The organism is Paraburkholderia podalyriae, from assembly GCF_014397785.1.
Classification (GTDB): Bacteria; Pseudomonadota; Gammaproteobacteria; order Burkholderiales; family Burkholderiaceae; genus Paraburkholderia; species Paraburkholderia podalyriae.
On the sequence record NZ_VZQQ01000011.1, the window covers coordinates 170,756 to 225,401 of the forward strand.

Annotated in this window: 51 protein-coding genes, 1 tRNA gene and 1 pseudogene (1 of these 53 only partly in view); 28 read left to right on the plus strand and 25 right to left on the minus strand. The window is 63.5% G+C overall.

The genetic code is table 11. From position 1 onward, the window contains the following. From F6X42_RS15745 to F6X42_RS15755, 3 genes are all read right to left on the minus strand, one after another. A protein-coding gene (locus F6X42_RS15745; protein WP_187635102.1) for a DNA topoisomerase IV subunit B crosses the window boundary here: on the minus strand, positions 1-341 show its 5' portion. Its footprint begins 1,645 nt before the window's first position; 341 of the gene's 1,986 nt are visible here — the first part of the coding sequence; its start codon is at positions 339-341; the stop codon falls past the left edge of the window. Positions 342-776: 435 nt separating this feature from the next. After that, a complete protein-coding gene (locus F6X42_RS15750; protein ID WP_187635103.1) occupies positions 777-2,711 on the minus strand; it encodes an ATP-binding cassette domain-containing protein in 1,935 nt (644 codons plus the stop codon). 159 nt (positions 2,712-2,870) lie between these two features. After that, the gene (locus tag F6X42_RS15755) at positions 2,871-3,272 is read right to left on the minus strand and encodes a DUF4399 domain-containing protein (RefSeq protein WP_187635104.1); all 402 of its coding nucleotides are present in this window, start codon (positions 3,270-3,272) and stop codon (positions 2,871-2,873) included. A gap of 307 nt (positions 3,273-3,579) precedes the next feature. Here F6X42_RS15755 and F6X42_RS15760 point away from each other — a divergent pair, with 307 nt between their 5' ends. The 3 genes from F6X42_RS15760 (at position 3,580) to F6X42_RS15770 (ending at position 5,240) form a co-directional block, all read left to right on the plus strand. Further along, a complete protein-coding gene (locus F6X42_RS15760; protein ID WP_312892707.1) occupies positions 3,580-3,771 on the plus strand; it encodes a rubredoxin in 192 nt (63 codons plus the stop codon). A gap of 238 nt (positions 3,772-4,009) precedes the next feature. Continuing rightward, positions 4,010-4,084 (plus strand) — tRNA-Arg (locus F6X42_RS15765). A 217-nt stretch (positions 4,085-4,301) separates the two neighbouring features. After that, a complete protein-coding gene (locus F6X42_RS15770) occupies positions 4,302-5,240 on the plus strand; it encodes a class I SAM-dependent methyltransferase (protein WP_187635105.1) in 939 nt (312 codons plus the stop codon). A 61-nt stretch (positions 5,241-5,301) separates the two neighbouring features. On the opposite strand, the gene F6X42_RS15775 is transcribed toward F6X42_RS15770, so the two are convergent. The 5 genes from F6X42_RS15775 to F6X42_RS15795 all read right to left on the minus strand — a co-directional run bounded on the left by F6X42_RS15775 (position 5,302) and on the right by F6X42_RS15795 (position 8,959). Further along, entirely contained in the window at positions 5,302-6,141 is an 840-nt protein-coding gene (locus tag F6X42_RS15775) for a hypothetical protein (protein ID WP_187635106.1), read from the minus strand. A gap of 135 nt (positions 6,142-6,276) precedes the next feature. After that, complete coding sequence (locus F6X42_RS15780) at positions 6,277-7,353, minus strand: acyltransferase family protein (RefSeq protein WP_187635107.1); 1,077 nt, start codon at positions 7,351-7,353, stop codon at positions 6,277-6,279. A gap of 125 nt (positions 7,354-7,478) precedes the next feature. Beyond that, entirely contained in the window at positions 7,479-8,186 is a 708-nt protein-coding gene (locus tag F6X42_RS15785) for a glutathione S-transferase C-terminal domain-containing protein (protein ID WP_187635108.1), read from the minus strand. 129 nt (positions 8,187-8,315) lie between these two features. Continuing rightward, on the minus strand, positions 8,316-8,537 hold the full coding sequence (locus F6X42_RS15790; RefSeq protein ID WP_187635109.1) for a hypothetical protein: 222 nt from the start codon (positions 8,535-8,537) through the stop codon (positions 8,316-8,318). A gap of 230 nt (positions 8,538-8,767) precedes the next feature. Next, complete coding sequence (locus tag F6X42_RS15795; RefSeq protein ID WP_187635110.1) at positions 8,768-8,959, minus strand: CsbD family protein; 192 nt, start codon at positions 8,957-8,959, stop codon at positions 8,768-8,770. 199 nt (positions 8,960-9,158) lie between these two features. Here F6X42_RS15795 and F6X42_RS15800 point away from each other — a divergent pair, with 199 nt between their 5' ends. The 5 genes from F6X42_RS15800 (at position 9,159) to F6X42_RS15820 (ending at position 13,861) form a co-directional block, all read left to right on the plus strand. Then, the gene (locus tag F6X42_RS15800) at positions 9,159-9,485 is read left to right on the plus strand and encodes a hypothetical protein (RefSeq protein ID WP_187635111.1); all 327 of its coding nucleotides are present in this window, start codon (positions 9,159-9,161) and stop codon (positions 9,483-9,485) included. A gap of 312 nt (positions 9,486-9,797) precedes the next feature. Further along, complete coding sequence (dcm, locus tag F6X42_RS15805) at positions 9,798-11,102, plus strand: DNA (cytosine-5-)-methyltransferase (protein WP_187635112.1); 1,305 nt, start codon at positions 9,798-9,800, stop codon at positions 11,100-11,102. A gap of 30 nt (positions 11,103-11,132) precedes the next feature. Next, positions 11,133-11,579, plus strand: a complete 447-nt coding sequence (locus F6X42_RS15810; protein ID WP_187635157.1) for a very short patch repair endonuclease — start codon at positions 11,133-11,135, stop codon at positions 11,577-11,579. Between the two features lie 241 nt (positions 11,580-11,820). Then, the gene (locus tag F6X42_RS15815; RefSeq protein WP_187635113.1) at positions 11,821-12,324 is read left to right on the plus strand and encodes a YbhB/YbcL family Raf kinase inhibitor-like protein; all 504 of its coding nucleotides are present in this window, start codon (positions 11,821-11,823) and stop codon (positions 12,322-12,324) included. Positions 12,325-12,442: 118 nt separating this feature from the next. Continuing rightward, on the plus strand, positions 12,443-13,861 hold the full coding sequence (locus F6X42_RS15820) for an MFS transporter (RefSeq protein WP_222945613.1): 1,419 nt from the start codon (positions 12,443-12,445) through the stop codon (positions 13,859-13,861). 146 nt (positions 13,862-14,007) lie between these two features. On the opposite strand, the gene otsA is transcribed toward F6X42_RS15820, so the two are convergent. From otsA to F6X42_RS15845, 6 genes are all read right to left on the minus strand, one after another. After that, entirely contained in the window at positions 14,008-15,435 is a 1,428-nt protein-coding gene (otsA, locus tag F6X42_RS15825; RefSeq protein ID WP_187635114.1) for an alpha,alpha-trehalose-phosphate synthase (UDP-forming), read from the minus strand. A 231-nt stretch (positions 15,436-15,666) separates the two neighbouring features. After that, entirely contained in the window at positions 15,667-15,879 is a 213-nt protein-coding gene (locus F6X42_RS15830) for a hypothetical protein (RefSeq protein ID WP_187635115.1), read from the minus strand. Positions 15,880-16,080: 201 nt separating this feature from the next. Continuing rightward, on the minus strand, positions 16,081-16,329 hold the full coding sequence (locus F6X42_RS43995; protein ID WP_246530104.1) for a hypothetical protein: 249 nt from the start codon (positions 16,327-16,329) through the stop codon (positions 16,081-16,083). Positions 16,330-16,458: 129 nt separating this feature from the next. Then, complete coding sequence (locus F6X42_RS15835) at positions 16,459-17,859, minus strand: sigma-54-dependent transcriptional regulator (protein ID WP_187635116.1); 1,401 nt, start codon at positions 17,857-17,859, stop codon at positions 16,459-16,461. 300 nt (positions 17,860-18,159) lie between these two features. Next, complete coding sequence (locus F6X42_RS15840) at positions 18,160-18,411, minus strand: hypothetical protein (RefSeq protein ID WP_187635117.1); 252 nt, start codon at positions 18,409-18,411, stop codon at positions 18,160-18,162. A gap of 100 nt (positions 18,412-18,511) precedes the next feature. Continuing rightward, on the minus strand, positions 18,512-18,829 hold the full coding sequence (locus F6X42_RS15845) for an ElaB/YgaM/YqjD family protein (RefSeq protein WP_187635118.1): 318 nt from the start codon (positions 18,827-18,829) through the stop codon (positions 18,512-18,514). Between the two features lie 400 nt (positions 18,830-19,229). On the opposite strand from F6X42_RS15845, the gene F6X42_RS15850 reads away from it, so the two are divergent. The 3 genes from F6X42_RS15850 (at position 19,230) to F6X42_RS15860 (ending at position 21,682) form a co-directional block, all read left to right on the plus strand. Beyond that, positions 19,230-20,285: a sigma-54 interaction domain-containing protein gene (locus tag F6X42_RS15850; protein WP_187635119.1), complete on the plus strand. Its 1,056-nt coding sequence runs from the start codon at positions 19,230-19,232 to the stop codon at positions 20,283-20,285. A gap of 285 nt (positions 20,286-20,570) precedes the next feature. Further along, positions 20,571-21,149 carry a hypothetical protein gene (locus tag F6X42_RS15855; protein ID WP_187635120.1) on the plus strand — a complete coding sequence of 193 codons (579 nt, stop codon included), beginning with the start codon at positions 20,571-20,573 and terminating at the stop codon, positions 21,147-21,149. Next, positions 21,146-21,682 carry a hypothetical protein gene (locus F6X42_RS15860; protein WP_187635121.1) on the plus strand — a complete coding sequence of 179 codons (537 nt, stop codon included), beginning with the start codon at positions 21,146-21,148 and terminating at the stop codon, positions 21,680-21,682. The genes F6X42_RS15855 and F6X42_RS15860 overlap by 4 nt, the downstream gene beginning before the upstream one ends. A gap of 66 nt (positions 21,683-21,748) precedes the next feature. Here the strand turns inward: F6X42_RS15860 and F6X42_RS15865 are convergent, their stop codons facing one another. Together F6X42_RS15865 and F6X42_RS15870 are read right to left on the minus strand one after the other, a co-directional pair. Continuing rightward, on the minus strand, positions 21,749-23,095 hold the full coding sequence (locus F6X42_RS15865) for an ABC transporter ATP-binding protein (protein WP_187635122.1): 1,347 nt from the start codon (positions 23,093-23,095) through the stop codon (positions 21,749-21,751). A 19-nt stretch (positions 23,096-23,114) separates the two neighbouring features. Further along, entirely contained in the window at positions 23,115-24,866 is a 1,752-nt protein-coding gene (locus F6X42_RS15870) for an ABC transporter permease (RefSeq protein WP_187635123.1), read from the minus strand. A 783-nt stretch (positions 24,867-25,649) separates the two neighbouring features. Between F6X42_RS15870 and F6X42_RS15875 the strand changes: the two genes are divergently transcribed. Continuing rightward, positions 25,650-27,341, plus strand: coding sequence for a sensor domain-containing diguanylate cyclase (locus F6X42_RS15875; RefSeq protein WP_187635124.1), 1,692 nt, complete (start codon positions 25,650-25,652; stop codon positions 27,339-27,341). Positions 27,342-27,496: 155 nt separating this feature from the next. After that, a complete protein-coding gene (locus F6X42_RS15880; protein ID WP_187635125.1) occupies positions 27,497-27,763 on the plus strand; it encodes a double-stranded DNA-specific endonuclease in 267 nt (88 codons plus the stop codon). 73 nt (positions 27,764-27,836) lie between these two features. Here the strand turns inward: F6X42_RS15880 and F6X42_RS15885 are convergent, their stop codons facing one another. Then, on the minus strand, positions 27,837-29,153 hold the full coding sequence (locus tag F6X42_RS15885; protein WP_187635126.1) for an ATP-binding protein: 1,317 nt from the start codon (positions 29,151-29,153) through the stop codon (positions 27,837-27,839). Continuing rightward, entirely contained in the window at positions 29,137-29,862 is a 726-nt protein-coding gene (locus F6X42_RS15890) for a response regulator (protein ID WP_008918153.1), read from the minus strand. Before F6X42_RS15890 ends, F6X42_RS15885 begins: the two co-directional genes overlap by 17 nt. 218 nt (positions 29,863-30,080) lie before the next feature. Here F6X42_RS15890 and F6X42_RS15895 point away from each other — a divergent pair, with 218 nt between their 5' ends. Further along, complete coding sequence (locus F6X42_RS15895; protein ID WP_187635127.1) at positions 30,081-30,614, plus strand: Spy/CpxP family protein refolding chaperone; 534 nt, start codon at positions 30,081-30,083, stop codon at positions 30,612-30,614. 139 nt (positions 30,615-30,753) lie between these two features. Here the strand turns inward: F6X42_RS15895 and F6X42_RS15900 are convergent, their stop codons facing one another. Further along, complete coding sequence (locus tag F6X42_RS15900) at positions 30,754-31,464, minus strand: pirin family protein (RefSeq protein WP_187635128.1); 711 nt, start codon at positions 31,462-31,464, stop codon at positions 30,754-30,756. 446 nt (positions 31,465-31,910) lie between these two features. On the opposite strand from F6X42_RS15900, the pseudogene F6X42_RS44000 reads away from it, so the two are divergent. The 5 genes and pseudogenes from F6X42_RS44000 to F6X42_RS15920 form a co-directional block, all read left to right on the plus strand. Next, a pseudogene (locus F6X42_RS44000) lies at positions 31,911-32,006 on the plus strand (ABC transporter substrate-binding protein); the annotation flags it as partial. A gap of 274 nt (positions 32,007-32,280) precedes the next feature. Next, positions 32,281-32,970 carry an ABC transporter permease gene (locus tag F6X42_RS15905; protein ID WP_187635129.1) on the plus strand — a complete coding sequence of 230 codons (690 nt, stop codon included), beginning with the start codon at positions 32,281-32,283 and terminating at the stop codon, positions 32,968-32,970. Next, positions 32,967-33,680, plus strand: coding sequence for an ABC transporter permease (locus F6X42_RS15910; RefSeq protein ID WP_187635130.1), 714 nt, complete (start codon positions 32,967-32,969; stop codon positions 33,678-33,680). Before F6X42_RS15905 ends, F6X42_RS15910 begins: the two co-directional genes overlap by 4 nt. A gap of 39 nt (positions 33,681-33,719) precedes the next feature. Beyond that, positions 33,720-34,499: an ABC transporter ATP-binding protein gene (locus F6X42_RS15915; RefSeq protein ID WP_187635131.1), complete on the plus strand. Its 780-nt coding sequence runs from the start codon at positions 33,720-33,722 to the stop codon at positions 34,497-34,499. Between the two features lie 615 nt (positions 34,500-35,114). After that, positions 35,115-36,272, plus strand: coding sequence for a porin (locus F6X42_RS15920; protein WP_187635132.1), 1,158 nt, complete (start codon positions 35,115-35,117; stop codon positions 36,270-36,272). A gap of 184 nt (positions 36,273-36,456) precedes the next feature. Here the strand turns inward: F6X42_RS15920 and glnK are convergent, their stop codons facing one another. Both glnK and F6X42_RS15930 read right to left on the minus strand, forming a co-directional pair. Further along, on the minus strand, positions 36,457-36,795 hold the full coding sequence (gene glnK / locus F6X42_RS15925; RefSeq protein WP_187635133.1) for a P-II family nitrogen regulator: 339 nt from the start codon (positions 36,793-36,795) through the stop codon (positions 36,457-36,459). 103 nt (positions 36,796-36,898) lie between these two features. Beyond that, positions 36,899-38,599, minus strand: a complete 1,701-nt coding sequence (locus F6X42_RS15930; protein ID WP_187635134.1) for an NAD+ synthase — start codon at positions 38,597-38,599, stop codon at positions 36,899-36,901. A 149-nt stretch (positions 38,600-38,748) separates the two neighbouring features. On the opposite strand from F6X42_RS15930, the gene F6X42_RS15935 reads away from it, so the two are divergent. Beyond that, positions 38,749-39,918 carry a GNAT family N-acetyltransferase gene (locus F6X42_RS15935; protein WP_187635135.1) on the plus strand — a complete coding sequence of 390 codons (1,170 nt, stop codon included), beginning with the start codon at positions 38,749-38,751 and terminating at the stop codon, positions 39,916-39,918. Positions 39,919-39,928: 10 nt separating this feature from the next. Continuing rightward, a complete protein-coding gene (locus F6X42_RS15940) occupies positions 39,929-40,243 on the plus strand; it encodes a GIY-YIG nuclease family protein (RefSeq protein WP_187635136.1) in 315 nt (104 codons plus the stop codon). Positions 40,244-40,249: 6 nt separating this feature from the next. Here F6X42_RS15940 and F6X42_RS15945 read toward each other — a convergent pair whose 3' ends face one another. Together F6X42_RS15945 and ppa are read right to left on the minus strand one after the other, a co-directional pair. Beyond that, complete coding sequence (locus F6X42_RS15945) at positions 40,250-42,346, minus strand: FUSC family protein (RefSeq protein ID WP_187635137.1); 2,097 nt, start codon at positions 42,344-42,346, stop codon at positions 40,250-40,252. A gap of 301 nt (positions 42,347-42,647) precedes the next feature. Next, complete coding sequence (ppa, locus tag F6X42_RS15950; RefSeq protein WP_187635138.1) at positions 42,648-43,175, minus strand: inorganic diphosphatase; 528 nt, start codon at positions 43,173-43,175, stop codon at positions 42,648-42,650. Positions 43,176-43,473: 298 nt separating this feature from the next. On the opposite strand from ppa, the gene F6X42_RS15955 reads away from it, so the two are divergent. From F6X42_RS15955 to F6X42_RS15965, 3 genes are all read left to right on the plus strand, one after another. Further along, the gene (locus tag F6X42_RS15955) at positions 43,474-44,913 is read left to right on the plus strand and encodes an aldehyde dehydrogenase family protein (RefSeq protein ID WP_187635139.1); all 1,440 of its coding nucleotides are present in this window, start codon (positions 43,474-43,476) and stop codon (positions 44,911-44,913) included. A gap of 49 nt (positions 44,914-44,962) precedes the next feature. Further along, complete coding sequence (locus F6X42_RS15960) at positions 44,963-45,721, plus strand: SDR family oxidoreductase (protein ID WP_187635140.1); 759 nt, start codon at positions 44,963-44,965, stop codon at positions 45,719-45,721. A 140-nt stretch (positions 45,722-45,861) separates the two neighbouring features. After that, a complete protein-coding gene (locus F6X42_RS15965) occupies positions 45,862-47,181 on the plus strand; it encodes an MFS transporter (protein ID WP_187635141.1) in 1,320 nt (439 codons plus the stop codon). A 164-nt stretch (positions 47,182-47,345) separates the two neighbouring features. Here F6X42_RS15965 and F6X42_RS15970 read toward each other — a convergent pair whose 3' ends face one another. Continuing rightward, positions 47,346-48,278 (minus strand): DMT family transporter, encoded by a 933-nt coding sequence (locus tag F6X42_RS15970; RefSeq protein ID WP_187635159.1) that lies wholly within the window; start codon positions 48,276-48,278, stop codon positions 47,346-47,348. Positions 48,279-48,406: 128 nt separating this feature from the next. On the opposite strand from F6X42_RS15970, the gene F6X42_RS15975 reads away from it, so the two are divergent. The 3 genes from F6X42_RS15975 to F6X42_RS15985 all read left to right on the plus strand — a co-directional run bounded on the left by F6X42_RS15975 (position 48,407) and on the right by F6X42_RS15985 (position 50,371). After that, entirely contained in the window at positions 48,407-49,333 is a 927-nt protein-coding gene (locus tag F6X42_RS15975) for a LysR family transcriptional regulator (RefSeq protein WP_187635142.1), read from the plus strand. Positions 49,334-49,415: 82 nt separating this feature from the next. Then, positions 49,416-49,817: a hypothetical protein gene (locus F6X42_RS15980; RefSeq protein WP_187635143.1), complete on the plus strand. Its 402-nt coding sequence runs from the start codon at positions 49,416-49,418 to the stop codon at positions 49,815-49,817. Positions 49,818-49,942: 125 nt separating this feature from the next. Continuing rightward, positions 49,943-50,371 (plus strand): YciI family protein, encoded by a 429-nt coding sequence (locus F6X42_RS15985; RefSeq protein WP_187635144.1) that lies wholly within the window; start codon positions 49,943-49,945, stop codon positions 50,369-50,371. A 204-nt stretch (positions 50,372-50,575) separates the two neighbouring features. Here F6X42_RS15985 and F6X42_RS15990 read toward each other — a convergent pair whose 3' ends face one another. Further along, the gene (locus F6X42_RS15990; RefSeq protein ID WP_187635145.1) at positions 50,576-52,594 is read right to left on the minus strand and encodes a sigma-54-dependent Fis family transcriptional regulator; all 2,019 of its coding nucleotides are present in this window, start codon (positions 52,592-52,594) and stop codon (positions 50,576-50,578) included. A gap of 310 nt (positions 52,595-52,904) precedes the next feature. Here F6X42_RS15990 and exaC point away from each other — a divergent pair, with 310 nt between their 5' ends. After that, positions 52,905-54,431 carry an acetaldehyde dehydrogenase ExaC gene (exaC, locus tag F6X42_RS15995; RefSeq protein WP_187635146.1) on the plus strand — a complete coding sequence of 509 codons (1,527 nt, stop codon included), beginning with the start codon at positions 52,905-52,907 and terminating at the stop codon, positions 54,429-54,431. Positions 54,432-54,646: the final 215 nt, after the last annotated feature.

Sequence of the window (54,646 nt, forward strand, 5' to 3'; positions counted from 1 at the left end):
GTGTAGGCGCCGCCGGCGGCCTTGTCGAACTTGCCGCCCGCATGCAGGCGCGTGAAAACGATTTCGACGACCGGCACGCCCTCTTCGGGATGCAGGCCGAACGGAATGCCGCGGCCGTCGTCGTCGACCGAGACCGAATGGTCCGCGTGCAGCGTGACCGTGATTTGTCGGCCGTAGCCGCCGAGGGCTTCGTCCGATGCGTTGTCGATGACTTCCTGAATGATGTGCAGCGGATTCTCGGTGCGGGTGTACATGCCGGGTCGTTGCTTGACCGGCTCCAGACCCTTCAACACCTTGATCGACGCTTCGCTATACGCGGCGTTTGGCTTTTTCGTAGACATGATTGACTCGGTGCGTCGGTTCATCGTTGTGCACGGATCCTGTGGACAGGGCCGTGGACATGGCGTTGAGTTTTCAAAAAAAGCGAAACGAAACAACGGGGTTAGGCGGGTGCCCGCGATGCGGGCAAGCTGTTTTGTCGCGCGGCTTCCGCTGGCGCGCCAGAAAGCCGGACATGGACGCACAGCCCGCCGGGGGAAGCCTGTTCGCGGGGTATTGTACTGATTTCGATCACGCCGGCAATTGACGTCGCGCTGAATTGGCCGACCGGACAAGGCGCGGCGGGCGCCGGGGGACATGCGCCGGAGGATGGAAGGCTCGCGCGACGGCTGCGCGATAGGTATCGGCGCAACTGACGGACGTGCGCCCGTTGCATTGTTCGGTGCGGTGCGCGGCGGCCTTATCTGTTGCTTTTTGTGCCGGCCGCACACGCCGCATTACTTGACGCGGTTTTCCAGCTCGTCCCAACGCTCGAGCGCGAGCATCAACTCTTCGTCGATCTCGGCATAGCGCTCCGTCAGACGCGCGCCCTCGCGCGCATCCTTCGCGAACACCGAGCCGTCTTCGAGCTGCGCGCCGATCGCCTTCTGTTCGGCCTCGAGGTCCGCAATCTGTTTCGGCAGCGCCTCCAGTTCGCGCTGCTCCTTGAACGACAGCTTCACGGTGCGCTGCGCATTGCGGCCCCCGGCGCTTTCCTTCGGCGCCGGTTCTTTCGGCGCTTCCTTGCTCGCCTCTTTCTGCGCGTCGAGCGCGAGTTGTTCCGAGCGATCGCGTTGCGTCTGCCAGTCGGTGAAGCCGCCGACGTATTCGCGCCACTTGCCGCCGCCTTCCGATGCGATCACCGACGTCACCACGTTATCGAGAAACGCGCGGTCGTGGCTGACGAGCAGCACCGTGCCGTCATAATCGATCAGCAGTTCTTCGAGCAGTTCGAGCGTCGGAATGTCGAGGTCGTTGGTCGGTTCATCGAGCACCAGCACGTTGGTTGGACGCGCGAACAGACGCGCCAGCAACAGCCGGTTGCGCTCGCCGCCGGACAGCGACTTGACCGGCGAACGCGCGCGCTCCGGCGCGAACAGGAAGTCGCCGAGATAGCTCATCACGTGCTTCTTCTGGCCGTTGACTTCGACCCACTCGCTGCCGGGGCTGATCGTGTCCGCCAGACTCTTTTCAAGATCGAGCGCCGCGCGCATCTGATCGAAATACGCGACCTGCAGATTCGTGCCGACGCGCACGTTGCCCTCATCCGGCGCGAGTTCGCCGAGAATCAGCTTCAGCAGCGTGGTCTTGCCCGCGCCGTTCGGACCGACGAAGCCGATCTTGTCGCCGCGCATCACCGTGTCCGTGAAGCGGTCCACCACCGTGCGCTCGCCGTAGCGCTTCGTCACGTCCGTCAGTTCCGCGACGATCTTGCCGGACTTTTCGCCCTGACCGACGTCGAGCTTCACGTTGCCCAGCACGTTGCGGCGCTCGGCGCGTTCGTTGCGCATCTGCACGAGCCGCGAGATGCGCCCGACGCTGCGCGTGCGGCGCGCCTCGACACCCTTGCGGATCCACACTTCTTCCTGCGCGAGCAGCTTGTCGAACTTCTCGTTCTCGATGCGCTCGACTTCGAGCTGCTGCGCTTTGCGCGTCTGGTACGCGGAGAAATTGCCCGGATACGACAGCAGCCGCCCGCGATCGAGCTCAACGATGCGTGTCGCGACGCGGTCGAGAAACGCGCGATCGTGCGTGATGAACAGCAGCCCCGCGCGCAGCGACACCAGCAGATCTTCGAGCCAGCGGATGCCGTCGAAGTCGAGATGGTTGGTCGGCTCGTCGAGTAGCAGCACATCGGGCTGCACGACGAGCGCACGCGCGAGCGCCGCGCGCTTCTGCATGCCGCCCGACAGCGAGCCGATGCGCGCTTCGCCGTTCAGGCCGATCTGCTGAAGCGTGGTCGCGACGCGGGTGCTCCAGTTCCATGCGTCCGCGGCGTCCAGCGACGATTGCAGCGTGTTCATACGTGCGAGCAGCGCGTCGTGCTCGGCGCCCTCGGGTGTGTCGGCGAGCTGATGCGCGACCGCGTCGTATTCGTCGAGCAGCGTGCGCGCCTCGGCGAGACCGGCGGCGACTGCGTCGAACACGGTGTCGTCGGCGTTGAACTCGGGCTCCTGCGGCACGTAGACCGTGCTCAGATGCTGCTGACGCGTGACCAGGCCGTCATCGGGTTTGGCCAGATCGGCGACGATCTTCAACAGCGACGACTTGCCCGCGCCGTTGCGCCCGATCAGCCCGACGCGCTCGCCCGCTTCGAGCGAGAAATCCGCGTGGTCGAGCAGCGCGACGTGACCGAACGCCAGCTGGGCTCCGGTAATGGTGTAAAGCGACATGGGAATTGGGGGGAAGACAGCGATGAGTCGGAACTGCTCATTGTACCGGGCGCGGGGCCGGTCGCAGGGATGCCGGGGGGACGACACGTGCAATGGAGCGCGCAGCGTCATCGGGGCGGGCAGGCGATGCGCGCCGGCCCGGCCCTGTCGATCAGAGGCTTACTTGACGTGCACCGTGATCGTCTTGCTCATGTCCGGCCCGTACGAGCGATGCGCACCGTCGCCGAATTGCAGCGTCAGCGTATGGTCGCCCGGCGGCAGCGTCAGATCGGTTTCGGTCTGGCCTTTGCCGAAGTGCAGCGACTTGTCGGTCGCGGCGATGACCTCACCCTTCGCCGGCGGCTTGCCGTCGATCAGCAGATGATGATGCCCGGTGCCCTCCGTCATCGTGCCGGCAGGCGCGATCTTCATGCCGTCGAGGCCGAACACGACATGCACCGGATTGCTGACGGTCGCGCCGTCCGCCGGCTGCACGAAGTACACGCCCGCCGCCTGCGCCATGCCTGACGCGGCGAGCAGCCCAGCCGTCGCGATGCCGACCAACCATGTGCTTTTAAACATTGTTCTCTCCTTTGGGAACGAAATCCGGCCACGCGATGCCGCCAGCGGCCTCGCCTGAGACCGATCGTCGCGATGCAGGCGTCATGTGCGCCGCGTCTGTCTAATCAAATCGCTGCAGACCCAAGCATAGACGCTATATGTGACGAAGCCGGCCGCGCGAGCCTGGGCACGCCCCCGGATGCATTGCGGCCGCGCCGCAGCGGTCTTCCGGGGGCGAATTGACAAATTCCGGTAATATTGCGCGTCGCCGCGCGCCCCAGAAAGGGGCAAAGCAAGCCGGCCATTGCATTGAACGAGAGAGTGTGTCGTGAGCGAAGTAATCGAAGTGACGGAATACAAGAGCTGGGTCTGCCTGATTTGCGGCTGGATCTACAACGAGGAAGACGGGCTGCCCGAAGACGGCATCGCAGCGGGCACGCGCTTCGCCGACATCCCGGCAGACTGGCGCTGTCCGCTGTGCGACGTGGGCAAGGCGGAGTTCGCGGTGGTGGAGTTTTAACCGTGAAATGACCTTGTGGCGATGGGCGCGGTTACGTGCGATTCGCCAGATGGCCAGGATGGTTCGTGCGGCTCGGCAGTCGATGTCTGTGGGGCCGTTTGTTTTTGTGGAATTGGTCGCTGCGCGTGCCACCCCTTGCCGGGCTCTCCTTTTGCCCGCGCCGGTTTGATATACTCTGCCCTCGCTGGTCAAGCTCTGGGACTCACCGAGTCCTCGCCGATTTGTCCGGCTCGGTCCTCTCCCTGTAGTTCAATGGATAGAACAAGTGCCTCCTAAGCGCTAGATACAGGTTCGATTCCTGTCAGGGGGACCAAGTAGAGCTCACCCGGCTCCCAGGTTCGCTCACAAAAGCCCCGTATGCGTTGCGCTGCGGGGCTTTTTGCTGCCGATCTGCCTTCCAGGCCCGATCGGAGCCGTCCCTGCGCTTTGCGCGACCTACCCCGTCGAAGACAGCGAAAAACCACGCCCTTCCGGAAACGTCAGATCGCTATAATCTGCGAGCCGACTTCGAAACGTTTCCGAGGACCCACATGGATCAAGCCCTTGAATGCGTTACCGCGTTGAACTTTTGCGAGCAGGCCTATCTCGCCGCCAATCCGGACGTCGCTGAAGCTGTCAGGCTCGGTGCGTTGCGATCGGGAAGATCGCATTTCGAAGTATTCGGCGTCTCCGAAAGTCATCGCAGGCAGGACGCAAAGGTGGCCGCTCAATCCAGGCAACAACGAAGAAAAAGAATAAAGTCTGTCCTTCGCACTGACATGCCATTTAGTGACGACGGTAAGTTTTTCGATTTTTTGTCGCCCGATCTACGTTCCCAATTCGACATTTACGACTCGGAACTGGCCGGAAGCAATCTGTACGATCAGGATGCACTGGCGATGATCGAGCGCCACCCGTCGGGGATGATTCTGGATTGTGGAGCCGGCAGCCGTCCCGCGGTCTACGAAAACGTGGTCAATTTCGACATCAGCAATTACCCATCCACCGATGTTCGAGGTGTCGGCGAAGTTCTGCCGTTCAAAGATGCGTCGTTCGATGGCGTCTTGTCGTTGAATGTTCTCGAACACGTGAAGGATCCATTCACCGCTGCCAAAGAAATTCTTCGCGTGTTGAAGCCGGGCGGCGATCTGGTCGTGGTGGTTCCGCTTACCCAGCCCACTCATGGCTATCCGCATCACTACTACAACATGACAGCCGAAGGGATTCTCAATCTGTTCGGATCTGCGATCGATGTCGAACGCGTGTACGTGCCGGAATCGACAACAGCCATATGGTCGATTTACTGGATCATGAGCGAGTGGGCCGAAGGTCTCGACGAGAATGCACTGAAAGAATTCAAGGCACTCACGGTCGAAGACATTCTGCAGGGACCACCGACGTTGCTGGATCGATCGTTTGTTAAGCAGCTAAGCGCAAAAAAGAATCTCGACATTGCGAGTTCGACGACCGTGATTGCAAAACGCGTCTGAGACGCGCTCCCCGCAGAGTTCAAACTTCGTCTTCGAAACACATGCAGGTTCTACGGCTCCGTTATTTTGGAATCGGCCGATGGATAGTCGGCTCGTATATCGACGGATCGACGATGTTCATCTCGTCTTTCGGGCGTTCGCCGAAAACTCGCTCGAAGTCTTCGGGACCCAGAATGTCAGCAGCGTCGTGGAGAAAAGACGAATAGGCCTCGTTCAGTTTCGAGGCCGACGGTGCGTCGCTGCCCGGCGGCACGTATTGCAAACGTTCGACCCGCGCCATAAACGCGCGTCGATGCTTCATCAACGACTTGATCTTTGCGTCCGCGTCCGGACCGGTCAAGGTCGCCTGAAGATGCTCCTGAAAATCATCGACATCGGCTTGCGGATGTCCTGGCTTCATGGCGTTACTCCCGCCTGGGGTTGAGCACTGAATTCTTTTGCTCGCCCATGCAGCATGCTGCTTGCCGTATGTTCCGAAGATCGCGTTGCTCAACCAGTAACCCCTGGACATGCGGACCGTAGCAGCGGCCGCTCCACCGCTGCCGGTAGCCCAAAGAATCTGGTTTGACAGCTGATGGCACACGCCATCGCGACCATAGCTAAAAATCGTTCCACGACCGGCCGGTTCGATGTTCGGATCGACATCGGGCCGACATAGACAACTAGCATAAGGCAGATTGGCCCCGGCGGAAGCCAAGAAACCATCCGCACTGGCCGGCGTCCCGCCTCTGGCGTGGAAGCTGCCCCAGCTGTACCAATAGTGCTCTCCAGCGATCAAAACGTCCGCCAGCGCCGGGTAAATCTTCACCCGGCTGTCATAAGTCGTCACCCATGTGTGATCAACGGCGGACTCTTGAAAATACGCCGGAGCCGTCCATGCGAACAATGTAACGGCGCTCATTGCTTCATCTTGGCCGCATAACAGCGCTGTCGCGCGAAACTCGCCCGAAAGCTGGTAAAAACCTTGCTTACCTCAAAGGTTATACGCGGTGAGCAGTATCAATTTCAAGGATGCTAAAAACCTGCCGAAGCGCTGTTAGCGCTTCGCTCCCGCTACCGCACTTCCCCACGACAGTCCGGCGATCCACCTGGCGACGGCCCGACTAGCCGGCCGCTCGACCCATCGATACGACCCGAGCGCCACCACCGACGACCCCACTACGACCACCGCGCCCACCAGATCCCCCGGCCACCGATGCCGGGCATCGATCATCTGCAAGAGCCCGATCACCACCGGCATCGCGAGCAGGTGCGTCAGATATAGCGAATACGATGCATCGCCAATGCGCTCGAGCCACCTGCTCCACCGTACCTTGCTCTCGACTGACAAGCCCGCCACCACGACGGCCAACGCCGGCAAGCCAAAGACGAGAAAACGGTTCGCATCGGTCAACCTCGGCGCGAATGCGCCCGCTGCGGCGACCACCACCAGCAGTCCCGCCGCCGCGGCCAGCGGCACTGTCCGCCCGGACGCATACCACGCGCCGACGCAGCACCCGAACACAAACTCCAGCACCAGCGGATTCGTGTAAAACGCAAACGCGACGCCCTCGCCGGGCAGCAGGTGCAACGCGGACGTCACCAGCAGAAACGCACCCACCGCCAGCAGACGACGCCTTGTCACGCTCATCGCCACGGCAAACACAGCGTAAAACCACATCTCGTAGTTCAGCGTCCAGCCGACGCCCAGCACGGGCGCGGCGATGCCGGTCCAGCTCGTCGACGGTAGAAACAGAAACGACGACAGCGCATGCCACGCGCTCACGCGCGCATGATCGAACGCTTCGGGAACGCCCGGCACGAACGCGACGAGCGCGATAAACAACGCGGTGAGAATCCAGTAGAGCGGCACGACCCGCGCGATGCGGGCGCAAATGAACGAGCGCGCCGACTCGATTCCCGGCGGCAAACCGTGAGTCACCAGCGCCATCACGAAGCCGGAGATCACGAAAAACACGTCGACGCCGATTTCGCCATAGCGCGACACGCGCGGAAAAACATGCACGAGCCAGCCATGCGCGGCGACGATGCCGTTCGTATGAAACGCGACTACGCCCAGCGCGGCGAGCGCGCGCAACGCCTGGATTGATCGATACTTCCTGATGCCTGTCATACCCTTCGATCCGACAGAGTGTGGGAGGCATGGTAGCGCCGAGCGTCACACGATGCAGCTCGGCCGGGCGCGTCCAATGCACGCCCGCCCGGCCGAGCGGTCAAGCTCGCGAAACGCTCAGGCCATCAAGCCGGCCGCTGCGGAATATTCAGGCCGCGCACCACCGCTGGACGCTCGACGAACGCGCCCAGCACGCGCCTCACGTTAGGGAAGTCCTGAATGCCGACCAGTTCTCCCGCCTCGTAAAAGCCGACCAGATTGCGCACCCAGGGGAAGATCGCGATATCGGCGATCGAATAGTGATCACCCATCACCCATGCGCGTCCTTCGAGCCGCTGCTCCAGCACGCCGAGCAGCCGCTTCGATTCGGCGACGTAGCGATCGCGCGGACGCTTGTCCTCGTACTCCTTGCCGGCGAATTTGTGGAAGAAGCCGACCTGGCCGAACATCGGACCGATGCCGCCCATCTGGAACATCACCCACTGGATCGTCTCGTAGCGCCCCGCGGCGTCCCGCGGGATCAGCTGAGCGCTTTTGTCGGCGAGATAAATCAGGATCGCGCCCGATTCGAACAGCGGCAGCGGTTTGCCGTCGGGACCGTTCGGATCGAGGATCGCCGGAATCTTGTTGTTCGGGTTCAGCGACAGAAACGCCGGCGTCATCTGATCGTTGGTATCGAAGCGCACCAGATGCGGCTCGTATGGCAAGCCGGTTTCCTCGAGCATGATCGAGATTTTTACGCCATTGGGCGTCGGCAGCGAATAGAGCTGAATCCGGTCCGGATGCTCGGCCGGCCAATTCTTCGTGATCGCAAAAGCGGATAGATCGGTCATGGGTTCGCGTCGCCCTAGGGGACAGAAATTGCAAGACCGCCCAATATAAACCGACTCGGCACAACGCGTGCGCGGCCGCGCGAAGACCTCACAAACGCCGCCACACCGCCGCCGTTCGCGATCGGTGGTTCACCACAAGTCCTTCGTCGCCGTGCCCGCGCGAACAGTGAAGCCCTCACGCCACAGCGCCGCGCCGACCGCCAGCAGCAACGTCTTCTCGGTGCCGTCGAGCAGTTCCCACGCGGCCGCGAACCACGTCGCGAAGTTCGCGCAGGTCGCTTCGAGATCGGGCGGCGCCTTGCCTTCCAGGTACTGCCGTTCGAACATCGAAAGTATTTTTTCGGGTGTCATTGGCGCGGCCTCCTGATGGGATTGCGCCAAGTCTAAAGCGCCCGCAGCGCACGCGGAATGCCCACGCTCGCGATCACGGGTTACTCCCAGGCCGGCCGCCGCCTGTACGGCAGCGGCGACCCAGATGGTGAAAGCCGAGGCGCTGTGCCCGACCCGCGCCCCACGATAAACAAAGGCGCCGCGACAGTCGCGACACCTCCGTCGTTACGACCACCTACACCGATCGGGCTTCAGTGATGACCGCGCTTTGCATTGTCCCTGGCGTCTTCCTTCGCGTCGCCATAGGTCTTCTGCACCTTGCCGGCGCCCTGCTGCACGTCGCCCTTGAGTTCCTTCGCAGGGTCGTTCGTGGCCTTGCCGACGGCCTCGTTGACCTTGCCCTTGACCTGCTTGCCAACGCCCTTCACTTGATCCTTGTTCATGTTCGGCTTCCTATGCATAGTCGACAAAGATGCCGGCGCGCATTCCGCCGGTAGCTGGTACCAAGCAACGGCTGTTCCCGGGGTGGTCCGCGCGGCGACCTCGTCATTGATGAGCGCCAACACGCGATCAAGCAAAATTTTTATCAAAAAGCCCTAAAGTCCTGCCGCGGACCGCCGTAAATGCGTTCAGGGAGGAGCCATGGACCACACTGGGACTACGATTTCGGGATCATCGCAGGCTGCGTTGGTCGACCACGACATCGCGCACATCACGCGCGCCATGCACGTATCGTTGCGTGGCGATTTTGGCGGTCCGATCTTGCCGGCCACCTATTGGCGCAAACGGCTGACCGATCTGCTCGACAGCGGCCAGCTCTCTGCCGCGCAATCGCACAAGGTCGACAGCCTGCTGCTGCAGCTCGATCTGCTCGCCTCGACGCCGCTGCCCGAATGGGAACGCTTCGCGCCCGCCCCGACCACGCCTTTCCGGCCGGCTGCCCCGGTGAAGAAGGTGAAGCCGGCCTAGCTCGCCCGTCCGCTACATCGCCTCTACACCCGCCGAACCCGCGCGCGTGCCGCCAAGCCGGCACCCGGCTCGTCGTGCAGGCCGCAAAAAAACGGCCGCGCACGAAGTCGCGGCCGCCAACACACGTCGCAACGCAGGAAACGAGCGTCACCCGACAAGCGTACATGCGCATTCGTGACAGGCATGTTTCACCGCAGACAAACGCAGCGCCGCGCCGTATCGCGAAAAAATCCTGATCAATAGGCGCTAAAATAGGGAAATGGGACGACCTTAGGTCATAATGTCCGCAAAAATTCCCAGCAAGGACGCCACGTGACCCTCGTCGCCCCGTTCGACCTGCTCAAGCAGGCGCGCGCCCGTTTCACCCAACGCGAAATCGCCGCGCATGTCGGCAAGGACATCAAGACGGTGCGTCGCTGGGAAAAAGGTGAAACGCCTTGTCCCGCGATGCTGGAGCCCGCGTTGCGCGATCTGCTGCGGCAAGGCGCGCGTGAGGCGCAACACGGGGGCGAGGCGGCGCGGTTTCGCTTCATCGATCTGTTCGCGGGTATCGGCGGTATTCGCATGGGCTTCGAGGCGCACGGCGGCGAATGCGTGTTCACCAGCGAGTGGAACGAGTTCTCCACGCGCACGTATCGTGAAAACTACGGTGAAAACCACGGCGACAACGCCGCCAGCAGCAGCGCGCACACGCTGATCGGCGACATCGTCACGTTTCCCGCCGAAGACGTGCCGAGCCACGACGTGCTCCTGGGTGGCTTTCCGTGCCAGCCGTTTTCGATCGCCGGCGTCAGCAAGAAAAACGCGCTGGGCCGGCCCCACGGCTTCGAATGCACGACCCAGGGGACGCTCTTTTTCGACGTCGCGCGCATCATCGCCGCGAAACGCCCCGCCGCGTTCCTGCTTGAAAACGTGAAAAACCTGCTGTCGCACGACAAAGGCCGCACCTTCGACGTGATCCTGCAAACGCTGCGCGACGAGCTTGGCTACGAGGTGCATTACCGCGTGATCGATGGTCAGCATTTCACGCCGCAGCATCGCGAACGCATCATCATCGTCGGCTTTCGCGGCAAAACCTCGTTCACATGGGACGACCTGCGCCTACCCGAGCAGGCTCCGCGGCTCGGCGCGATCCTGCATCGCACGGACGGCACGGAACCGGTGCTGCCGTGGGACCACGACCGCTTCTTCGACCATGTCGCGCGCCGCGTGCAGCCGAAGTACACGCTCACCCCGAAGCTGTGGGCGTATCTGCAGAACTACGCGGCCAAGCATCGCGCGGCGGGCAACGGCTTCGGTTTCGGCATCGCGTATCCGGATAGCGTGACGCGCACGCTGTCGGCGCGCTATCACAAGGACGGCTCCGAAATTCTGGTCTATCAGGGCGAGGCGCTTCGCCCGCGTCGTCTGACGCCGCGCGAATGCGCGCGCCTGATGGGCTTTCCCGACACCTTCAGGATTCCGGTCAGCGATACGCAGGCCTACCGTCAGTTCGGCAACAGCGTCGTGATGCCGGTGATGCGCGAAGTGGCGCGTATCATGCTGCCGCATGTGCAAACCCTGCTCGCCCACCCGACCCGCGATGCGTCGAAACACTCCCTGCCGCTCCACGCATGAGCGGCCGCGCGACTCGTTGACCCGTTGACGATGATCGATATCGTCGATAACGCGACGCGCAGTCGGATGATGTCCGGCATTCGCGGCCGCAACACCAAGCCCGAGGTTCTGATCCGCAGCCTGCTGCATCGACAGGGCCTGCGCTTCAGGCTCGACGCGCGCGATCTGCCCGGCCGCCCCGACATCGTGCTGCCGCGTTATCGCGCGGTGGTGCTCGTGCACGGCTGCTTCTGGCATGGCCACGACTGTCATCTGTTCAAATGGCCGCAGACGCGGCCCGAGTTCTGGCGCGACAAGATCGGCCGCAATCGCAGCAACGACGACAAGGTGCGCGCCGCGCTGCTCGCGGGCGGCTGGCGCGTCGCCGTCGTGTGGGAATGCGCTTTGCGGGGCGCGAATCGCGATATCGCGGGCGTGATCGAGCGGCTCGTCGCGTGGATCAGAAGCGACGCGCCCGAGTTCGAGGAACGCGGCTAAAACCACGCGCGAGCTGCCCGGCTCGCGCGAGTCTCGCGGCCGCTGGTGATACACTCGAAAAGCTTACCCGGAGCGCTTTCGAAGTGCCTTCCAGGCACGCTTCGGCGGCGTTTTGCGGGAGCTTTCCCGGCGCTTTCACGGCACGTCCTCACGCATGTCGGCATGCCACGAGATGCGCGTCGCCCGCCGCGACATCGCGCACTCCGACGATCCCAGAACCAATCAACAAGGGAGGCACATCATGGCTGACTTCCGTCTCTGGTCCGACGAATTTCCCACCAACGGCTTCATGCCGAAAGCCCACGAGTACAACGACAAGGCGTTCGGCGTCGACGGCGAGAACATCTCGCCGTCGCTGCAATGGGAAGCGCCGCCCGCGGATACGCTAAGCTTCGCGCTCACCGTTCACGACCCCGACGCGCCGACCGGCAGCGGCTTCTGGCACTGGGTCGTCGTCAACATTCCGGCCGACGCGCGCTCGCTGCCGCGCAACGCCGGCAAGGCCGACGGCTCGCTATTGCCGCAGGGCGCGATGCAGGTGCGCAACGACTACGGGACGGTCGGCTTCGGCGGCGCCGCGCCGCCGCGCGGCGATCGCACGCATCGCTATATCTTCCGGCTGCATGCGCTGAAGGTGCCGCATCTGCCGGTCAGCGCGGACACCACCAACGCGGTCGCGCGCTTCATGACGCACCTCAACGAAATCGACTCGACGACCCATACGGGCCTTTACGAACTCAAATAACGCGCAGGCGGCGCCGGCGCTCTGATAACGCCGGCGCCGGGCCGACCGATACGCCCGCAGCGGCCAGCGTGTGAGCCGCGCACCGGCGCGCCAACATCTCCGACAAATCAAACAATCGATGCACGCACCCTCCCCGCGCACGGACGGCCCGACCGCCTCCGCTTCCCGCTTCGAAGGCAAGGACCTCGGCCTGCCGGTTCCACAACGCTACTGGGCGATGCTCGTCATCGCGCTGTCGCTGACGCTCGCGGTGCTCGACAGCGCGATCGCCAACGTCGCGCTGCCGACGATCGCGCGCAACCTCCACGCGAGCGCCGCCGCGTCGATCTGGGTCGTCAACGCGTATCAGCTCGCGATCACGATCACGCTGCTGCCGCTCGCGTCGCTCGGCGACCGCATCGGCTACCGGCGCATTTATCTGTCGGGCCTGATCCTGTTCACGGTCGCGTCGTTTGGCTGCGCGCTGTCGAACTCGCTGGCGATGCTCGCGCTCGCGCGCGTGATCCAGGGGTTCGGCGCGGCCGGCATCATGAGCGTGAACACCGCGCTCGTGCGCATGATCTATCCGCCGTCGCAGCTCGGGCGCGGCGTCGCGATCAACGCGATGGTGGTGGCGGTGTCGTCGGCGGTCGGACCGACGGTCGCCTCGGGCGTGCTCGCCGTCGCGACGTGGCCGTGGCTGTTCGCGATCAACGTGCCGATCGGGATAGCGGCGATCGTCGGCGGCTTCAAGGCGCTGCCGATGAACCCCGGCCACGAATCGCCATACGACTATCTGAGCGCGGTGATGAACGCGTTCGTGTTCGGCCTGCTGATTTTCGCGGTCGATGGCCTCGGCCACGGCGAGCGTTTCGGCTACGTGACGCTCGAGGCGCTCGGCGCACTCGTGATCGGCTACTTCTTCGTACGTCGACAACTGACGCGGTCCGCGCCGCTGCTGCCGATCGATCTGCTACGCATTCCGGTGTTCGCGCTGTCGGTCGGCACGTCGGTCTGTTCGTTCTGCGCGCAGATGCTCGCGTTCGTGTCGCTGCCGTTCCTGCTGCAGGACAGGCTCGGCCTGTCGCAGGTCGAGACGGGTCTTTTGATGACGCCGTGGCCCGCGATCATCATCATCGCGGCGCCCGTTTCCGGCGTGCTGTCGGACAGGATCTCGGCCGGCTGGCTCGGCGGCGTCGGGCTCGCCGCGATGACGGTCGGTCTGCTGTTGCTCGCGACGCTCGGGCCTCACCCCGCCGCGCTGCAGATATCGTGGCGCATGGCGCTGTGCGGCGCGGGCTTCGGCATCTTCCAGTCGCCGAACAATCGCACGATGCTGTCGTCCGCGCCGCGCGAACGCAGCGGCGGCGCGAGCGGCATGCTCGGCACCGCGCGCCTGACCGGACAAACGCTCGGCGCGGCGCTGGTCGCGCTGATTTTTGGGGTTGCGCCGCAGAACGGGACGATCATTGCGCTGTATGTGGCCGCGGGGTTCTCGGCGCTCGCGGCGGTCGTCAGCACGATGCGGGTCATGCAGAAGGTGACGCAGCCGGCTTGAGCGCTGGGATCGTTACACGCTCAACGCATACGAAAAAGGGCGCGCATTGCGCGACGCGCGCCCTTTTTGCTTCGATCTTCGCTGCCATTCCATTCACGACGTGACCGGCGCGCATGCATCCCGCTCACGCGGGCCGCACTGTCCGCTCAGGACGATGCCGTCACGTCAGCGAGCTTTACCGCTTTGGCCGTCACCGAAGACGCGGTCGCGACGTGGCGCAGATCATCGAGCAACGTATCGCGCCATACCGACAGGTTGCTCTCGCGCATCGGCTCCATCATGTCCGCATGGCGCGCCTGACGCTCGGCGAGCGGCATCGATAATGCGCGTTCGAGCGCTTCGGCCATCTGCGACAGATCGAACGGATTGACGACGAGCGCGCCCGGCAGTTGCTCGGCCGCGCCCGCGAATTGCGACAGCACGAGCACGCCCGGATCGGCCGGATCCTGCGACGCAACGTACTCCTTGGCCACCAGATTCATGCCGTCGCGCAGCGGCGTAACATAGCCGACCTGAGACTGGCGGAACAGCGCCATCAGCAGATTGCGCTCGTACTTGCGATTCAGATACTGGATCGGCGTCCAGTCGAGCTGCGCGAACCGTCCGTTGATGCGGCCCGCCTCGCCTTCGAGCGTTTGCCGGATGCGCTGATAGGTCTGCACGTCGGCGCGCGTCGGCGGCGCGATCTGCACGAGCGACACGCGGCCATGCCAGCCGGGCGCGTTCTGCAACAGCCGCTCGAAAGCCTGAAAGCGCTCGACCAGTCCCTTCGAATAATCGAGCCGGTCGACGCTCATGATCAGCTTGCGCCCGCGCATGCCGTCGCGCAGGCTGCGCACCGCCTTGCGGTCGGTGAACTGCTCGGCGGCTTTCGCGATCGCATCGGGGTAGATGCCGATCGGATACGCGCCGACCTTCAGGAAGCGGTTGTACGCGTGCACCATGCCGTCTTCGCTCGACGTGCCGTGCTGACCGCGTTCGATATAGTCGACGAACGACTGGCGATCCGCCTCGGTTTGAAAGCCGATTACGTCGTAGCTGCACATCGCCTTGACGAGTTCCTCATGCGGCGGAATCGTGCGCAACACTTCGGGCACCGGAAACGGAATGTGCAGGAAAAAACCGATTGGATTCTTCACGCCGAGTTCGCGCAGGCAATGCGCGAACGGCAGCAGATGGTAGTCGTGCACCCAGATGATGTCGCTGGGCTTCAGCAGTTCCTTGAGCTGCTTCGCGAGCGTCGCGTTCACGCGCTGGTAGCCGGCGTAGTCCTGGCGGTCGTAGCGCGACAGGTCGTTGCGATAGTGGAAGGTCGGCCACAACGTGGTATTCGAAAAGCCGCGGTAATACTCGTCGTAATCGCGCTTGGTGAGGCCCACCGTCGCGTAGGTGACGTTGCCCTGCTTCTCGATGACGGGCGCGGATGGCTCACTGACCGTTTCGCCGCTCCAGCCGAACCAGACGCCGCCGGTTTCCTTCAATGCGTCCAGCACGCCGATCGCGAGTCCGCCTGCGGCCGGACGCGCTTCCTGAATCGGTGCGACACGATTCGATACCACGATCAATCTGCTCATTAGTGCTCCATTGTTTCGTTGTATGCGGAAATGTGCCAAAACGGTGCATGCAAATGACGTGCCGATATATGAGATATCGGAAATTAAATTGTATGAAAATGTGACGGACGAGCTAAACCCCCGCGAGCATCATCGGTCGCGAAGGAGATTTTTCTTTTTTATGTGACGAAAGAAGGTCTTTGTTACCGGCAATCGCGGTCGTCGCGGCGCCTCGCCCGGTGCTGTGCTGCTTCAGGCGTCCTGCTCCGAGCCGAGATCGCGTTGGTATTCAAGGCCTTCCTGACGTACACCGCCCTGGTTGTGCTCGCCGTCCGGCGGCGTATGCGGAGCGATCCGATTCTGCGCGGCCGGGTCCGGCGACTCCGCCGGCTCGGTCTTGACGTCAGCCGGCCGGGGTTCACGTTTGGAGTGCCGCGCGGAACGTCGCAATGCGGGATGTCTCATGATCGTGTCTCCGGCGCAAGCCTGCCGCCTGTCGCGGCACCCCTACAGTCTAGGGGGCGAAATCGTATATTGCCGGTAAAACATGCGCCGGCTTTGTAACAAATACAGCAATCGGCCGCACCGGACCGGAATAGGGGACCCCGTGCGATGCGGCAGCGGTCGGATCGGGGGCGGGACGGTGCGCCGGCACCGAGCGTCGCATCAGCATTGCAGCGGTCGGTGTCGAAGGTCGCCGGCCTGAGGCGTTTGCGTCGGCTGCGGCGGCGGATCACCGATGGGCGGCGTGACCGGTTCGAAGGGTTCAACGGGGTCCGGTGTCGGGCCGGGAACCGTGTCGGGTTCGCCGGGATCCGGTGGCGCGGTCGGAGGCGGAGTGGGCGGCTCGATCGGCTCGGGCCGGTGAGCACGCATCGGCTGAGACGGCGCCGGAACGGCTGCGGAATGCGGCATGTGCGGCATGTCGATGACCTCGTTGTGCGTTCCCTAGGAGCGCAGCAAGGCCTGTGCCGTTAGCGTGCCCGCCCGGCATCCCGGACGGGCGGTTGCTGATGCGGCAGACAACGTGCGAACGAGCGCGGATCAGAGGTCCGCGCCGCCGAGCGCGCGCGATTCGTCGGCGGGATCGCCGTCTTCGCGGGCATCGTTGCCGTACTCGACGAGCCGGTTATACAGCGTCTTCAGGCTGATGCCGAGAATCTCCGCGGCGCGTGTCTTCACGCCGCCGCATTGCTCGAGCGTCGCCAGAATCAGCTGACGGTCGGCTTCCGCGAGCGAGGTGCCGAACGGGATCGTGATCGCGGTGCCGGCCGCGGGCTTCGACAACGTGATCTGCAACGGCACGGTGGCCGTGCTGTCCGAATCGGCGCTCGACATGATGTGCGCACGCTGCACGTAGTTCTTCAGTTCGCGCACGTTGCCCGGCCACGGATACGACAGCAACATCTCCTTCATTGCGACCGGGAAATGCTTCTTCGTGCCGTGACGCTCGTTTAGCTCATCGAGGAACGATTGTGCGAGCAGTTCGACGTCCTTGCCGCGATCGCGCAGCGGCGGCAGGCTGATCGGAAACACGTTCAGCCGGTGGTAAAGGTCGAGCCGCAGCTTGCCTTCGAGCACCGCCTGCTCCGGATCGCGATTGGTCGCCGCGATCAGGCGCACATCGGTTTCGATCTCCCTGGTCGTGCCGACCCGCATGAACATGCCGGTCTCCAGCACCCGCAGCAGCTTGACCTGCAGCTCGATCGGCATCTCGGTGATTTCGTCGAGAAACAGCGTGCCGCCGTTCGCGCGCTCGAAATAGCCCTTGTGCTGCCGGTCCGCGCCGGTGAACGATCCGCGTTCGTGACCGAACATTTCCGATTCGATGAGATTCGGCGAAATCGCGCCGCAGTTGACTGCGAGGAACGCGTGCTTGCGGCGTAGGCTCAGCTCGTGCAGCGTCTGCGCGGCGACTTCCTTGCCGGTGCCCGATTCGCCGACGAGCATCACCGAGGCCGCGGTAGGCGCGACGCGGCTGATCTGGTCGTAGACCTCCTGCATCGCCGGCGAATTGCCGAGCATCAGACCGAAGCGGCCCATGCGACGCAATTCGCCGCGCAGCGTGCCGATCTCGGCTTTCAGGTCGCCGGCGCGCGGCAAGCGCGACAGGATCGCCTTCACGCGCTGCATGTTGATCGGCTTCACGAGGTAGTCGGCCGCGCCCATTTTCAGCGCGCTGACCGCCGACTCGACCGTCGCGTGGCCGGTGATCACGATCACTTCGACGCCGGAGCGCGGGTCGAGATCTTCGAACAGATCGACCCCGCTGCCGTCGGGCAGCTTCAGATCGGTGAATACGACGTCCGGTATCTGCCGGATCAGTTGAATGCGCGCTTCGCGCAGATCGCCCGCGGTGGCGGTGGTCAGCCCGTCTTCCCCGATGATGGCGGAAAGCGCCTCGCGGGTACTTGCGTCGTCATCGACAATCAGTACATGTGGCATCGCGTTTCGAAAGCCTGCAAGCGTGGGTCAGAGAATAAGCGGAACACGCCAATGGGCATGCCGCTAAACAGTCGGCTGCATGACGCGAAATCGCCGGGTGCCCGGTTCCGCCAACCATTTAGTGGAAAAATGCAACAATAACACGTGTATTCACGCAGATTTCCGTGTCATTGTTGTCTATTTGCCTATTATACGGCTTTATAGGATTCATTTAACAATCCCCTTCCAGCCGCTGACCGCCGATCCGGCTGCGGCGGAGCCCTCCGGTCGCTGGCCGCCTTCGCCTGCAAGCACATCGGGTCAGCCACGCGGAAACGGCCATGCGCGGTGCTCGCCGTGGACCTGTCCCGAGCCGTTGGTGCTGTGCGAGGCGGGCGCCAGCTCCGTCGACGAGGCGGTCGGCGCGGCCACCGCGCCACCCTCGTTTTCCCAGCGGCTGAGATCGCGCGCCGGGGAAATCTGGCCGGTGCGTTTGTCCTGCACATAGCGAACCGCGAGGAAGCCGCCGAGTGCCATCAATGCGCCGAAAATACCAATCATGGGTCGTGCCATCATGAACTCCCTGGATCGTGATGCAGATGAGCGCTGGCCGCGCAAAGTGCGCGCCGCGCCTTGTTGCGAGCCGATGCGAGCGTCGCGCGATGCGCCGCGTCTACCGCGCGACCAGCACGCCGAGCAGAAGACCGGTGCCCGCCGCTAGCGCGAGCGAACGCCACGGGTTATGGCGCACATAATGCTCGGTGCCGACCGCCGCCTCGCGATACCGACGATGCACGTTGCGTTGCGCGTCACCGAGTGTCGATTGCAGCGTTTCGACATGCGTGCCGAGCCGGTCGCGCAACGCATTGACGCCTTCGCCAGGGACGTTGGCGGCGAGCCGCAGCATTTCCTCGGAGTCCCTCAGCAGCACCCGGAGATCGTCGACGATCTTCTGTCCGCCGAGTGCAAGTTGTTGCGTGGTGTCAGTCATCGTTCACTCCTCGTCTGAGTCGGCGTTCGTGAATGTCGCGCAATGGGCGCGTGGGAACGGTGCAACCGTTCGCGCTTTGCCGGGTGATGCGGGTTGCCGGTTTTTGCCCTGGCCGGTTGGCGATGCGACGTAGCGGTCAAAAGCTCGCACGACTCGATCAAACGGTCAACGTTGCAAAGCATGTGCCCGGTATATTTACCGCTTATGCACGCAGAAAAGGCCAATTTCAAGCACTTTCGACCGACTGCACGCACGATTATTTCAGCGGCTGCCGGTTCCATTGCCGGAATCAGCGTCGAAGTGGTTAAATCGTCTTTATGAGATAGTGGCTGTACGGTCTCTCGCATTCAAGGCCTGCGCGCCGCAACATGAACTTCATTTGCACGGGACTTTCCCTTTTATGGCGTCAATCGATCTGGACTCGCCGACCGTGTCCGCCGGCGGCAATGCTTCGCCACAAGCGAAGCAGCGGGTCGCGGACGGCGTCGCGGGACTGAAATCGTACGGGCTGCTGTACGGCTCGTCGCCGGTGATGCTCGATCTGTACGAGCAGATCGAACGCGTCGCCGATACCGACGCGACTGCGCTGATCATCGGCGAATCCGGCACCGGCAAGGAGCTGATCGCCCGCACCATCCACGAACACAGCAGCCGCAAGGACGGCGCGTTCGTCGCGGTGAACTGCGGCGCGATTCCAGATGAGCTCATCGAAGCCGAACTGTTCGGCCACGAAAAGGGCAGCTTTACCGGCGCGGTCCAGGGCCGCGTCGGCTACTTCGAACATGCGAACGGCGGCACGCTGTTTCTCGACGAAATCACCGAGATGGCGCCGGTGCGCCAGGTCAAGCTGCTGCGCGCGCTCGAAACCGGCACGTTCTATCGCGTGGGCGGCAACGAGCTGATCAGCGGCAACGTGCGGGTGATCGCCGCGACCAATCGCGATCCGGCGGTGGCCGTCAAGGAAAACGGCTTGCGCGAGGATCTGATGTACCGGCTCGCGGTGTTTCCGCTGCGCGCGCCGCCGCTGCGCGAGCGCGAAAACGATCGCGAGCTGCTCGCGCAACACTTCCTCGCGCAGTTGAATCAGCAGGAAGGCACGAACAAGAGCTTCAGCAAACGCTCGCTCGAGACGCTGCGTTCATGGTCGTGGCCCGGCAACGTGCGCGAGCTGAAGAACGCCGTGTATCGCGCATTCATCCTTGCGGAGAAGACCGTTGAATTGCCGCATCCGCATCTTGCGTCGCGAGTCAAGAAAGCGGTCACGCAAGGCGATGCGATGAGCGTGTGGATCGGCACACCGCTCGCCGACGCGCAAAAGCAGATCATTCTCGGCACGCTCAAGTACTGCGGCGGCGACAAGCGGCGGGCGGCGAAAGCGCTCGGCGTGAGCCTCAAAACGCTGTACAACCGGCTAAGCGCATACGGCGACGAAAGCGGGGAAGACGAGACCGAGTGATAGCCAGTGCAACGGGGGGCCGTTCGTCGATGGTGGCGGCCCGCTGTTGCGCACGCCGACGGCAAATTTGTCCAAATGTCCCAAAAACCTGGCACAGCCAGGCAAATCGTCCCACCGGTGCAACAGAAAACATCGCAACGCACGAGGTTTTGCAATTTCTTGCATTTTTTCGCTGCCAATTACAAAACGCATCCTGCACAATGCGGCAGCGTAATAAACGACGTGTCCTTCGTTTACACGCGCGACGCGTGAACGCAGGCACCTGTACGGGCGGGGACGGGAGAAATGCAAAAGAACATAGTGTGGGCTGGCAACGCGAAGTCCGTTGCCGCAGGCAAACGCCCCCACGTTACGGCGCTGATTGCGCTGGCGCTGGCGGTTTCGTCGGCATTGAGCGGCTGCAGTTCGTTGTACTCCGAAGGCGCGGTCGCGGGTGCCGGTATCGCGGGTGCCGCGGTCGCCAGCAAGGTCACCAGCAACGCGGCGGTAGCGACCGGTATCGGTCTTGGCGCGGTCGCCGCCGCGCGCGCCGGCGTGCAGTATTCGGAGCGTGTGGTCCACACGAATACGCAGACCAGCATCGCGCAGGCGGCCGGTCCGCTCGAGGTCGGCGCCGTCGCGCCGTGGAGCATCACCCACTCTTTCCCGATCGAAGACGACGAACACGGCCGCGTGACCGTCAGCCGTCTGATCAGCACCGGCGCGCTCGACTGCAAGGAAATCGTCTTTTCCGTCGATCAGACCGCGACGCGCGACAAGCCCGCGAGCAGCGCGTTTTACATCGCATCGGTTTGCCGTGATGGCAAGGACTGGCGTTGGGCATCGGCCGAACCCGCCACCGAGCGCTGGGGTGCGCTGCAATGAAGGCGCGCTCGCTTGGCGTTCCGATCAGGCGTCCGCTGCGGCTCATCGCGGCCGGCGCGCTGTGCGTCGGCGCGAGCCTGCTAGCGAGCGGCTGCTCGTCGATCGGCGCCGCGAGCGGCGCGGCGGCGGGTCTCGCGTCGGGCATCGTGACCAGCAATCCGGCCGTCGCACTCGGCGTCGGCGTGGCCGTGCAAGCCGCGACCGACGAAGCGGTCGCGCGCTACATGCGCAGCATGCATCAGGATCAGCAAGATCTGATGGCGGCGCTGGTCGGCACGATGCCGGTCGGCGAAACGAAACCGTGGTCGGTCAAGCATACGTTGCCGATCGAGAACGGCCACGGCCAGGTGCGCGTGACCCGCGCGTTCAGCTCGGCGCTCGCGCTGTGCAAGGATTTCGTATTCTCGGTCCAGGACGGCGACGGCCCGAACGCGCCCGAGATGTGGTTCACGGCGAGCGCGTGCCAGCAGGACAACGGTTGGAAGTGGGCGACGGCCGAGCCGGCGGTCGCACGCTGGGGCAATCTGCAATAAAAAAGCGGCGAGATTTTCCTCGCCGCTTTTTGTCTGAACCGCAGTCTTTTGCGGGAAACCCTAGGCTTAAGACTCCACGTCTTCCAGACTGAAGATTTCACTCTGGTCGTTATACGAAAAGATCTCGCCGTAACGGCCCCAGTTGATCACCGCGTCGAGCGTCTCTTCCGCGGCGCTATCCGACAGGAAGTCCTCGAGCTCCTGCTCGAAGCGCACGCGCGGCGCGCGATGTCCCGGCCGCTCGTTCAACACCTTCTTGATTCGCGCCGCGAGCGGCACGTGCCGCAGCAGATGCTCGGCGAACATCATCTTTCGTTCCTGCGTGCCGAACTCGGAGAACACGCGCGCCGGCGGCGTCAGGAAAATGTCGCCCTCGCGCACGTCGGTGAAACCGAGGTGCTGCAGCACTTCGGCGATCGGGAACAGATCGTCGACCTCCAGATGCAGCGAGCGCGCGATTTCCGGCATGTCCGCGCGGCCGTGATACGGCGCAGCGGCGAGCGTCTCGATCAGACCCGCCATCAGGTTGGTCGACACGTGCGGCAGCCAGCTACCGAGCTCGAGCCCCTTCCTGGTCTTTTCGTCGGTCTGACGCGCGGTCATCTTCGCGTAAATCTCGTCGACCAGGCGGCGGAACGCCGGGTCAAGACGGTTGCGCGGATGCTTGAACGGCACCTTGATCTCGGCGATCACGCGGCCCGGGTTCGACGACAGCACCAGAATGCGGTCGCACATGAAGACCGCTTCCTCGATGTTGTGCGTGACGATCAGCACCGCCTTGATCGGCATGCGGCCCTGCGTCCACAGATCGAGCAGGTCGGTACGCAGCGTTTCGGCAGTCAGCACGTCGAGCGCGGAAAACGGCTCGTCCATCAGCAGCAGCGTCGGATCGACGACGAGCGCTCGCGCAAAGCCGACGCGCTGGCGCATGCCGCCCGACAGCTCGCGCGGATACGCGTTTTCGAAGCCGTCGAGACCGATCAGGTCGATCGCGGCGAGCGCGCGCGTGCGCCGCTCCGACGCGCCGACGCCTTGCGCCTCGAGCCCCGCCTCCACGTTCTGCAGTACGGTCAGCCACGGGAACAGCGCGAAGGTCTGGAACACCATCGCGACGCCCTTCGCCGGGCCTGCGAGCGGCTTGCCCATGTACGTGACTTCGCCGTCGGTCGGCTCGATCAGACCGGCGATGATACGCAACAGCGTCGACTTGCCCGACCCCGAACGGCCGAGCAGACCGACGATCTCGCCTTCGCGCAGTGACAGATTCGCGTCGTCGAGGACCAGCAGTTCGCCCTGCGTCTTGTTGAAGCCGCGGCACACGTCCTTCACGCGCAGGATTTCCTCGCCGAGGCGCGGGGGCTTCGGCGGCGTCTGGATCGGCGCGGCGGTCATAGCAGCTTTAGGATTTTGCATCGCGTTAAGCCTTCATTTCTCAATCTAGACGGAGCTTGCCTTCGGCGTAGGCGTACATCGGACGCCACAGCAGACGGTTGAACAGGGTCACGAACAGGGACATCACGGCGATGCCGACGATGATCTTCGGATAGTCGCCCGCCGCGGTGGTCTGCGCGATATAGGCGCCGAGGCCATGCGCGGCGACCTTGGTATCGCCCCACTGCACGAACTCTGCAACGATGCTCGCGTTCCACGCGCCGCCCGACGCGGTGATCGCGCCGGTCACGTAATACGGAAAAATGCCCGGCAGCATCGCCTGACGCCACCACTGCCAGCCGCGAATGTGGAAATTCTTGGCCGCCTCGCGGTAGTCGTTCGGATACGAGCTTGCCCCGGCGATCACGTTGAACAGGATATACCACTGCGTGCCGAGCACGATCAGCGGCGACAGCCAGATGTCCGGATTCAGATGGAAGCGCACGATCGCGATCACGAACACGGGGAACAGCAGGTTCGCCGGGAACGCGGCGAGGAACTGCGCGAGCGGCTGGACCTTTTCGGCAAGCGCCGGGCGCAGGCCGATCAGCACGCCGACCGGCACCCAGATCACGGAAGCGATCGCGATCAGCACGACCACGCGCAACAGCGTGATCAGGCCGAGCACGAACACGTGGCCGATCTCGTCGAGCGACACGCCGGTGCGCACATACAGGAACACGCGATACACCACGTACACCGTGGCGACCAGTACGATCGTCGCCCAGATGATGTCGCCGATCCTGGCGTTCTTCTCGCGCTGCGGGATCTGAAAGCGCGGCGCGCTGAGCGCCGGCAGCTGAAAGCGCACGCGAGCCGCGCGCGCGAACATCCAGCCGAGCGGCACGAGCAGCCGGTGAATCAGCCGCGTGCGGCGGATCAGGTCGAGCAGCCACGATTCAGGCGCGTCGCCCGAGCTCGTGGTCTCCATGCGGAACTTGTCGGCCCATGCGACGAGCGGACGGAACAGCAACTGGTCATAGGCGAGGATCACGACCGTCATCGCGAGGATCACCCAGCCGATCGCGTGCAGGTTCTTGTCGCTGATCGCCTGCGCAAGATAGGCACCGATGCCCGGCAGCGTAATCGTGTGATTGCCGACCGTGATCGCTTCCGAAGCCACGACGAAGAACCAGCCGCCCGACATCGACATCATCATGTTCCAGATCAGGCCCGGCATCGAGAACGGTACTTCGAGTTTCCAGAAGCGCTGCCATGAAGTCAGATGAAAGCCGCGCGACACTTCATCGAGATCGCGCGGCACCGTGCGCAGCGACTGATAGAAGCTGAACGTCATGTTCCACGCCTGGCTCGTGAAGATCGCGAAGATCGCGGCTAGCTCGGCGCCGAGCACGCGACCCGGGAACATCGCGAGGAAGAACGTGACCGTAAACGAGATGTAGCCGAGCACCGGCACCGATTGCAGGATGTCGAGAATCGGCACCAGCACGAGACCGGCGCGGCGGCTCTTGGCGGCGAGCGTGCCGTAGCTCAGCGTGAAAAAGAGCGACGCGACCATCGCCGCGAGCATGCGCAGCGTGGTGCGCATCGCGTACTCGGGCAGGTTGGCCGGATCGAGCGAGATCGCCTGTGTCTTGAGCGTCGACATCGGCGCGAGCGTCTCGTGGAAGCCGATCGACGCCATCGCGATCAGGCAGATGATCAGCGGGAACGCGACGAAGTCCCAGCGGTTGGGCAACACGCGCCATGCCGATGCATTGGCGGTGCGCTTCAGGTCGAAGCTGAAATCCATCAGATGCCCTCCCCCTTGAAACAGGCATTCGAACGCTCGAAGGAGGCCGCGGCTGCTCCGCGGCGGTCTATGGGTCGGTCCGGAAAGCGGAAATCAGGCATGGCAAAACGCGCGTGCGTGGTAAATCGTTAGCGTTGGAGACACGTGGAGCCGGCAATCGACGGGTTCGTGGACGCATCGCCCACGACCACAACCATCACGCCGGACTCCTGTCGCCGCGGGCGCCGCCCGAGGGCTGGCGGGCTTTCCTCGTTTTGGACGGCACGACACTACACCATCCTATGTTTCAGGCACAACCTTTCGCCGCAAATTGCGACACGGCATCGCGAGGCCGTGGCGTAAGCCGTCAGCAAGCCCCGGCTCACGTCGTCGCGCCGCGCCCTACCCTGCTCCCGCGTACTTCAGCGTGACACGTCGCGAAGCCGCCAGGCGGCGTGGCGCGCAAGCCACATCGGCGCGTCGCATCGGCGATCATCGCTGAATCGCCCCATCAGGCAGCACAGCTATCAAGAATGCGGCGCGGCTGCCGTTAAGAACCTGATCGGCACGGCATATGCGTGCCGCATCCCAGCAATAACGGTGGCATCGCGCCTCGCGACGGTTAAAATCTGGAAACGACGTACCTGTTTATCAGCGGTTCATCCCGGGCTCTGGCGGCGGCAAAGCGCCCGTCGCTCGCGATGGGACGACACCGCAGCCGACGCAGGTAACGGACACAGCGTCGTGAGCGCGCTGCCACGAACGAGCAAGTTGCATGTCACAGCCAGACGGATCAGAGGGTCGATGAACGGGACAACCTTGCGCCAGATAACCGGGCCGGTCAGCTTCGTGCTGATCGTAGTGGTTTGCTGGTTCGTGGCTGGCATGGTCGCGGACCGGATGGTACAACAAGAGCTGGACGCGGCGTTGCGCACGCAGCGGCAAATGTCCACGTCGATCGTCGACAACATGGCGCAAGTGATTGCCAGCGACCTCGCGATGTCCCGCGCCATCCCCGCGACCATGTCCGAAATGGACGTGGTCCAGCGTGCCCTGGTGCAATCGCAGAATTATGCCGCGAACAGCGAGGCGGCGGAACCCGCGTTGAGAGCCGCCTTGCTGAAGGATCCGCAGATGGCCGCGGTCAGCAGGTTCCTGCATGAGGCGCAGGGCTTCTCCGGGCTCGATCAGGTCTGGATCGTCAACGCGAACGGGATCTGCGTCGCGTCGAGCAGTACGATGTCGAATCCTGACGCTGCGCAGCAGTCGTTTGTCGGTGTGGACATGCGCGCGCGCGGCTATCTGACCAACGCGTTGCTCGGCGGATTCTCCGAAGCCTACGGCGTCGGTCGCGCGAGCGGCGAGCCGGGCATCTTCATCGCCGCGCCAGTGTACGCGAACGGGCTGCTGGTCGGCGCGGTGGTCGCCAAGGTCGGCATCGCGCGGTTGCGCCACTGGGTCGCGCACGCGGGCACCTTCGTCTCCGACGACAACGGCGTCATCATCATGGCGCACAACAGCACGCTCGAAGGCCACGCGTTGCCGAACTCGCGCGTCACGCAGATGAGCCCCGCCGATCGGCGCATCGTCTACCGCCGCGATACGTTCCCCGACATGCTGATCCGCGAAGACACGCAAGTGCGTGAGCAGGCGCCGTGGGTGCCGGCGTCGGTCGCCGCGCAGCTATTCGGCATAGTCGAACAGCCTGCCCCAGCGCTCTATCAGAACCGCGGCGGCCTGAACTCGGGGCTCTCCGCGCATCTGGTCGATCCGCTCGCCGCGTGGCCGGAGCTGTTGCGCAATCACAAGCGCGACCATCTGCTCGTGTTCCTGACGCTGGCCGGCACCGTCGCGCTCGCGTGGGTGATCACCGTGTCCTACGTGCGCGAGCGGCGCCACCATCGCGCGACACGCGATCTCGCCGAGCAGTTGCAGTCGGCCAATACGCTGCTGTCGGCGGAGGCACGGCACGATGCGCTGACCGGCGCGCTGTCGCGGCGCTATTTCCTCGACCTGCTACGCCACGCGATCGATCGCGCGCACGCGGGCCACGAGCCGCTGTGCATGGCGATCGCCGATCTCGATCACTTCAAGCAGATCAACGACCGCTTCGGCCACGCCGCCGGGGACCGCGCGCTCGAACATTTCGTCGAGACGTGCCGCGCCGAGCTACGGAGCTCCGACGCGGTCGGCCGGCTCGGCGGCGAGGAGTTCGGCCTGCTGCTGCCGGCCACCGATCTGACGGGCGGGCGCGAAGTCGTCGAGCGTCTGCGGCTGCGGTTGAAAGCGGTGCCCTCGCCGAAGCTGCCGGCCTCGGTGGGGCTGAGCGTGAGCATCGGCATTACCGAGCTGTCGCCCGACGATCTGCCCGAGCGTCTGATGAGCCGCGCCGATACCGCGCTGTACGCGGCGAAGACCGGCGGCCGCGACCGCACCGAAGCACTGCCGCCCGACGATACCGCGCCGCCCACGCGCACGGCGGTGAACGCCTGGTAATTGGCTTGACGTCGCCGAAACACTCAGCGTGCGACGGCATTGCCCCCTCTGCCCCAGCCAACCTACGCCGCAAACGACGCCCGGCGTCCCGCAACGAAGCAGGTATCATCAATCCTGATATCGGGTTGTCACTACCGCACTAACGGGAGATTCGCATGAAGGGAAATCTGGTGATCGTCTGTCGCGATCAGGACGCTGATGCGTTCGACCAACTGCTCGCCGAATACGGCGCGTTCCAGACGCGTCTGTCGTCGACCGCGTGGTATCTGAAACTGGAGGTCGCGCCGGAACTGATTCAGGAGGAAATACTCGCGCGCCTCGGCAAATATACGACGCACTACATTTTCGAGGCGGAAACGGTGACGTGGAATACCGTCGATAGCGAAACCGCGAACGCGTTGAATACGCTGTTCTCGGACTGACCTCTTCCCGCTCCTCTCCCCGCTCGCGATGCCGACGCCTCAAACCCGGATCGCGACTCCAACCCCCCTGCTTCTACCAGGCGTTTTCCGAGGCGGTCGCGACCCGCGGCAGCACTTCGAACGGAAAGCTCATCAGCACCCGCAAACCGCAGCCGCCGTGATTGCCGATTTCCCATTCGCCCCCCGCGCGCCGCACGAGTCGCTCGACGATCGCAAGGCCCAGTCCGCTATGGCCGTTGCCGCCACGCGCTGGATCGAGGCGCACGAATGGCCGGCTCGCGTTGATCAGATCCTGGGCGGCGATGCCCTTGCCGTTGTCGCTAACCAATAGCGTAAAGCCCTGCGGTGTTCGCGCGGTCGCAACGATCACTGGCGGCGCGCCATACGCATGCGCGTTGTCGAGCAGGTTCGACAGGATCCGGTCGAGCGTGGCCGCGGGCAGCAGAAACGACGGCCCGGCGTTCAGTTCCGTCTGCACGGTCGGCGCGCCGGTGGCCACCGCCCGATAGCTGCGCACGACACGCTCGCACTGCGCATCCACTTCCACGGCTTCGCTGCGGTCCGCGCCGTCGTGCGCGAACAGCAGGAACTGCTCGACGATATGCGTCATCGAATCGACGTCGCGCACGACGCCGTCGCGCGTCTTCGCGTCGTCCATCATCTCGGCGCGCAGCCGCAGACGCGCGAGCGGTGTCTTCAGGTCGTGCGCGACACCGGCCAGCATCACCGCGCGATCGTTCTCGGTACGCGCGACTTCCTGCACCATCTGATTGAAGCCGTGCGTGAGTTGCCGCAACTCGCGCGGCCCGCGCTCGGGCACCGGCGGCACCGGCAGCCCGCGGCCGAAGCGCGCGACCGCCTGCGCGAGCAGGCGCAGCGGCCGCTGCAGCGCCCACGCGGCGAACAGCGCCGCCATCACCGCGAACGAGAAAATAGTGACGAGCCACAAGACCGTGCGGTCGAGCGAGCGCGGCGTGCGCAGCGGCTGCACCGGCACGACGATCCAGTTCTGATCGGTCGCGGCGCGCACCCATAGCGTGGGCGGAGCGCCGGGTGGACCGACGCGCACCTGGGTGTCGGCCGGCATGCGGTCGCGCACGTCGTCGGCGAAACGCGCGAGCGGCGGCGGCATGTTCCTGCTGGCCGCCGGCACGTCGGGGCTTGCCGGGTCGACGAGCTTCACGCGTGATGGCAACGGTTGATCCGGTGTGCGGGCGACGTGCTGACGCACCGCGTCGACGAGAAAAGTCGCTTCCTCGACCGCGTAGCGCGTTTGCAGTTGCGAACGTTCGAGCCGCATCAGCGCATACCACGCGAAATGCGACAGCATCAGCACCGCGACGACGAGCAGCGCGAGCCGCCCGAACAGCGAATCAATGGGCCGACGCATGCTGCTCGCCGTCCGGCACGAACACGTAACCGCGGCCACGCACCGTCTGGATGAAGCGGGGTGTGGATGGGTCGGTTTCGAGAATGCGGCGCAGGCGCCACACCTGCACGTCGATGCCGCGGTCGGTGCCGTCGTACTCGGGACCGTGCAGCAGTTCCAGCAGGCGCTCGCGTGTGAGCGTGCGCATGGGGTGATTGACGAAAATCTTCAGCAGCGCGAACTCGCTGCCGGACAGCGTGAGCGGCTTGTCTTCCTGATGCAGCGTGCGCGACTGGAAATCCAGCGTGAAGCGACCGAAGCTGAACGGCTCGCGCTGCTCGGGCGCGGCCGCCGACGGCAGCGTGCGGCGCCGCCGCAGCACCGCCTGCACGCGCGCGAGCAGTTCGCGCGGATTGAACGGCTTGCCGAGGTAGTCGTCCGCGCCGAGTTCGAGCCCGACGATACGGTCGACGTCGTCCGCGCGCGCGGTCAGCATGATGACGGGGATATCGTCGCCCGACGCGCGCAGCTTGCGCAACGCGGTGAGGCCGTCCACGCCGGGCATCATCAGGTCCAGCACGATGAGGTCGGGGCGCTCGCGCTCGAGGCGCCGTTCGAGCGAGCCCGCGTCGTGCAGCACCGAAACTTCGATGCCCTGACGGGCGAGATAGTCGCGCAACAGATCGCGCAGTTCGACGTCGTCGTCGACGACCAGGATTTGAGTAGCCATGGAATGAAGTTTAACGCGCAGCTAAAAGGGATTTCGTTTTCCGAACCGTCTGAAGGGTTACCGGGTGTTACCGTGAAAGGCGCACGTAATTGCTGGTAATGGCGGCGTCCGGGCGCGTAACACAGCGGCGTTGGCGGTTCTCTACGCTGTGGCTTACCGAGTGCAGGCAGTCCCACGACCGGTTGCATCGTCGGCTATTCCATTACAAGGAGCCTAATATGTCCACCAAAAAGATGTCGCGCGTTCTCGCCGTTGCTGCCACCGCTCTGGCCGTCGGCGTGGGCGCCGCTTATGCCGCTCAACCCGCCGAGCATGCGCGCGGCGGTCCCGGCGGCTGGCACGGCCACTTCATGCAGGAACTGACCCAACTCCACGATCAGCTGAAGCTGAACGCGGATCAGGAAAAGCTGTGGCAAAACGCGCTCGATACGATGAAGCAGAACCGCGAAGCAATGCGCGCCAACCACAAGCAGGTTCACGACCAGTTCAAGGCCGCGCAGCAGCAGCCGATCCTCGATCTGAACGCGATGGCCGCGACGCATCAGCAGATCGAGCAGAAGGACGCGCAACTGCGTCAGCAAACCACCGATGCATGGCTCAAGTTCTATAACGGCCTGAACGACCAGCAGAAGACCACCGTCAGCACGGCGCTGAAGCAGCGCTTCGCGCGGATGGAACAGCGCCACGAGAAGATGCGCGAGCGCTGGGAGCATCAGAAGGACGCGGCGCCGGCGCCGGCCGCCAATCAGTAAGCGGCGCGATGCATCCGCGAGGCGCGCCGGGAAGGACGCTTCGCTGATAGAAAAACGCCACGGAAGAAGTTTTCCGTGGCGTTGCTGTTTGGCGCTGCTCGCTGCTTGATCCGCGCGCGGCGCGAATCAACCGCTTGAATCAGCCGTTCAACTGACCGAGGTCGAACAGCAGCACTTCCGCGTCGTCGCCCTGTTCCAGCGTCAGGGTGTCAACATCGCTGAGCTTGGCGGCATCGCCCGCCTCGAGCACCGTGCCGTTCACGCTCAACGTGCCACGCGCAACGTGCACATAGGCGAGGCGCCCCGCCGGCAACGCGAACGTCGCACGTTCGGGGCCGTCGAACAGTCCCGCGTAGATCGACGCGTCGGCATGGATCGTCACCGAATCGTCGCGGCCGTCCGGCGACGCGATCACGAGCAGGCGACCGCGCTTGCTGTCGGCGTCGAAGCGCTTTTCCTCATAGCCGGGCTGATCGCCCGCGCGGCGCGGAATGATCCAGATCTGCAGCAGATGCGCGGGTTCGTCGCGCGACGCGTTGAACTCGCTATGCTGCACGCCCGTGCCCGCGCTCATGCGCTGCACGTCGCCGGGGCGGATCGTCGAGCCGTTGCCCATGCTGTCGCGATGCGCGAGCGCACCTTCGAGCACATAAGTGACGATCTCCATGTCGCGATGGCCATGCGTGCCGAAACCCTGGCCTCCCGCGATGCGGTCTTCATTGATCACGCGCAGTGGCCCGAAGTGCACGTGCTGCGGGTCGCGGTAGTCGGCAAACGAGAAGCTGTGATACGAGTCGAGCCAGCCGTGGTTGGCATGGCCGCGTTCGGCGGAGCGGCGAATCTCGATCATGGAAAGTCTCCCGGTAAGTAGTCAATCATGGCGATGTCGGGAATGTAGGGGCTCCGCGCCCACTTAACAATCGTGCGCTGCCGCACCGGAGCGTTCCATCGATGCATGCAATCGCGCGCACGGCGCAAGCTGCGATCCCGGCGCCCGGAGGCCCGGCGCCCGGCAGCCCGGCGCCCGAAAAACCGCGCCGGCGTCGCGCACGCACAACGCCCTGCACGGCGTCTTGCCGCTCGCTGCCGTCGCACGCTGGCACCTTGCCGCTGTTCGGGTAAAATACCGCGCTTTTCAAGCCGCGTGGACCTCCCGCGGGACGTGCAGGCCGCGCCGGCAAGCCTCGCCGGGCCGGCCGCGACCGGCGCGCGGCGTGCTTCGGCTCCGCGCCACAGCCGCGCGAGGTGCGCCCGACACGTACCGAACGCGCCGGATCAACGCACCGCGTCGGACGAAAGCTCAACCAGGCGCTCGCTGAGGTTCATCAGGACGGCACGTTCAAGAAGCTCGAAAAGCAGTACTTCGACTTCGACATTTATTCTGACCGTTGAGCGAAACAGGCAGGATACTGGGTAGCAAGCCGGCGCAGGCCGGCGGCCGTGAAAGTAGCAACGAAGGTGGCGACACCCGGCAGTAGATTCAAAACAATCCGAGACGAAAGTCCCAAAAGCGCGCTGCAGGAGCACCAACGTTTCTGCGGCATGATTTGCACAGCGGCACGCTGTGCGCCGCGTGTCACGGCGAGCCAGGCGCTCGTCCCTGACGCGGCGCAACGCGGGCCGCGTCTTTCGCGGTGCGCGAGAAGCGCATGGTCAAGGACCCCCTATGTTCCTTCAAGGCTACGGCCCGCTGCTTCTCAGCGGCACCTGGCAAACCGTCAAGCTGGCGGTGTTTTCGCTCGTGCTCGCTTTCGTGCTCGGCCTGCTCGGCGCGGCGGCGAAATTGTCGAAGAACCGCCTGTCGATCGGCGTCGGCACCGTGTACACGACGCTCGTGCGCGGCGTGCCCGATCTCGTGCTGATGTTGCTGCTCTTCTATAGCATTCAGATCTGGCTAAACAACTTGACCGACGCGTTCGGCTGGGAGCAGATCGACATCGATCCGTTCGTGGCCGGCGTCGCGGTGCTCGGCTTCATCTACGGCGCGTACTTCACCGAGACGTTCCGCGGCGCGTTTCTCGCGGTGCCGCGCGGCCAGCTCGAAGCGGGCGCAGCCTACGGCATGACGAGCTGGCAGGTGTTCTCGCGCGTGATGTTCCCGCAGATGATGCGCTTCGCGCTGCCGGGCATCGGCAACAACTGGCAGGTGATGGTCAAGGCGACCGCGCTCGTGTCGATCATCGGTCTCGCCGACGTCGTCAAGGCCTCGCAGGACGCCGGCAAGGGCACGCTGCGGTTCTTCTTCTTTACCCTGCTCGCGGGGGCGATCTATCTCGTCATCACCACAGTGTCGAACTTCGTGCTGATGTACCTCGAAAAGCGTTACTCGACCGGTGTGCGAAAGGCGGATCTATGATCGAGATCATTCAGCAATACTGGCGCAACTATCTGTTCACCGACGGCTATCGCTTCACCGGTGTCGCGATCACGTTGTGGCTGCTGGTCGTATCGATCGGCCTGGGCTTCTGTCTGTCGGTGCCGCTCGCGGTCGCGCGCGTGTCGAAGAAGAAATGGCTCGCGAGCCTGGTGTGGCTGTACACGTATATCTTCCGCGGCACGCCGCTCTACGTGCAGCTGCTGCTGTGCTACACGGGTCTCTACAGCCTCGAGATCATCCGCAACAACGAGCTGACCAACGCGTTCTTCCGCGACGGCATGCATTGCACGCTGCTCGCGTTCACGCTGAACACCTGCGCGTACACCACCGAAATCTTCGCTGGCGCGATCAAGGCGACGCCCTACGGCGAGATCGAAGCGGCGCGCGCGTACGGCATGTCGTCGTTCACGCTGTACCGCCGCGTCATTCTGCCGTCGGCGCTGCGCCGCGCACTGCCCTACTACAGCAACGAAGTGATCCTGATGCTGCACGCGACCACCGTCGCGTTCACGGCCACGGTGCCGGACATCCTGAAGATCGCACGCGACGTGAACTCCGCGACGTATCAGTCGTTCAACGCGTTCGGCATCGCCGCGTTGCTGTATCTGTGTATTTCTTTCGCGCTCGTGTGGCTGTTCCGCCGCGCCGAGCGTCGCTGGCTCGCTTACCTGCGGCCGCAAGGCAAGTAACTGCGCGTCCGTGGACAAGCAAGCTCGTTAAGGATCCTGATGAACTCCAAGAAGCAGAAGCTCTTCGTCGACGAGCTTCACAAAAAGTACGGCGACAACGAAGTCCTCAAGGGCGTGTCGCTGAAAGCCAATGCCGGCGACGTGATCAGCGTGATCGGTTCGTCCGGTTCGGGCAAGAGCACGATGCTCCGTTGCATCAACTTTCTCGAACAGCCGAACGCGGGACGCATTTTCGTCGACGGCGAGGAAGTGCGCACGCAGACCGCCAGGGACGGCGCGTTGCGCGTGTCGGACCCGAAGCAGTTGCAGCGCGTGCGCACGAAGCTGTCGATGGTGTTCCAGCACTTCAACCTGTGGTCGCACATGAACGTGCTCGAGAACATCATCGAGGCGCCGGTGCACGTACTGGGTCTGAAACGCAAGGAAGCCGAGGATCGCGCGCGCGAGTATCTGGAGAAGGTCGGTCTCGCGCCGCGTCTCGAGAAGCAGTATCCGTCGCATCTGTCGGGCGGCCAGCAGCAGCGCGTGGCGATTGCGCGGGCGCTGGCGATGCATCCCGACGTGATGCTGTTCGACGAACCGACCTCCGCGCTCGACCCGGAACTCGTCGGCGAAGTGCTGAAGGTGATGCAGAAGCTCGCCGAGGAAGGTCGCACGATGATCGTCGTCACGCACGAAATGGGTTTCGCGCGTAACGTGTCGAACCATGTGATGTTCCTGCACCAGGGGCGCGTCGAGGAAGAAGGGCATCCCGACGAAGTGTTCCGGAACACCAGGAGCGAACGTCTGAAGCAATTCCTGTCGGGCAGTCTCAAGTAATAAAATTACCCGCGACTTATGATGTGAATGGCATTAAAAATGTAGTCGATGTAGTTTTACAAGGCGCTTACGAGCGCCTTTTCCGTTTTTGCTGCCTCCTTCCTTCGGGCCATTCGGCCCACTGAAAAGCGCCCGAAATCCCACAAAACGGGCCATTCAAGCCGCATTTCCGCCCTAGCCTGTCACTTTTGACTCGTCAATAGTGGCAATCCTTGATACGGCCCGTCGCGAGCCGCGATTCCCTTGCCAGGCAAGGCTTTGCGCGATTTCGTGAGGGACTGCCCCGAGTCTCGGCTCACATTGGTATTGCAATTTGGCGACACCACGTGTGGGCGGTACTAATTTCTTCTCCCAGTCAAAGTTATTTTTGATAAATTGGTAACGAAAGTAGCAAAACAAAGTTGATTAAAAGTAGTTTCACTTCAAAACACAGAGGAGAACCCGGTCGGCGTGGGGATCGGCGTGACGCAAAGATAGCTCGACGCTACGCGTCATGGCAGGAGAATCCCTATCCACCCGCCACTCTCCCTGGTACCGCTTCCTGTTCGGTGCTAATCGCGTCCGAACACCACTCGCAGTACTGGGTTTCTTTTTTGACAGGGTATGGAGGAGAAGATGAAGAAAGCTTTGCTCGCCGCTGCGCTGATGTCGGCCGGCGTTGTTGCCCACGCTCAGAGCAGCGTCACACTGTATGGCCGCCTGGATGCAGGCCTCGAGTACATGTCGGGCGTCCCGACCGGCGCTAATGCGAACGGCGCGGCCAACACCAGCTCGAACCGTTTCAAGGCGGAAAGCGGTGACTGGGGTACCAGCCTGTGGGGCATGAAGGGTGTCGAGGACATCGGCGCCGGCAACAAGATTCTGTTCCAGTTGGAAGGCTCGTTCAACACGATGACGGGCGCGGGTCCTGGCGGCGGCGGTCTCTTCAATCGCTGGGCAACGGTCGGTATTTCGAACAACCAGTACGGTACGTTCACGATGGGCCGCATGCTGTTCATCTCGAACGGCGTGTGGGACTTCGACCCGTTCGGTCAGTCCAACTGGTCGTCGGCATCGCTCGTGCGTGGTCGCAACTGGCCGCAGTCGAGCAACAACTTCGCGTACCAGTCGCCGAAGATCGCAGGCTTTGACTTCTACGGCCAGTACGCGCTGTCGAATGCGACGAACTGGAACGGCAATGGCTCGACCGCACAAGGTCGCGAAGCTGGCGCGCAGATCACCTACACGAGCTCGCTGTTCCAGATCCGCGGTCTGTACGACGAAATCCGCAACCCGGCAAACGGCCAGTTGTGGGGTGGCCCGGTTGCCAACAACGGCATCAATACGGCTAACACGGGCAACGGCGTATTTGCGGCATCGCGCGAATACTCGGCTCTGCTGAACGTGTTCCTCGGCCAGTTCAAGATTCAGGCCGCCTACCAGGCAGTCCGTTCGGCAAGCGCAACGGGCGTTCTGCCCGGTCAGCCGACCACGCTCGATCACGAATGGGGCGGTGTAACGTGGCAGGCAACGCCGGCTGCAGCGCTGATCGCGGCTGTCTACCACGTGAACGGCAACCACGGCGCGGGCAATGCGACGATCTACACGGTCGGCGGTTCGTACAACCTGTCGAAGCGCACGCTGCTCGACCTGCAGGCAGCGACGGTGCGCAACAGCCGTAATGCTAACTTCGGTCTGAACGCGAACAATGCGGGCTTCGCCGCTGCAACGGACAACCCGCTGCAAGGCCGCCAGCAAAGCGGCGTGTACGCAGGTATCCAGCACTCGTTCTAATCGAACCGTGCACCCCGAGGGTCTTTCCCTCGGGGCGTAACACAGAATTCTCCAAGAGAATCTTTTTCACGCTGCTGCGAGAGGCGCGTATCGGTGCAATATCCGCGAGGGTATTGCACCGTTTTTTATTCGGCGCGCGATTTTGAGTCGTTGCGCGCACCAGGCCGGTGCGTGCTTGCGCAGCTTATACCGCTGCTTCGTTCTCTTCGCCGGTACGGATACGGATCACGCGCTCGACGTCCGCGATGAAGATCTTGCCGTCGCCGATCTTGCCGGTACGCGCCGCGCCGATGATCGCGTCGATCACCTGATCGCATTGACTGTCCGCGACCACGACTTCGATCTTCACTTTCGGCAGAAAGTCGACCACGTACTCTGCACCACGATAGAGCTCGGTATGCCCTTTCTGGCGGCCAAAGCCCTTGACCTCGGTAACGGTCAGGCCCGTGAGGCCGACTTCCGCGAGCGCCTCGCGCACTTCGTCGAGTTTGAACGGTTTGATGACTGCGGTGATGCGCTTCATGGCGAACCTCGTCTCTTGATGGGGAAGAGTGGAAAGGAGAAGGATGATTTTTATTCTACGCCGCGCCGGATGCATTGCGGCATCCGCGCGCGCGTATGGTCTTTCACTCGATCGGCTCGGTGTAGCGCGACGTGATCGGATAACGCCAGTCGCGGCCGAACGCGCGATGTGTGACGCGAATGCCGATCGGCGCCTGGCGGCGCTTGTACTCGTTGATCTTGATCAGGCGCGTGACGCGCTTCACGTCATCGACCGGATAGCCCGCGGCAACGATCTCCGCGAGCGAACGGTCCTCTTCCATGTACATGCGCATGATCGCGTCGAGTACTTCGTATTCGGGCAGACTGTCCTGATCGGTCTGGTTCTCGCGCAGCTCCGCCGACGGCGCGCGCGTCAGAATGCGCTCGGGAATCACGTCGCGCGTCGCAAACGTGGTGGCCGCGTTGCGATAGCGGCACAGCCGGTACACGAGCGTCTTGGCGATGTCCTTGATGACCGCGAAGCCGCCGGCCATGTCACCGTACAGCGTGCAGTAGCCGACCGCCATCTCGCTCTTGTTGCCGGTGGTCAGCACGATCGAGCCGAACTTGTTCGACAGCGCCATCAGCAGCGTGCCGCGAATGCGCGCCTGAATGTTTTCTTCGGTCGCATCTTCGGCGCGGCCCGCGAACTCTTCGGCGAGTGAGCCGCGGAACGCATCGAACATCGGCGCAATCGCGATCTCGTCGTATCGCACGCCGACGCGGCGCGCCATCTCGGCGGCGTCGGTGGCCGAGATGTCGGCGGTGTAACGCGACGGCATCATCACCGCGCGCACCTTGTCGGCACCGAGCGCATCGCACGCCACGGCCAGCACGAGCGCCGAATCGACGCCGCCCGACAGACCGATCAGCGCGCCCGGAAAACCGTTCTTGCCGATGTAGTCGCGCACACCCATCACGAGCGCCGCGTACACCTGCGCTTCGAGCGATTGCTCCGGTGCGAGCGCGGCCGCCAGCGGCGTGCCGTCGTCGAACTCGACGATTGCCGTGGCTTCCTCGAACTGCGCGAGCTTCGCGACCAGTTCGCCCCGCGCGTCGAGCACGAACGAACCGCCGTCGAACACGAGTTCGTCCTGGCCGCCGACCATGTTCACGTAGACCATAGGAATACCGGTCTCGCGAATCCGCGCGCGCAGGATGTCGAAGCGCACCGCTTCCTTGTTGAGGTGATATGGCGAGCCGTTCGGAATCAGCAGCACCTGCGCGCCCGCGGCCTTCGCCATCTGCGCGGCCGACGCATGCCACGCGTCCTCGCAGATCACGACACCGTACTTGACGCCGTCGAGTTCGAACACGAACGGCTGCGGGTCGGAGGCGAAGTAGCGCTTCTCGTCGAACACCTCCGTATTCGGCAGATCCTGCTTGCGATAGGTGCCCTTCACTTCGCCGTCGACGATCAGCGACGCCGCGTTGAACGTATCGACCGGCGGCACGCCGCGCTCGATCGGCGCGTTTGCATTACCATGGCCGTGCGCCAGGTTGTCCGACCCGTCGCGCAGCGGATGACCGACGATCACATGCAGGCCAGTGAACGGCTTCAACTGCGCGGCGAGATCGGCCAACGCGGCCGCGCTCGCGGTATAGAACGCGGGGCGCAGCAGCAGGTCTTCGGGCGGATAACCCGACAGCGCGAGTTCAGGCGCGACCAGCAGCTTCGCACCATCGCTGTGCGCGGCGCGCGCGGCCGCCACGATCTTCGCGACGTTGCCGGCGAAGTCGCCGACGGTGACATTGATTTGAGCAAGAGCGATTCGGGTCTTCATGGCAGGATCGACAGGCAAGCCTTCACGGCTCGCGGTACCGCGGCTCGATGGCTCGACGGAATTGGACAACCGGATAAACGAACTCAACGAACGACGTGGCCGCTTCAGCTTCACAGCGCCGCGCCGCTCATTGCAAACAGTCACTCAGATTGAACCAGCAACGTATCGATTATCGCACGGGCATTCTGGCATCGCCCTCCGAGGTGGACGCCGCCGAGTGGAACGCCCTCCTCGCCGCGCAGCCGCAGCCCACGCCGTTTTTGCGGCACGAGTTTCTGAGCGCGCTGAACGCGACGCAATGCGCGGTTCCCGGCACCGGTTGGGCGCCGCAATTCGTCACGCTGACCGACTCGCGCACGGGCAAGCTCGCGGCGGCGACACCCGTCTACCTGAAAGGCCATTCGTACGGCGAGTACGTGTTCGACTGGGCCTGGGCCGACGCGTACAAGCGCAACGGTCTGCCCTATTACCCGAAGCTGTTGTGCGCGGTGCCGTTCACGCCGGTGCAGGGCAACCGGCTGCTGTCGACGAATGAGCACGCGTTGCGCCATCTCGCGGCCACCTTGATGGCGTTCGCCGAACAGGCCGAGGTGTCGTCGCTGCATGTGCTGTTTCCGACGCAACGCGAAGCGGACGCGCTCACCGACATCGGCATGATGCAACGCGAAGGCGTGCAGTTTCACTGGCTCAACGACGGCTATCGCGACTTCGAAGACTTTCTGTCGACGCTCGAACAGAAGAAGCGCAAGAACATCCGCGCCGAACGTCGCAAGGTGCGCGACGCGGGCGTGACGATGCGAAGGATCCGCGGCGAAGACATCAAGGATGCCGACTGGCGCTTCTTCAGCAAGTGCTATCGGCAAACCTATCGCGAGCATTTCTCGAGTCCGTATCTGAACCTCGATTTCTTCCGGATGATCGGCGCGTCGATGCCTGAGAATCTGCTGCTCGTGATCGCCGAATACGAGGGCAAGCCGATCGCCAGCTCGCTCGTCGTCTATCAGCGCGACGACAAGACCGGCGGCACCTTGTATGGTCGCTACTGGGGCGCGCTCGAACACGTGCCGTGTCTGCACTTCGAAACCGCGTACTATCAGCCGCTCGAATTCTGCATCGAAGCAAAGCTCGGCGCATTCGAAGGCGGCGCGCAGGGCGAGCACAAGATGGCGCGCGGCTTTCTGCCGACGGTCACGCGCTCGGCGCATTGGCTCGCGCATCCGGCGTTCGCCGACGCGGTCGGTCATTTCCTCGATAACGAAAAGAACAGCATCCACGCGTACGTGGACGAGCTGCGCGAACACAATCCGTTCAAAGGCTAGAAGCGCGGTCATGGCGTGGTTTCTCTATCTGCTCGAATGCTCGGACGGCAGCGTCTATACCGGCATCGCGACCGATGTCGCCGCGCGCTTCGACAAACACGTGAGCGGCACGGGCGCGCGTTATACGCGCTCGCGCAAGCCGGTGCGGCTGCTGGCGTCGTTCGAGCTGGCGGACCGGTCGAGCGCGTCGAGCGCCGAGTATTGGGTCAAGCGGCTCACGGCGGCGGATAAGCGCGCGCTGGCCGCCGGGGTGTTCACGCTGCAGTCGGTGTTGCCGGTGGTGGCGGCAAATGCTGACGCCGAAGACGGCGATAGTTCCAGTTGAGTCGGGCTATCCCCTCGCTTCCCGCATCCTCTCCGTCAACAGCCGATGCACACGCGCCAGTTCGCCAACCACGTCCGCCTCCAGCGACGTCAACTGCTCGCGCGCGGGCAATTCGAGCCAGACCGGCCGTAACGTGCGGTTCAACGCGGCCTCGATCGCCGCACTCATCGCCGCGACCCATTCGTCGAGTTCGTTATGCATGTCGCGACGGTTCGCGGTGAGGCGCAGCTGCGTCGCGGTGCCCGCCATTCGCCGCAGCAGACTCAGCATCGTCAGCGTGACCGTATCGGCCATCGAGTCCTCGAGCTTTTCGAGGCGCACGCGGCCGATCGCTTCTTCCGCGTTGTTGCTGGCGAGACCCGCGGCGCGGCGCAACTGCTCGATCTCCTTGCCGCTGTGCCGAGGCGCTTCGAGCGACGCGCGCAGATACGCGAGATTCGCGCGCACCGCGTCGCCGAGATAAACGCGCAGGTCGAGCTTCTCGCGCGTCGGCCATAGAAGGAACGTCGCAAGCAGCGCGAGCACGCAGCCGAGCACGTTGTTGCCGAGCCGCGTCAGCGCGAACGCCAACTCGTTGGCGCCCGGCGTCGCGAAGTCGGCGACCAGCACGAAGGCCGGCGTCAGGAACAGCACGAACAGGCTGTAGCTGACGGGGCGCAGCGCCATCGTCGCCATCACGAGCGGGAACACGGCGAGCGAGATGCCGAGCGGCGAATGAATCGCATAGCCGATCGCCGCCGCAAGCACGCCGCCGACGATGCTGCCCGCCGCGCGCTCGACGCTGCGCGGCCACGTCGCCGCAATCGACGGCTGCAGGATCAGCACCGTCGCCATCGTCGCCCAGTAGCCGAATGGCAGACCAAGCGCGCGAATCACGACGAAGCCCGCCGTCGTCGTCACGCCGACACGCGCCGCATGGCGCAAGCCGACCGACTGCCACGACAGGTTCGCCTTCAGCGTCGACCAGGCGCGCGCGGTGTAACGCGCGACACACGCGCCCCACGGCTCGACGTGCACCTCACGCGGTGCGAAATCGACGAGCTCGAAACCGGATAACAGCTTCACCGGTTCGGGCAACGCGCTTTCGAGCCGATCCGCGAGGCGCCGCAGACGCGCCTGCGGATCGGCGAGACGTTCCCAGCGCGCGTCGCCGGTCGCGCTGCCGATGTCGCTGAGCACTACGCCGATCGCATTCAGCAAGCGCGCCGCGCGTTGCGTGCGGCGCCGATCGTCGGGCACTTTCTCGCCCGCGCCCGACACCGCGATCAGATAGGCGAACAACGCTTCGCCGTCGGTCAACAAGCCAAGCAACGTGTCATAGACGGCAGCGCCGCCCGCTTTCGAGGCGGGCACGCTCGCGAGCGCGTCGCGTGAACGTTCGAGCGACGCGCGCGCATCGGCGCGAAAGCGCGCGGCATGCGTGGCCCATTCGCGCGGCGCGGCACGTTCGCCGACCAGACGCGCGCTATCGAAGGCGACATCGGCGAGGCGCAGATACACCGCGCGCAACGACGCGCGGCTCGTGCCGAACGGATGGATGCGCCACACGGTCAGGCTCAGCACGATCGCGAACAGGCAGCCGACCAGATAGACGCCGAGAAACGCGACACCCGCGCGCGCGTCGTGCATCGGCCGATCGACCATCACGACGCAGGCGGTCGCCGCGAGGATCGTCACCTGCGAGGTGGCCGCTCCCCAGATGCGGCCGAACGCGCCGAGCGTCGCGAACGCGAGCACCGCGAGCGCTGCCAGCGCGTTGCCCGACGCGGACGCGAAAGCGGTGACGCCGCCGCACAGCGTCGACAGCAGCGCAAAGCTCATCATCGACATGAAGCGCGCGCGGTTCGAGCCAGCCGCATCGGCGAGGCAGGTCCAGAAAGCGCCGATCGCGGCCCATGCGAACACCGGATCGTGCAGCAGGTTGCCGAGCGCCAGCATCGCGGTCGACGCGCACGCCGCTCGCAGGCCCTCCGACAGACTCGCCTCGCTCGCCGCGAACGACACCATCCAGACCGGCCGCTTGCGGTAGATCGCGGTGACGACCGAGTGCAGCCGGGTCGACCAGCGCGGCGACGTCGAGTGGGACTTGCTGCGGTTCATCATCCGGACAGTGCTTTTTTGAAGTGATGGAAACCCGCGGGGATCGAGCAGTGAGTTCGCGCGCGAGGTCGTGCGGCGAATGATAAGGGTTTACACCTAAATATAAAAATGCGTTCCGTTCATCGTGGCGATGCATTCGGGTTATGCGCATTATGTGCAACACGAAGCGTGCGACACGAAAATGGTGGGCGCTCATTTCACGCTAGTCGAACGCCGCACAAATCGCATGAAAAAACCGCGCGGTCCTTGCGGACTCGCGCGGTTTTCGTACTGCATGCAGCGAGCGGACGAACCGCGGCGCGGCTTAGTTCTTGTAGTTCGCCACGCCTTCGCTGATTTCCTTGTGGGCGGCATCAACGTCGGCCCAGCCTTCGACCTTGACCCACTTGCCTTTTTCGAGCGCCTTGTACTGCTCGAAGAAGTGCTTGATCTGGTCCTTCAGGTACGCGGGCACGTCGTCGACCGAATTCAGGTTCGCCGTCATCGGGCAGATCTTGTCGTGCGGCACGGCGATCAGCTTCGCGTCGACGCCCGACTCATCGGTCATCTGCAGCATGCCGAGCGCGCGGGCGCGCACGACCGAGCCTGCCAGCAGCGGGAACGGCGTGATCACCAGCACGTCGACCGGGTCGCCGTCGCCCGACAGCGTCTTCGGAATGAAGCCGTAGTTGGCCGGATAGCGCATGCCGGTGCCGATGAAACGGTCGACCACGAGCAGGCCCAGGTCCTTGTCGGCTTCGTACTTCACCGGATCGCTTTGCGCCGGGATTTCGATGATGACGTTGAAATCGTGCGGAAGGTCTTTGCCTGCGGGAACGTGATTGAAGCTCATGAGCGCTCTCTGAAGGGGATGGAAATCGGAAGGCGGCGAACGGCGCGCGGGCTGCGGATACGGTGCGAACTGTGTGCGAACCGCAAACGCCGAACCCTGAAACCCTATTGCCCCGAACGACGGGGCCACGCGCCGGACCGTGCGGAATGCGCCATTATAGCCAATCGGCAGATGGCATCCGCGGTTGGATCGGCGCGATAATCGTCTGGCGACTCACGCTTCCCGTCTCTATCGTTTTGTGTTTCCCCTTCGAATCCGCGCCGCCGCACGCCGGCCGCGCCATCTTCAAGGAGCATGCATGGAAGAAGCCCGGCATTTCATCGGCGGCGAGTGGTGCGCCGCTTCCGGCGGCGAATCGATCGCCGTACTCGATCCGTCGGACGGCCAGCCGTTCACGCGCATCGCGCGCGGCACCGAGGCCGATATCGACACCGCCGTGCATGCGGCGCGCCGCGCATTCGACGGCGCATGGGGTGCGCTGAGCGCCGCCGAGCGCGGCCGCGTACTGTACCGGCTGTCGCTGCTGGTGGCCGCGCGCCAGGAAGACCTTGCGCAGCTCGAAGCGCGCGACACCGGCAAGCCGCTCAGGCAGGCGCGCGCCGACGCCGCCGCCCTCACCCGCTATTTCGAGTACTACGCCGGCGCGGCCGACAAGCTGCATGGCGAAACCCTGCCCTACCAGTCCGGCTACACGGTCCTGACGATCCGCGAACCGCACGGCGTAACCGGTCACATCGTGCCGTGGAACTATCCGATGCAGATTGTCGGGCGCAGCGTCGGCGCGGCGCTCGCAACCGGCAACGCGTGCGTCGTCAAACCGGCCGAGGACGCGTGCCTGTCGGTGCTGCGGGTCGCCGAACTCGCCGCCGAAGCCGGCCTGCCGGTTGGCGCGCTAAATATCGTGACCGGCTATGGACACGAAGCGGGCGCCGCGCTCGCGCGTCATGCGGGCATCGATCACATCTCGTTCACGGGATCGCCCGAAACCGGCAAGCTCGTCACCCAGATGGCCGCCGAGAACCATGTGCCGGTCACGCTCGAACTCGGCGGCAAGTCGCCGCAAATCGTGTTCGCCGACGCCGATCTCGACGCCGCGCTGCCGGTGCTGATCTCCGCGATCGTGCAGAACGCCGGGCAAACCTGTTCGGCGGGCAGCCGCGTGCTGATCGACCAGGCGATTTACGAGCCGCTGCTCGACAGGCTCACCAACGCATTCCAGGCGCTGCGCGTCGGGCCATCGACTGCCGATCTCGACTGCGGGCCGCTGATCAGCGCGAAACAACAGCAGCGCGTGTGGGACTTCCTGTCCGATGCGCAGCACGACGGCATCGCGATGGCCGCGCACGGCGAAGTGGTTCCCGAAGCGCCCGAAAGCGGCTTCTATCAGGCGCCGACGTTGCTGCGCGACGTGCCCGCGAGCCACCGGCTCGCGCGCGACGAAGTATTCGGTCCGGTGCTCGCCGCGATGTCGTTCCGCAATGAAGACGAAGCGCTCGCGCTCGCGAACGGCACGCAGTTCGGGCTCGTCGCCGGTATCTGGACATGCGACGGCGCGCGCCAGATGCGGCTCGCGCGACGCGTGCGCTCGGGCCAGGTGTTCATCAACAACTATGGCGCGGGCGGCGGCGTCGAGTTGCCGTTCGGCGGCGTCAAGCATTCGGGGCATGGTCGCGAGAAAGGCTTCGAGGCCCTGTATGGCTTTACGGTGCTGAAGACGATTGCGATCCGGCACGGCTAGCGGATTCGGAGCACGCAGCACTCTATCCATCACAAACAACGGAGACATCATGCGGCTGACAGGTAAAACGGCCATCGTCACGGGCGGCGGTTCGGGTTTCGGCGAAGGCATCGCGAAGACCTTTGCGCGCGAAGGCGCGAACGTCGTGGTCAACGATCTCGACGGACCGGCCGCTGAACGCGTCGCGAGCGAGATCGCGATTGCGGGCGGCAAGGCGATCGCGGTGCCCGGCAACGTCGCGCAACGCGACGACTGGCGCACGCTGCGCGAGGCCGCGCTCGAAGACTTCGGCAGCGTGCAGATCATTGTCAACAACGCGGGCACCACGCATCGCAACAAGCCGGTGCTCGAAGTGACCGAGGCCGAGTTCGACCGCGTCTATGCGGTGAACGTGAAGAGCATCTACTGGAGCGTGCAGGAGTTCGTGCCGTATTTTCGCGAGCAAGGCGGCGGCAGCTTCATCAATATCGCGTCGACGGCGGGCGTGCGGCCGCGGCCGGGGCTCGTCTGGTACAACGGCAGCAAGGGCGCGGTGATCATCGCGAGCAAGTCGCTCGCGGTCGAGCTCGGGCCGGAGCGGATTCGCGTGAACTGCGTGAATCCGGTGATCGGTGAGACCGCGTTGCTGGCCGAATTCATGGGCGTCGAGGATACGCCGCAGAATCGGCAGAAGTTTCTGGCGGGGATTCCGCTCGGGCGGTTTTCGACGCCGCAGGACATTGCGAATGCCGCGCTGTATCTGGCTTCGGATGAGGCGGAGTTTATTACCGGCGTGTGCCTCGAAGTGGATGGGGGGCGCTGCGTGTAGCGGTAAGCGAAGCGCTGCGCATGCGTTGCGTGCGCAGTCAGTGTTTCCCCCCAATATGCATTCGTCGTGCAAAAGAGCCGGCGCGGCTAGAATCGATCGGCGGCGATACTTCAATTCCATAAAAATGAGGAGACACAGTCATGGCTAGTCCTGCAGATCCGCTGCACCATCCCGGCGCTGGCGCGCCGGGTTCGACGTTCGAAGAAGCCACCTACCGCAAGGTCTCGTGGCGGCTCGCGCCGCTTCTGATGCTCTGCTACATCGTCGCGTATCTGGACCGCGTGAACGTCGGCTTCGCCAAGTTGGGAATGAGCACCGACCTCGGCTTGAGCGACGCGGTGTACGGCTTCGGCGCGGGGATTTTCTTTCTCGGCTATTTCATCTTCGAAGTGCCGAGCAACGTGATCCTGCACAAGGTCGGCGCGCGCGTGTGGATCGCGCGGATCATGATTTCGTGGGGCGTGATCTCGATGCTGACGATGCTCGTCACCACGCCGACGATGTTTTATGTGATGCGCTTTCTGCTCGGGCTGGCCGAGGCGGGGTTCTTTCCTGGCATCATTTTGTACCTCACCTACTGGTATCCGGCGCATCGGCGCGGGCGGATGACGACCTGGTTTATGACCGCGATTGCGTTGTCGGGGGTGATTGGTGGACCTGTTTCGGGTTATATCCTGAAGAACTTCAACGGCGTGAATGGGTGGCACGGGTGGCAGTGGCTGTTTCTGCTCGAAGGGGTGCCGTCGGTGCTCGTCGGGATCATCGTGTTTGTGATGCTCGATGATCGGATTTCGAAGGCGAAGTGGCTCACTCGTGAAGAGCGGCAGTTGCTTGAGAGTCAAGTATCGGCTGAAGAAGCGACCAAGCACGATATGCCGATTCGGCAAGTGCTCACTAGTGGGCGAGTGTTGATGTTGAGCCTCACCTATTTCTCGTTTGTGATGGGGCTTTATGGGGTGAGCTTCTGGTTGCCGACGATTATCAAATCCACCGGCGTCACCGATGCGTTCGTGATCGGCCTGCTGTCGGCGGTGCCGTTTGCCGCAGCCGTCGTGGCGATGGTGTTCGTGGCGCGAAGTGCGGATCGGTCGCGGGAGCGTCGGTGGCATATTGCGGTGCCGGCGTTTGCTGGGGCTGTCGGGCTCGTGCTTTCCGTCGTTTGGACGCATAACACCGTGCTGGCCATGGCGGGGTTGACGCTGGCTACGATGGGCATCCTGACCACGTTGCCGTTGTTCTGGAGTCTGCCTACGGCGATTCTGGCGGGCACCGGCGCCGCTGCCGGGATTGCGATGATTAATTCGATCGGGAATCTTGCGGGTTTCCTGAGTCCTTACGCTGTGGGGTGGTTGAAGCAGGTTACCGCAGCTAATGATTCGGGAATGTATATGCTCGCGGCTTTTATGGTGCTCGGCGGTTTGCTTGCTATTAGTGTGCCGGCGAAGATGGTTGATAAATAAACCGGGTTCGCCGAAGTAACATCGAATCACAGATGCAGGCCGACTTTTGCCAACAGCATGAGGCATGGGTCGGCCACCAAGGGACGCTCGACGGGGCTGTATACATCGTCGGCAGCCGCTTTTCGTCTCGCGTGACGCTAAACCATAGCGGACGATGTGCGCCGTCACGCGTCGTTAGAGACCACCGGATGCATATCGACAGGGGGGTTGACGCTCCTTTGCCAGGGGACTGTCGCCAGTACAGACGCAAATACCATCAGCCCCCCTCCAAGCCAGCCCCATATCGAAAGCTGCTCCCCAAGCCATGTGTACGCGAACAGCGCGCCAAACGCCGGTTCGCTTCCCATCAACAGCGCCACGCGAGTTGGGCTACTGCGTTTAACGGCAAAATTTTGCGCGAAGAAGGCGAACAGCGTGCATGCGAGCACCAGATAACCGATGCTCACCCAGAACATGCCATGCCCGGCCAGCGTCGGCAGCGGACGCCATTGTTGAGGCGCGCACACCAGAGCAGCGACAAGACTGCCGAGCGCGACCGTGCCTGCCTGAACCGCCGTCACCGACAAGGGCGCAAGCGCCGAGTCGCGCATCACACGCTTGGTCACGCACACCATCAATGCACGGAGCAGTGCAGCCAGAAGAATCAGCGCGTCGCCCGCCGTCGGGATGAACACGCCACCACTCACCAATGAGGCGCCCGCCAACGACAAGACAACGGCCAACCACTCGCCGCTCGACGGCTTTCTTCGCAGCAGCCCCCATTCGACGATTGGCGTCAGCACGACACACAAGCTGATGAGAAACGCCGCGTTTGACGCGCGTGTCATTGATATTCCGAACGTCTCCGACAAAAAGATGCCTAGCAGTAGTCCGCCCGTCCCCAAACTACCGACTATCGCGGACGCCTTGGCATACCGGAGCGAACGCAATGCAGGCAACAACAAAAAGAACGTCAACCCAAAGCGCAGTGCCAGCAGCCCCAACACGGGATAGAACGCGAGGGCGCCTTTCACGACCCCGTAGCTGGTGCCCCACACCATCGCGACTGCCAGCAGCATCAGGTCCGATATCCAGAGCCAGCGTTTTTGATGCGACACGATGGATTCTCCGTTTCTGGTCGAGGAACCCTGATTGTCGAGTATTGCGAACTGAACCATAATCGGTGCATGCCGCACATCAGTTATGTCGAGAACGCACAGATGCGGCCGTCGTCGCGAGTATGCCAATGAATCCCGTTGAACTTTTTGCGCTGTTACCTGACATGGCGACTTTTGCGCGCGTGGTCGATGCCGGCAACTTCTCGGTAGCCGCGCGACGGCTAGGCAGCACGCCGTCGACAGTCAGCCGGCAGATCAAACGCCTTGAAGAAGCGCTTGGCACGCGATTGCTGGAGCGATCGACGCGCAGCATCCGGGTGACCGATACGGGCGCACAGGTCTACCGGTATTGCAGCGACATGGTCGGAGCGGCATCGGGGGCCGTCGATATCGCCGGACAAGGGGTTGGCGAGCCGACAGGTAAGGTCCGAGTCAGTGCACCGATCGCATTCGCACGATCCGTCGTTCATCCGCTGATCCCCGAGTTTCTGCGTAGCTGGCCGGACGTGGACGTGCAGCTGATGTTCGAGGACCGCGAAGTCGATCCGTTACGTGAGGACGTCGATATTGTGATTCGACTGACCCGTTCGCCTCCGTTGGGCCTGGCTGCCCGGCGACTCGGAACCGTGAAATGGCTGCTGTGCGCGTCGCCCGCTTATCTCGACGCGCGCGGGGAGCCAGTCGAGCCGCGTGATCTCGCACGCCACGAATGTCTCTACCTTGGGGAAACGGTCGATGACAATCGATGGCATTTCCGGCGCGGCACAGAGACTCAGTCGCTTGAGGTGAGGGGGCGTTATATCGCGAATCATGCAGGGGCTCGTCTTGATGCAGCGTTGCAGGATTGGGGCATTGCGAGCTTGCCCGACTTTGCCGCTGCGCAGGCACTGCGGCGAGGCAGTCTCGTTCAGATTCTCGTCGATTGGGAATTCGAGGCGCGCCCGTATATGGGTCCCGTCTGGCTGCTGTATCCGCCTAATCGCTTCCTTCCGTCGAAGGTGCGAGCGCTGATCGATTACCTCGCCAGCCACATGGTCGACACCACGAATGAATGAATGATTTGGGTCGTGCCTTCAGCATGCAACGCATCTCGACGACCGTCCGCGGCTGGGCGTGGGAGATATCGTGGAGTATTTCATGAGAAGCGCACTGAAACGCCGCTTCAAACTGTTTATCCAGCGTTTCTGGCAGCCAACTAGCGCATGCATGACCTGTATGCCCGGGAGCTGGGGCAACGTCCTGAGCCTGACTCACTGGGCGATCGCATTCAAAACCGGCCTGTTCACCGGTGTGCTGGCCCTGCTGCTCACCTTCACGCCAGCGGCGAAGTGGTACGGGAATCGCTATGGCAACGCACTGCTCGTCGGCTGTCTGACCGCAATCGGCGATGCCTACTCTCACTTTAGCCAGTATCGCATTCATGCTCTCGAACACATTGCGACGGGGGTGATGTCAGGTCTGTTTGCGCTCCTTGCGTCGTACGTGTTCGAGGACCGCGCGCGCCGCGTACGCACGCTATGGTCGCGCTTGTTCGGATAATTCAACCCCGCTTGAATGTCGCGGAGACTCGACTTGCGCATGTCGATTTCTCCCACGATCATCCGTCGTAGTCACGGGAGGCGGCTTTGCCTCCGAACAATATCGTCTTCAAAGGAGAAACCCGAATGCGTGTCATGGTCATCATCAAGGCAACCCCCGAATCCGAAGCCGGGCAAATGCCAGGCATGGAACTCATCGCGGCGATGGGCAAATACAACGAGGAACTCGTGAAGGCCGGGATCATGCAAGGCGGCGACGGGCTCAAACCGAGTTCCGCAGGCGTACGCGTGAAGTTTTCCGGGAAAGACAGAACCGTCGTTGACGGTCCATTTGCCGAGGTCAAGGAATTGATCGCGGGCTATTGGCTCTGGCAGGTTCAATCGATGGACGAAGCAATCGAATGGGTGAAGCGTTGTCCGAATCCAATGGTGAGTGATTCAGAGATCGAGATTCGGCCTTTCTTTGAACCCGCGGACTTTGGCGAGGCCTTTACGCCTGAACTCCAGGAACAGGAAAAGCGTCTGCGACAACAGATCGAAGGGCAGACCCGCTGACAATTTTGTTTTCTTTTGGCCGTCCATGACCGCTGTGACAGCGGTCATGGACGGGCTAGCCAATGAACTCCCCGATACGCTCCCACATACGCACCGGGTTCGAATCGATCGGAAAGTCACCGGTAGTGTGCGGTGGTCACTGATTCGCCGAGCGGATGCGTCGAAGACAGCGCAGGTTTCGGCCGCAAGCAGAAAGCTCGCGCGTCAATCATCACCCCCCGGGCGTCCCGACTGCGTCGCCGGCATCTTGCGATAAATAGTGTTCCGCGACACCCCAAGCGCACGCGCCGCGGCCGACACGTTGCCGCCATAGCGCGCTACCGTCATCGCGACCGCCGACGCGGTGACATCCTGCAACCGTGCGCCGTCGGGCACCAACGCATCGCCAGCAGCAAGCGTGTCCGCAGCCGATGCAGCGGCCTCCCCGTGATCAGCCTCGCCACTGCGGCAACGCGCGCCACGGACATCATCCAGAAAATCATCCGGCAGATGCTCCCACCGGATCTCTCTATCGTCCTCCACCATCGCCGCCGCGGTGCGCAGCAGATTAGCCAGTTGCCGGCAGTTGCCTGGCCACGCATGCCGCGCGAACTCGGCCATCACATCCGGCGCAACACTGAGCGAGCGCCGCCCCCCGCATTCAACTGATTCCCGCTGCAACATCTTCTCGACCACGACCGCGAGATCGCTCCGCTCACGCAACGACGGCAACCGAACCGCAAGCCCGTTGATCCGATAGTAAAGATCCTCACGAAACTGGTTTTGCGCAATCATCTCGCGCAGGTTTCGATGTGTCGCGCAGATAATGGAAACATCAACAGGAAGCGCTCTCGTCGCCCCAAGCGGCGTCACAAGCCGCTCCTGCAACACGCGCAGCAGCCGCACCTGCAATGAATACGGCATATCACCGATCTCATCGAGAAACAGCGTGCCGCCATTCGCCTGCATCAGCTTGCCGATCGATCCTTTGCGCCGCGCGCCGGTGAACGCGCCCTCTTCATAACCGAACAGCTCGCATTCGATCAGCGACTCGGGAATCGACGCACAGTTGACCGCGACGAACGGCCTGTCGCGACGCGGCGAATCGTTGTGAATCGCCTGCGCGAGCAACTCCTTGCCGGTGCCGGTCTCGCCGGCGATCAGAATCGGAATGTCCTTGCCGAGCACCCTGCGAAGCTTCGCGATCAGCGCGGACACGCGAGCATCGCCAGTGTCGAGATCGCTGAGACGCGACAGTCCCGTCTCCGGGCGCGGCCCATTCGCTCGCGCCGGTCGCGATGCGGCCGCAACATCAACATCGACCGCCCCACGCCCCTGCCCGAATGAAGTCCGCTGAAACTGCGCACGCGCGCATACCACCGCACCGTTGTGCAGATTCAGCATCAAATGCGGCGCGACGCCATGCGTCAACCGGTCGATCAATTGCGCATACGAGATCTGAAACAGCGACGACAGCGTATGCGTGCGCAGCGCGGCGAGCGGCAAGCCGAACTGAAACTGCGCGCTCCGATTCGCGGACAGAAAGCGGCCATCGTGCGTGAACGCAATGATCCCTTCCATCAGCGTGCCAAGGAACTCCGGCCGTCCATGAAAGGACACTTGCAGCACGTCGCGAAACGCGGTCGAGAACAGATGATTTTCGATCATCTGCACCGACATCTTCGCCAGTGCCATCGTGTGCTGGTGATAGCTGCGGTAATCGCCGGTCACGTCGAGCACGCCGATCAGATCGCCGTACGGATCGAGAATCGGCACACTCGAACAGGTCAGGAAGCGGTTTGCCGCCAGATAGTGCTGGTCGCCATGCACGACCATCGCACAGCCCTCGGCCAGCGAGGTGCCGATCGCGTTGGTGCCCTGGCGATCCTCGGCCCAGTTCGCGCCGGGCCGCAGCGCCACTTTTTCGGCGCGATGCAGGAAGTCGTCATCGCCGATCGAATGCAGGATCAAGCCTTCGGCGTTGGTCAACACAATCATGCTTTGCGTGTTGACGATCTGCTCGCGCAGCGTCTCCATGATGGGCATTGCATGCGCGCACAGCGTCTGGTTCTGTTCACGCTTCAGCACGAGGCCCGTATCGGAGAGGATGTCGTAATCCGGTCGGATCGATGCGCGAAGGCCGAATGTCTCCGAGCGTTCGTGGGCTTTCTGAATGGCCGGTGCGGGCCAGCCATTGGAGCGGTTGGCCGCAGTAAGGCCGACCGGATGAACGTCGTCGCGCATTGTCTCCTCCTGAGGGCATCCGGGTCGTGCCGGACGCTTCGATGCGTGTCGACAGGATACTCCGTTTGATAGCCCGCCCGCCGCCCGCGACGATCCGCGCACGCCAGCGCCATTGATCTGCGTCAGCGTCGGCCCCGTCTGCGGCGTTTTTGAACACCTGCTGCCCGTATGACTGTTCCGAAACGGAACACTTCTGCATGCGCAGGCCGGGGCGTCCCCGCAAATTTCGTATGTCGACGCATTGGTACGGTTCGTGCCTGATGTCGTCCCGCGCAGTCACCCGATCACCATCACATAACGGAGACAAGTGATGAATCCCTTCGACCTGAAAGCCCTCGGCATCGACATCGAGTATCCCTATCGCCAGCGATACGAAAACTACATCGGCGGCAAGTGGGTGCCGCCGGCCGGCGGCGACTATTTCGACAACGTGTCGCCGATCAACGGGCAACCGTTTTGTCGCGTGCCCCGTTCGAACGCCGCCGACATCGATCTCGCCATCGACGCCGCGCACGCGGCGCGCCGCAAATGGGCGAAGACGTCGGTCACGGAGCGCGCGAACTTGCTGCTCGCGGTCGCCGAGCGCATGGAAAAGAATCTGAAGCTGCTCGCGGTCGCGGAGACGATCGACAACGGCAAGCCGCTCCGCGAAACGATGGCCGCTGACTTGCCGCTCGCCGTCGATCATTTCCGCTATTTCGCGGGCTGTATCCGGGCCCAGGAAGGCAGCATCTCGGAGATCGACGACAACACGGTCGCCTATCACTTTCACGAGCCGCTTGGCGTAGTCGGTCAGATAATCCCGTGGAATTTCCCGCTGCTGATGGCCGCATGGAAGCTCGCGCCCGCGCTCGCGGCCGGCTGCTGCGTCGTGATGAAACCTGCCGAACAGACGCCCGCTTCGATCCTCGTGCTGATCGAAGTGATCGGCGACCTGTTCCCGGCAGGGGTCATCAATATCGTCAGCGGCTTCGGCAAGGAAGCGGGCGAAGCGCTCGCCACCAGCAAGCGCATCGCGAAGATCGCATTCACGGGCTCGACACCGGTCGGCAAGCGCATCCTGCATGCGGCGGCGGAGAACCTGATTCCGTCGACGGTCGAACTCGGCGGCAAGAGCCCGAACATCTTCTTCGCCGACGTGCTCGATCGCGACGACGCGTTCCTCGACAAGGCGCTCGAAGGTCTCGCGATGTTCGCGCTGAATCAGGGCGAAGTGTGTACGTGCCCGTCGCGCGTGCTGGTTCAGGAGTCGATCTATGAGCGCTTCATCGAGAAAGCGATCGCCCGCGTGGAGCGCATCAAGGCCGGCCACCCGCTGGACCTCGACACGATGATCGGCGCGCAGGCGTCGCAGCAACAGCTCGACAAGATCCTGTCGTATATTGACATCGGCCGGGACGAAGGGGCGCGGTGCCTCGTCGGTGGCGAGCGCACGACGCCCGGCGCCGGTCTCGGCGAGGGCTTCTACGTGAAGCCGACCATGCTGTTCGGCAACAACGATATGCGCGTGTTCCAGGAGGAGATTTTCGGGCCGGTGGCCTCGGTGATGACGTTCAAGGACGAACAGCAAGCGATCGAACTCGCGAACGACACGTACTATGGCCTGGGCGCCGGCGTGTGGACCCGCGACGGCACCCGCGCATACAGGATGGGACGTGAGATCGAGGCGGGACGCGTGTGGACCAACTGCTACCACCTGTATCCGGCGCATGCGGCATTCGGCGGATACAAGCAGTCGGGGATCGGACGGGAAACGCACAAGACGGCGTTGTCGAATTATCAGCAGACGAAGTGTCTGCTGGTGAGCTATCAGGCGGAGGCGCTTGGGTTCTTTTAAGTGGGGGCGCGCGTCGTCAACCGACGACGCGTGCCGACGAATTTGGCCGGGCGGCGTGCAGGCCGCTCCGACTGCATCAATCGATGCGGAGGGTGTAAAAATTTTTGTGTAAACGGTCATTTGGCAGGAAACTGTCAGCAACAGGAGCACAGATGACCGTAGCGAAACGCAACAAAAGAGAAAAACCCGATCCTGAACTCGTCAAGCTGGCAGAC

Bases quoted from the DNA above. Each gene is read 5' to 3' on its own strand.
- F6X42_RS15955 (WP_187635139.1), top strand. From the start codon at position 43,474: ATGGAAGAAGCCCGGCATTTCATCGGCGGCGAGTGGTGCGCCGCTTCC.
- F6X42_RS15835 (WP_187635116.1), bottom strand. From the start codon at position 17,859: ATGCCACATGTACTGATTGTCGATGACGACGCAAGTACCCGCGAGGCG.
- F6X42_RS43995 (WP_246530104.1), bottom strand. From the start codon at position 16,329: ATGCCGCATTCCGCAGCCGTTCCGGCGCCGTCTCAGCCGATGCGTGCT.
- F6X42_RS15965 (WP_187635141.1), top strand. From the start codon at position 45,862: ATGGCTAGTCCTGCAGATCCGCTGCACCATCCCGGCGCTGGCGCGCCG.
- F6X42_RS15990 (WP_187635145.1), bottom strand. From the start codon at position 52,594: ATGCGCGACGACGTTCATCCGGTCGGCCTTACTGCGGCCAACCGCTCC.
- F6X42_RS15855 (WP_187635120.1), top strand. From the start codon at position 20,571: ATGCAAAAGAACATAGTGTGGGCTGGCAACGCGAAGTCCGTTGCCGCA.
- F6X42_RS15780 (WP_187635107.1), bottom strand. From the start codon at position 7,353: ATGACAGGCATCAGGAAGTATCGATCAATCCAGGCGTTGCGCGCGCTC.
- F6X42_RS15790 (WP_187635109.1), bottom strand. From the start codon at position 8,537: ATGACACCCGAAAAAATACTTTCGATGTTCGAACGGCAGTACCTGGAA.
- exaC (WP_187635146.1), top strand. From the start codon at position 52,905: ATGAATCCCTTCGACCTGAAAGCCCTCGGCATCGACATCGAGTATCCC.
- F6X42_RS15795 (WP_187635110.1), bottom strand. From the start codon at position 8,959: ATGAACAAGGATCAAGTGAAGGGCGTTGGCAAGCAGGTCAAGGGCAAG.
- F6X42_RS15985 (WP_187635144.1), top strand. From the start codon at position 49,943: ATGCGTGTCATGGTCATCATCAAGGCAACCCCCGAATCCGAAGCCGGG.
- F6X42_RS15920 (WP_187635132.1), top strand. From the start codon at position 35,115: ATGAAGAAAGCTTTGCTCGCCGCTGCGCTGATGTCGGCCGGCGTTGTT.
- F6X42_RS15830 (WP_187635115.1), bottom strand. From the start codon at position 15,879: ATGAGACATCCCGCATTGCGACGTTCCGCGCGGCACTCCAAACGTGAA.
- F6X42_RS15875 (WP_187635124.1), top strand. From the start codon at position 25,650: ATGAACGGGACAACCTTGCGCCAGATAACCGGGCCGGTCAGCTTCGTG.
- F6X42_RS15960 (WP_187635140.1), top strand. From the start codon at position 44,963: ATGCGGCTGACAGGTAAAACGGCCATCGTCACGGGCGGCGGTTCGGGT.
- F6X42_RS15870 (WP_187635123.1), bottom strand. From the start codon at position 24,866: ATGGATTTCAGCTTCGACCTGAAGCGCACCGCCAATGCATCGGCATGG.
- F6X42_RS15880 (WP_187635125.1), top strand. From the start codon at position 27,497: ATGAAGGGAAATCTGGTGATCGTCTGTCGCGATCAGGACGCTGATGCG.
- F6X42_RS15900 (WP_187635128.1), bottom strand. From the start codon at position 31,464: ATGATCGAGATTCGCCGCTCCGCCGAACGCGGCCATGCCAACCACGGC.
- F6X42_RS15820 (WP_222945613.1), top strand. From the start codon at position 12,443: ATGCACGCACCCTCCCCGCGCACGGACGGCCCGACCGCCTCCGCTTCC.
- F6X42_RS15895 (WP_187635127.1), top strand. From the start codon at position 30,081: ATGTCCACCAAAAAGATGTCGCGCGTTCTCGCCGTTGCTGCCACCGCT.
- F6X42_RS15845 (WP_187635118.1), bottom strand. From the start codon at position 18,829: ATGACTGACACCACGCAACAACTTGCACTCGGCGGACAGAAGATCGTC.
- glnK (WP_187635133.1), bottom strand. From the start codon at position 36,795: ATGAAGCGCATCACCGCAGTCATCAAACCGTTCAAACTCGACGAAGTG.
- F6X42_RS15865 (WP_187635122.1), bottom strand. From the start codon at position 23,095: ATGCAAAATCCTAAAGCTGCTATGACCGCCGCGCCGATCCAGACGCCG.
- F6X42_RS15810 (WP_187635157.1), top strand. From the start codon at position 11,133: ATGATCGATATCGTCGATAACGCGACGCGCAGTCGGATGATGTCCGGC.
- F6X42_RS15975 (WP_187635142.1), top strand. From the start codon at position 48,407: ATGAATCCCGTTGAACTTTTTGCGCTGTTACCTGACATGGCGACTTTT.
- F6X42_RS15815 (WP_187635113.1), top strand. From the start codon at position 11,821: ATGGCTGACTTCCGTCTCTGGTCCGACGAATTTCCCACCAACGGCTTC.
- F6X42_RS15860 (WP_187635121.1), top strand. From the start codon at position 21,146: ATGAAGGCGCGCTCGCTTGGCGTTCCGATCAGGCGTCCGCTGCGGCTC.
- F6X42_RS15885 (WP_187635126.1), bottom strand. From the start codon at position 29,153: ATGCGTCGGCCCATTGATTCGCTGTTCGGGCGGCTCGCGCTGCTCGTC.
- F6X42_RS15910 (WP_187635130.1), top strand. From the start codon at position 32,967: ATGATCGAGATCATTCAGCAATACTGGCGCAACTATCTGTTCACCGAC.
- F6X42_RS15775 (WP_187635106.1), bottom strand. From the start codon at position 6,141: ATGAGCGCCGTTACATTGTTCGCATGGACGGCTCCGGCGTATTTTCAA.
- F6X42_RS15980 (WP_187635143.1), top strand. From the start codon at position 49,416: ATGAGAAGCGCACTGAAACGCCGCTTCAAACTGTTTATCCAGCGTTTC.
- F6X42_RS15890 (WP_008918153.1), bottom strand. From the start codon at position 29,862: ATGGCTACTCAAATCCTGGTCGTCGACGACGACGTCGAACTGCGCGAT.
- F6X42_RS15770 (WP_187635105.1), top strand. From the start codon at position 4,302: ATGGATCAAGCCCTTGAATGCGTTACCGCGTTGAACTTTTGCGAGCAG.
- F6X42_RS15905 (WP_187635129.1), top strand. From the start codon at position 32,281: ATGTTCCTTCAAGGCTACGGCCCGCTGCTTCTCAGCGGCACCTGGCAA.
- ppa (WP_187635138.1), bottom strand. From the start codon at position 43,175: ATGAGCTTCAATCACGTTCCCGCAGGCAAAGACCTTCCGCACGATTTC.
- F6X42_RS15785 (WP_187635108.1), bottom strand. From the start codon at position 8,186: ATGACCGATCTATCCGCTTTTGCGATCACGAAGAATTGGCCGGCCGAG.
- F6X42_RS15850 (WP_187635119.1), top strand. From the start codon at position 19,230: ATGGCGTCAATCGATCTGGACTCGCCGACCGTGTCCGCCGGCGGCAAT.
- otsA (WP_187635114.1), bottom strand. From the start codon at position 15,435: ATGAGCAGATTGATCGTGGTATCGAATCGTGTCGCACCGATTCAGGAA.
- F6X42_RS15800 (WP_187635111.1), top strand. From the start codon at position 9,159: ATGGACCACACTGGGACTACGATTTCGGGATCATCGCAGGCTGCGTTG.
- F6X42_RS15915 (WP_187635131.1), top strand. From the start codon at position 33,720: ATGAACTCCAAGAAGCAGAAGCTCTTCGTCGACGAGCTTCACAAAAAG.
- F6X42_RS15755 (WP_187635104.1), bottom strand. From the start codon at position 3,272: ATGTTTAAAAGCACATGGTTGGTCGGCATCGCGACGGCTGGGCTGCTC.
- F6X42_RS15840 (WP_187635117.1), bottom strand. From the start codon at position 18,411: ATGGCACGACCCATGATTGGTATTTTCGGCGCATTGATGGCACTCGGC.
- F6X42_RS15930 (WP_187635134.1), bottom strand. From the start codon at position 38,599: ATGAAGACCCGAATCGCTCTTGCTCAAATCAATGTCACCGTCGGCGAC.
- F6X42_RS15750 (WP_187635103.1), bottom strand. From the start codon at position 2,711: ATGTCGCTTTACACCATTACCGGAGCCCAGCTGGCGTTCGGTCACGTC.
- F6X42_RS15945 (WP_187635137.1), bottom strand. From the start codon at position 42,346: ATGATGAACCGCAGCAAGTCCCACTCGACGTCGCCGCGCTGGTCGACC.
- F6X42_RS15940 (WP_187635136.1), top strand. From the start codon at position 39,929: ATGGCGTGGTTTCTCTATCTGCTCGAATGCTCGGACGGCAGCGTCTAT.